A 53,774-nucleotide genomic window follows, 5' to 3' on the forward strand; every position below is an offset into this window, starting at 1 on the left:
TCGGGTCCTCAGCCGCGGTCGTCGTCGCCGGGATCGACGCGGCGACCCGGGAACTCGGCGAACCGCTCGACCGAACGGAACTGGCCGACCGCGCCTATCGCGCCGAGTACGACGTCCAGGAGGGCCAGGCCTCCCGGGCGGACACGTTCTGTTCGACGATGGGCGGCGCGGTCAGAGTCGAGGGCGACGACTGCCGCCGGATCGACGCGCCGAATCTCCCCTTTGTCGTCGGCTTCGACGGCGGCGCGGGCGACACGGGCGAACTCGTCGCCGGCGTCCGACAACTGCGAGACGAGTACGACTTTGCGGCCGACACCGTCGAGAACATCGGCGACATCGTCCGGGCCGGGGAGTCGCGTCTGGCGGCTGCCGATCCGAGCGCCGACCCCGACGAGGAACTGCTCGCGGAACTCGGCCGCCTGATGGACTTCGACCACGGCCTGCTGGAAGCGCTCGGCGTCTCCTCGCGGACGCTCGACAATATGGTCTGGGCGGCCCGGGAAGCGGGTGCCCACGGCGCGAAACTCACGGGCGCGGGCGGCGGCGGCTGTATCGTCGCCCTCGACGAGACGCCCGAGACGAGTACGGCGCTCCGGTACACGGCGGAGTGTCACGACGTCTTCCGCGCCGAACTGGACCGCGAGGGCGTCCGCGCCGAAGGTGCGACCGACGGAGCGGCGAGCGACAAGAGGGGCACGGGAGGTGAAGTGACGTGACGGTCGTCCTCAAACTCGGCGGGAGCGTCATCACCGACAAGGAGACGCCCGAGACCGTCGACGAGGACGCGCTCGATCGGGCCGTCGAAACCATCGCCCAGTCGGACGAGTCGTCGCTCGCGCTCGTTCACGGCGCGGGGAGTTTCGGACACCACTACGCCGAGAAGCACGGCGTCACGCCCACCGAGGGAAGCCACGACGCCGACGGGGTCTGGGCGATCCACGATTCGATGCGACGGCTGAACGACGAACTCCTCGGTCGGCTTCAGGCCGCCGGCGTCCCGGCGCTGCCCGTCCACCCGCTCTCGGTGGGTGCGCGGGACGCCGAATCGACGCTTTCGCTCGCGCTCGATTCCACGGAGACGATGCTCGCGGAGGGCTTCGTTCCCGTCCTCCACGGCGACGTGATCGCGCAGGCGGGCGCGGGCGCGACAATAATTAGCGGCGACGAACTGGTCGCACGGCTCGCTGACGGCCTCGACGCCGACCGCGTGGGTCTCTGTTCGACCGTCCCGGGCGTCTACGACGACGACGGGGACGTGATCCCCGAAATCACCGACTTTTCCGAGGTGGAGGCGGCGCTCGGCGCTGCCGAGACGACGGACGTGACCGGCGGGATGGCTGCAAAGGTCCGTGCGCTCCTGGAACTCGGTGCGCCGGCGCACATCTTCGGCCCCGACGCGCTCGCCGCGTTTCTCGCTGGCGACGCCGCGGGAACGGTGGTCCGGGGAACGTAGGGACGCCACGCGAGTACACGAGAGCGGCACGGATCCGGCCTCGCGGTCCTCGGAACGACTGCCGAGGCCCCTGGTGGACGACGGTCGAGGAGAGTTGCTTCGGCGGGGCGGGGTTCAGTTTCGAGACCGAACCGGAGAGCGACGGTCGGTTTTCCGACGGCCTCGACACGCGGTTGGAGGTGGCGGGAACGGATGCTCGCGGTTCCGTCGAAAACGGCTTCGTTGATCGTCTAAACGCCGATCGAAAGCTGAGGAGTTATCACGCTGGAGTACTCCCCACGAGATACCTACTCAACCCAGAATATGTCAGGACAGTATGACCTCGTCATCGTCGGCGGCGGTATCAGCGGCGCATCGCTCCTCTATACGACGGCGAAGTTCACCGACATCGAGTCGATCGCGTTGATCGAGAAGGAGTCGGAGATCGCGGCGATCAACTCCCACCACACGAACAACTCGCAGACGCTACACTTCGGCGACATCGAGACGAATTACACCTTAGAGAAGGCCGAAGGCGTCAAGACCGGCGCGGAACTCCTGGCCGGCTATTTGGAGAACCACGACCCCGACCGGGAGATGCACGCAAAGCGCAGCAAGATGGTGCTCGGCGTCGGCGAGGAGGAGGTCGAGGCCCTCGAGCGGCGGTACCACGACGAGGGCTTCGGCGATCTGTTCCCGAAACTGCGGCCGATCGGTCGCGAGGAGATCGAAGAGATCGAACCGAAGGTCGTGGAGGGTCGCGACCCCGATACCGAACTGCTCGCGCTGCAAACTCCGGACGGGTACGTCGTCGATTACGGCGCAACCACGAAGTCGTTCGTCGAGGAGGCGCGCGAGGAGTCGACGGTCGACGTCTACACGGGGACCGAAGTCGAGGAGATCACCGAGAACACCGAGGGGTACACGCTTACGACGCCGGCGGGACCGTTCGACTGCGAGGTGGCGGTCGTCGCCGCCGGCTCACACAGCCTCCAGATCGCGAAAGAACTGGGCTACGGCGACGAGATGTCCCTGCTTCCGGTAGCGGGCAGCTTCTTCCTCGGTGAGGATCTCCTGAACGGCAAGGTCTACACGCTGCAGATGAAGAAACTGCCGTTCGCCGCGATCCACGGCGACGCGGACGTCCACGACCCGAGCGTCACGCGCTTTGGGCCGACCGCGAAACTCGTCCCGGCGCTGGAACGTGGTCGCATCTCGACAGTGAGCGACTTCCTCGACGTCTTCGGCTTCAACGCTGCCTCCTTTCTCAGCTACGCCAACATCCTCGCGGACCGCATCCTGTTGCCGTACGTGCTCCGAAACCTCCTGTACGACGTACCTGGGGTGGGCAAGCGGGCGTTCCTCCCGCACGTACAGAAGGTCGTCCCGAGCGTCGAAGCCGACGATATCGAGCGCGCGACGGGCTATGGCGGCGTCCGGCCCCAGATCGTCGACACGAGCGCGAAGTCGCTGGATATGGGTGAAGCAAAGATCGTCGGCGACGACATCATCTTCAACATCACGCCCTCTCCGGGGGCCTCGACCAGCCTGAAGAACGCGATGCGCGATACGGAGACGCTCTTGGACTTCTTCGACGCCGACTATGAGTTCGACGAAGACGCCTTCCGCGCGGACACCATCGAGAACTTCCCGCGGGACGAAGAGCAGTCGGGCCAGTTGGTCGATCCGCCCGCCAGCCACTGACGCGTGCTCGATAGCGGGCGAGATCGAACGGTTTCATACTGATCACTCTCGTCCCCAAGAACGGAACCGCAGCGTCGGAAAACCGATCGTTTGGGCTGTCTGCCAACTAGTAGAACGATATTCGAATCTTCTTTATTTTCCTGCTCTATTTTCGAATTGATTGCGGAAGGCTTATACGTCAATCCGGCATCAGACCGTTTGCAATGGCAAACGGTACGGTTGATTTCTTCAACGACACAGGCGGTTACGGTTTCATCGAGACAGAGGACGCTGACGAGGACGTGTTCTTCCACATGGAGGATGTCGGCGGCGAGGACCTCACCGAGGGGACCGAACTGGAATTCGAGATCGAACAGGCCCCCAAGGGCCCCCGCGCGACGAACGTCGTCCGCGTCTAATCAGGTCGAACGCGTCCGAACGGAGACCGTCGCCGCCCGGCGTCCGCGGGAGTTTCTCCCCGCGTGTCGGCATCACGCGACGCATTTCGGTGACGACGCACGATCCGCGATTTTTCCTTCCAGATTCAGTTGTAAGCGACGGCGCTGTGTGTCATAAGCGAGATCCGGAGCGAACCGGCAATCTCTCGTGAGGACCAGTAGACCCTTTATCGCCCGACCGCTCGGTTGTCAGTGTGAGTGTATCAGTCGTTGACACGATCAGGGGAATGGCGAACCGGGCGAACCCGGCGTTCGGGGCGGGGGCGGTGCTCGTTCCGCTGGCGCTTTTCGTCGGTGCGGTCCTGTTCGGAACCGTCGAACAGCTCACGTACGTCCACGTGATGGCGGGGGTGCTGTGGACAGGTATCGACCTCTTTATGGCGATGGTGTTGGGGCCGGTGCTCGGCGGGCTGGCCGTCGAACAGCGCGCTGCGGTGTTTCAGCGGTTCACGCCGAAGATGACTTTCCTGATGCCGACGCTCGCGTTCACCACCATCTTCGGCGGGATGGTGCTGGCGGCGGAGATGGGACTGCTCCCCGGGCTCGCGGCGTGGGGCGGGCTGTTCTCGGTCGTGGCGATGGGGCTCGCGCTGGCGGCCGTCGGCTACCAGTTCGACTCGTTCACCGACCCGCGGTGGCTCGCGCTCTTCGTCGTCATCGTCGGCGGCGGCGCCGTCTCACTCGTGGCGAACCTCGGCAGCTTCGCGATGCCGGGGGTCCCGATTCTGGTGGCGCTCGGCATCGTGAGCGTGCTCACGATCCTCGGGTTCGGCGTACTGCTCCCCGGCGAGGCGCGGATGTATCTGGAGATGACGTCAGAAAGTCCCGACACCGACCTCATCGCCTCGATCGGGATGCGAAACGCGAAGCTGAGCGGGGTACAGGGCGTCCTTCAACTCAGCATCGTCGCCGTGATGGTCTACATCCGCTGGGGCGGTCTCGGGTTCTGAGCCGGTAGATTTCGGCCGTTCTTGCGGTTTTGACCCGCGCCAAAAGACACATAAAACCGGAGAGAGACCTTCCGGCGAGTCCAATGTCCCCGACCGTAGCTGTCGCGCACTACCCCGAGGGTGCGGGACACGCGACGCGGATGTTAGCCATCGCCGAAGCCATCGAGTCCGCCGGCGGATCGGTGCGGATGGCGGGCGGCGGCGCCGGCCGCGAGTTCGTCGCGCTCAACGGCTACGACGAGTTCGAGCCGACGAACGTCGACTACATCGACGCCTACCAGAACGGGTCGGTGTGGCAGGCCACGAAGCGGAGCCTCCCGGCGAGCCTGGGCCGGATCGCGGACTACCAGGCCTGGCTGTCGACGACCGAGCCGGACGCTTTGGTCACCGACGATATGTTCGCCGCGATGGCGGCGACCCGGTGTGACGTCCCGCTGTACGTGCTGAAACACGATATGCCGGGCCTGTACGACGACTTCGCCGAGCGGACCGGCGCCCGGTTCCACACGCTCTTTCAGCTCTCCGCGGCGCGGGAGTTCTTCTACCCGGTTGTCTGGCCGGAGTCGGGCGCAGATCCGGCGGCGGCGACGCGGATCCCGCCGGTGGCTCTGGACGGTCAGCCGCCGGTTCGGAACGACGCCGACGTGGTGGTGGTGCCGAGCCACTACTCCTCGCTGTCCCGCGTCGCGGGCCACCTCCGCCGCCAGGGCTACGACGTCCTGAACGTCGCCGACGAGGGCTGGGAGCCGGTAGAGTCGCTCCTGCCGTACATCCGCGGCGCCGACGTCGTCGTCTGTTCGGGCTACTCGACGATTATGGACGCCGCGGTGGCCGGCACCCCGTGTGTCGTCCACCCGGCGACCGACGAGCAGGACGCCGTCGCCGACTGGCTCGAACGGTTCGACGTCGGCGGCTTTGCGGTCGCCCCCGACCCGATCGACGTCCTCGACGCCGTCGCCGACCCGCCGGCGGCCCCGGAGTTCCCGAACGGCGCGACCTTCATCGCGCGGAAGGTCCTCCTCGACCTGCAGGATCCGGACCCGTACGCGACGCCGGATGTCGACGAGGCCAACGCCGACGGGAACGCGACCGAGATCGCCGCCGACTCCCGCATCCGGTCCGTCGCGGCCGTCCCGACGCTCGCGGCGGTCTGTCTCGCGACGACCACGAGTCTCGCGGCACCCTCTCGTCTCGGCCGAAAGCTCCGGCGGACGGCGTCCGGCGTCGCGGGGGCGGGTCGAGGGGCTGCTGGGTGGACTGCCAGGGCGGGCCGCCGCCTCGCGAACGGGATCACGGCGGGGCTGGCCGCGACGGCCGACGGCTGTGTCGACGCGTTCGACCGCTGTCGACGGGCGATTCCGGGCCGGGTCGGACTGTCGTAGTCATTTTCTCGCTGTCGGCCTCGCAAGTGGGTCGGCGGCGTCGGCTGTCGTACTTAGTTCGTCGGCGTCAGCCTACCGCAATTAGTTCGTCGGCGTCAGACTGCCGCAATCAGTTCGTCGGCGTCGCGTTCTCCGCTCCCGATTCGTTCGCCCGGGTGCGCACGTACCGCTGGCCGACCATCCCGTCGAGGAGGCTGTCGACCGGCGCCCTGTCGTCCCGGAGGACCGGCACGTCGTCGGTGGGTTCGTCCCGGCGGTAAGACCGCAGGTCCGCCGAGAGGTCGATGCCGATGTCGCGCTTCTCGTTCCGCGCCTGCAGTTGTTCGCGGGTGAGGAGGGTCTCGTCTTTCGTCGCGACGACCTCGATGTTCTGGACGACCGGGCCGCCCGCGGTCGGGAAGCTGTAGACCCGCGGGAAGACCCGTTCCATCGTCTTGTACTCCGCGCGGTAGAACTCAGAGGCCGGCCCGCTCGGCGCGGAGATGATGTTCGCGAGCAACACGCCGTCGTCGTCGAGGCGCTCCGCGGCCAGCCGCATAAACTCGACCGTCGTCAACTGGAACGGCACGGTGTCCTTCCGGTAGGCGTCGAGGACGATGACGTCGTACGTGCGGTTCGTCTCCGCGAGATACTGCCGGCCGCCCCCGACGTGGACGTTCATCCGGGGGGAGTCGGGCACCCCGAAGTACTCGTCGGCCGCGTCGACGACGGCGGGATCGAGTTCGACGACGTCGACGGTGACGTTCGGATACCGCTCGTGGAAGATCCGCGGGCCGGTGAAGCCGCCGCCGCCGACGAACAGGACGCGGTCGACGTCGTCGGTGAAAAGCAGGGGCGCGTGGAAGTACCGGGTGTACTCGAAGACGTGTCGCGTGGGATCCTCTCGATCCATCGCGCTGTGCGGCTGGCCGTCGAGGTAGAGCGTCCGCGTGTCGTCCCGGTCGACGACGCGCAGTTCCTGATACGCGGTCTGGGTTCCGTAGACGGTGTCGCCGGTCACCCCCGGGCCGACCCCGCCGACGGCCGCGGCCGCGACGAGCGCGACGGCGACCACGCCCACACGGAGGCCCGAATGGCCCCGAAGATCCGGCGCGCCGACGGCGGCCGCGGCCGAGACGGCCGACAGTCCCAGCACGAGACCGATCTGGGGGACCGAGAGCGTCGGGACCAGGACGTACGTGGTCGCGAACGCGCCGACGATGCTCCCGACGGTGCCCACCGCGTAGACGTGACCGGCGGTGGCGCCGACGTCGCCGCCGGCGAGTTCCGCCGCGTAGGGGCTCACGTACCCCAGCAGGTACGTCGGCGGGCCGAAGAGGATCGTGATCGCCGGCAGCGACGCGAACTGGCTCGGCAGCGGGAACACGTCGGTCGACTGGACGACCAGATCGCCGAAGAGGACGACGCCGGCGACGTACAGCGCCGTCACGAGAAAGACGCCCACGAGACGGCTGTGAGAGGCGTTCGACGCCGCGCGCTTCCCGCCGCGGTGGTAGCCCAGGCTGAGCGCCGCCAGGAAGACGCCGATGATGCCGCCCCAGGTGTAGATGCTGTTACCGAACTCCGGGGCGAGGATCCGCCCGGCGAGGATCTCGAGGCCCATACTCGTGACGCCGGAGACGAAGACGGCGGTCTCGGGGCGTGTCGGGAGCCGATCCGGAACCAGCCGCGAGTGCATTGTGCGAACGGACGGGGTCGACCGCCTTCAACGCCGCGGCCGCGGTCGCAGTCGCGACGAGTCACACCGGCGTCCGGATCGAGACGAGAAAGGAGGATATAGGGTGCCGCGGCTGAAAGGGCCGATAGAACCATATGTTCGAGCGAATCTTGTTGCCCACTGACGGGACCAACTCGATGGAGACGGTTATCGAGGCCGCCGCCGACATCGCCGGGCGACGCGACGCCGAGGTGCACATCCTCTACGTCGTCGACGACCGGGCGTTCCTCACGCTACAGGACGAAATGAAGACCGAGGTCCTCTCGGAGCTGAAAGGCGAGGGCGAGGCGGCAACCGACCGTGCCGCGACACGGCTTCGGGAGGCCGGCATCGACGTCGAAACCACGATCCGACAGGGCGATCCGGCCGACCAGATCCTCGCCCACGAGAAGAAACTCGGCGCCGACCTGATCACGATGGGCACGCGCCGCGGCGACTACACCAAGAACCTGATGGGGAGCGTCTCCCAGAAAGTCGTCGCTCGAGCGTCGGCGCCCGTGCTGACGGTGAACCTCGCGAGCGACGAGTAACCGCCGAGAGCGCTCTCAGTCGGCCGGTGTCGGACCCTCACTCCTCGGGGTCGAAGTCTAGGGCCGCGGAGTTGATGCAGTACCGCTGCCCGGTCGGTTCGGGGCCGTCGTCGAAGACGTGTCCCAGGTGCCCGCCGCAGTTGCTGCACAGCACCTCGGTGCGGCGCATCCCGTGGCTGGTATCAATCTCAGTCTCGACCGCGTCCTCGTTGGCGTCGAAGAAGGAGGGCCACCCCGTACCGGAGCCGAACTTCGTCTCGCTGTCGAAAAGCGCTGCGCCGCAGCCGGCACACCGGAACGTGCCGTCCTCGTCGACGTCGAGGTACTCGCCGCTGAACTTCGGTTCCGTCCCGCGTTCGCGCAGGATCCGGTACTCCTCGTCGGTGAGTCGCTCTCGCCACTCCGAGTCCGAGTCCGGAAGGTCCTCGATCGTTTCGTCTGACATGGGTGTCCTTTGAACCGGAGAGATAAGAACTCCCGGCCCGGCCGGGGCGGCAGTTAGCCCGCGACCGGATCCCTCACTCCTCGTCGCGCGTGAGCAGGGACGGCAGCCGGAGCTTTTCGAGGTCGTCGACGTCGAAGCCGTCGAGCAGCGACGGGCGGTCGACCGCGTCGGGGATCTCCGAGGGGTGTCCCTGCTCCGTCGAGAGCGACTCCGGCGGCGGCGACGGCGAATCGGCGGTCTCGATGAGCGTCTCCCAGGTCGCCTCGTCTGACTCGTGGTGGGGACGGACGTCCTGCACCTTCCGTTTGCCCTCCTGAAAGGCTAAATCGAGGACGCTCCGCTCGTAGGCGCTGGAGGCCAGCTCCCGGATCCGCGACCGTTCCTCCGGGTAGCGGTGGCCCAGTTCCGCGGAGATGCCGAGGGCGTACATCCGCCGGATCGCCTCGTCGCCCGAGAGCGACTCCCAGTCGGTGTCGAAGGCGCGTTCGTACATCTCAGAAGTCTACGCGTTTGGTCGGATCGACGACCAGTCCCTCGTCGGTGAACCGTAGCGACCGGATGTCACAGTCGATATCGGTGCCGCGCATCTTCACCACCTGTATCCCCCGCGTCATTCCCGTCGCTTCCAGGTAGTTGTGGAAGAAGACCACGCCGTGCGCGAGGTAGTGTTCGTCGGAGTAGGCGCTCGGATCGGTCATCTCGGAGATGAGAAGCGTCGTCGCGCTGCAGCTTTTCAGCGCCGTGAGAAAGCGCGTCATCTCCTCGTCGCCGTCCGCGAAGAGCAGCTCTAAGAGCATCGTCGAATCGATCACCAGCCGATCGATCTCCCGGGTGTTGACGAACGCGACGATCTTGTCCGCGAGACTCTGTGCACCCGAGTTTCCACTCTGTGAAAACTGATTCAGGAGGCGTTCGCCCTTGTTGCTCGCCAGGTTGACGTAGCGGAACTGCTCGGAGTTCGCGAGGGTCTCGAAGCCGAACTCGAAGTTCGACATATCGTCGACGAGTTCCTCGCGCGATTCGTGCATCGTGACGTACAGACAGTCCTCGCCGTTCCGGAGCCCCTCGGCGACGAACTGCGCTGTGAAGGTCGTCTTGCCGCTTCCCGGCGGCCCCGACAACACGTACAGCCGTCCCGGCAGGAACCCCCCCTGGATCAGATGATCGAAGCCGCTGACCCCACTCGGAATCCGCATACTCGCAACTCACCCGTCTCCGGTTTAACCGTTCCGTCCCGGTTTTCACCGAGCGTAACGCCAGCCGTCGGCCTCGATCCACGACCGGCCGATCGAAAGCGACTGTCGGAACCCAGCCAGAACGGTGAAGCACGTCGCGTCCGTCGCTCCGTTCGTGACTCAACGAGCCGATCCCTCGGGCCCGTCGGCGACCGACGAGCCGATGCGTGTCGGAATCGTCGGTGCGGGTGCAGCCGGTTCCGGTGCGGCGTACGCCCTCCGAGACGCAGACGCCACGGTGACGATCGTCGAGAAGAGCGGCGGCGTGTGTGGCCGTGCAGCGACTCGCCGGAAGCACGGCTGTCACTACGACTACGGCGCGAACTACCTGAAGGAGGCCGACGACCGGACGGCGTCGTTGCTCTCGTCGCTCGGGACCGACGGCCTGGTCGATATCGAATCGCCGGTCTGGACGTTCGACGGCGCAGGCGACATCGCGGCCGGTGACGACCGGAGCAGTCACAAGTGGACGTGGACCGAAGGGATGACGCAACTGGCCAAACGCCTCCTCGCCCGGACCGACGCGACCGTCCACCGTCGGACCCGGGTCACGGAACTCACCCGCGACGGTGGTTCGGACACCAGCCGGCGCCGCTGGACCCTTGTCGACGAGGACGGGGAGCGATACGGCCCGTTCGACGTGGTGCTGCTGACGCCGCCGGCACCGCAGACGGCCGAGTTGCTCCGTGCGACCGACTGGCCGGACGACCGCCTGGACCGGCTCCGCGACGCCGTCGAGGCTGTTCCGTATCGGACGATCAGAACGGTCGTCCTCCACTACCCGTTCCGGGAGTCGTATCCCTGGTACGGCCTCGTGAACACGGACAAAGCGCACGCAATCGGCTGGCTCTCTCGCGAGGAGTGCAAGGACGGCCACGTGCCGGACGGCGAGAGCCTCCTGATCGTCCAGATGGGCCCGGAGTGGTCGACCGCCCGCTACGACGAGGGGCTCGACGATATTCTCCCCGACGTGACGGAACGCGTGGCGGCGTTGCTCGACGACGATCGATACCGCGACCCCGACTGGATCGACGACCAGGGCTGGCGCTACGCGCTCCCGGACTCCGGGCTCGAGACCGCCGCTGGGGCCGCGACCGACGCCGGACTGTACGTGGCTGGTGATTGGGTCGCCGGCGAGGGCCGGGTCGAGCGCGCACTCTGGAACGGCCACGAGACCGGCGAGCGGATCAAAGAGGCGAACTGGTAACCCGCGGGAGTACACCACCGAATGCCGTGGAGACAGCCTTTACTACCGTCGACACCAACAGTAGGTAGTGTCGCTCACCGTCAGAATCGATCCGCACGTCCATTCGGACGCCTCATACGACGGCACGGATCCCGTCGAGCTCCTGCTGGAGCAGGCCGCCGAGATCGGCCTCGACGCCGTCGTGGTCACCGATCACGACGTCATCCACGAATCCGTCCGCGCCGCGGAGTTGGCGCCGCAGTACGGCCTCGTAGGCATTCCGGGCGTCGAGGTCTCGACCGCCGACGGGCACCTGCTGGCGCTCGGGATCGAGGAGATGCCCCCGCGGCGGGCGCCGATGGCCGAGACGGCCGCCTGGGTGCGCGAACGGGGCGGCACCTCGATCGTGCCCCATCCGTTCCAGCGGAGCCGTCACGGCGTCCGGAAGCGGCGACTGCAGGGCGTCGAGCCCGACGCCATCGAGGTGTACAACTCCTGGGCGTTCACTGGCTGGAAGAACCGCCGGGCGCGCCGGTACGCGGAGGCGTACGGCTATCCCGGCGTCGCCGGGAGCGACGCGCACAAGGTCGGGTACGTCGGCCGCGCGTACACCGAAATCGGGATCGACGGCGTCTCCCGGGCGGAGCTGACGGCCGACGTGATTCTGTCGGCGCTGGGCGACGGCGCGACCCGCGTCGAGGGACGACGGACACCGATCCCGACGTCGGCGCGGCACTACGCCGGGGCGGGGGCGAGAAAGAGCAGCTTCTACGCGAAATACGGGGCCTACCGGAGCGGCGCGCTCGCGAAGATGGGTGCGCTCTCCGCTGCACGAACCCTCTATCGGGTTTCGCCGCTCTCCCAGTGAGTGGGGTTCGCGGGACGGCGTCCGTCGATATCGATCTAGCCGCTGAAGCCGAGGCTGGACTCTCCGACGGAAGGATAAAACAGAGTATGTGACGGATCAGATAGCTACACGTAGTCGATGCCGTCCCAGGTTGGACCGCCGCCGTGCCACTGGTGGTTCGTCGGGCCGCCGAGGGACCCCTCTTTCCACTCGATCGGCTCCCAGTCGGGCTCGAAGTTGAGGTACCCCGGACCGGCGAAAAGCTCCAGGCGGAGTTCGCTGGCGGGGTCTTTCACGTACATACAGTCCGCGCGCGTGATCGCGTGCATCGCCGGCCCGTTGCTGCGGTTGTTGATCTCGATGCCGTACTCGCTGCAGATGTCGGCCGCCGTCCAGAGGTCCTGGAGGCTGTCGAGGTGGAAGGCGACGTGGTGGAACTGCGTGGGGTCGTCCTCGCCCTCGCGGTGGATAGCAATGTCGTGCGGGAGCGGCGTGACCGCGTACCACCAGCCCCAGTACTCGCCGTTCTCGGCCTGATATCGTTCGTTCAGCTGGAAATTCAGCGTCTCGCGCAGCCACTCGTCGTGTTTGAACGCGTTCTCGCCGGGATCGTTCACGTGGATGTGGTCGATCCGGCGCGGGGCGATGCGGTTGCCGACGGCCTCGCTGTAGACGCGATTTCCGAGTCCCGACCGCTTGCCCTGGGGGGCGTCGGGCTTCTCGACGTCCCAGTAGAACTCGTAGTTGTGGCCGAACTTGGTGACGCGGATCGCCTCGCCGATGCCGTTCTCCTCGCCGGCCTCGACGTGGGTGATCTCCTCGCCGTCGGCTTTCAGTTGCTGTTCGAGTTCGTCCAGCGCCTCGGCGCTCTCGGTCCGGAACGCGAAGTGATCGACGCCCTGGTCCCCGCTTTCGGTGAGACTGAGCGTGTGGTGTTCCCAGTCACGCATTCCGCGAAGATAGGCCGTGTCACCGTCGCGTTCGGTGATCTGCATCCCCATCACCTCGTTGAAAAACCACAGCGATTCGTCGAGGTCGGGTGTGTGCGCTGCGACGTGTCCGAGTTTCGCGACAGGGGAGTTTCGTCGTTTCATTGGTGGCTTGCGTTTGCTCTCGTTGGGAGCAATTTTATCAGGCGTGGGTGAAGCGCAAGAAAACATTTTCCGGGAAGCCGATTATAGATCGAACCACGATATACGGGGATTTTTTACCTTGAACGGGGGGTCGCCGCCGGATCGAAGCCGAACGGTTCTTTGGATTCCCCTTCTTCTCGCCGGATATATGAGCGGCATCCGTGCAGAAATACACATCGGCTCTCCTGCCGACTGCCCGGCCGCACGGGCGTCGTCGGCAGCGGGCGGGGAGGCCTCGGCGGTGTCGAAATCCGTGCCACGGGACGCCGAGGAACCCATTACCGAGGAGTTCACCCTCAGTGCGGACGCACCGGCGGAGTCGGTCGAGGCGTCCGTCGACACGGATCTCCGCGAAGTGTTCGCCTCCGGCGAGAAACGCGTCTACCGGTTCGAACGGTCACAAACGCGCACGTGTCTCTGTGAGTGCATCGAGCAGTTCGACTGTCCGGTCCAGGGCATCTACTCCCGGGACGGCGAACTCACGGTCTCGTTTTACGCCCCCGACATCGACACCCTGCAGTCGGTAGTCGCACAACTCGACGAGCGGTGGTCGAACGTCGCCGTCCACCGGCTCATCCGATCGAACCACGACGAGGGCGACCAGGATCTCGTGTTGGTCGATCGGGGCGAACTCACCGATCGCCAGCGGGAAGTACTCCGGACTGCCCACGAGATGGGGTACTTCGAGCATCCGAAGCGCGCGAACGCCGGCGAGGTCGCTGCGGAACTCGGAATCGACCCCTCGACGTTCACCGAGCATCTCGCCGCCGCGCAGGGAAAACTGCTCTCGACGATTCTCGACACCTGACGCGAAACGTTACTGCCCGGACTCCGACCCGGCGCTCACGAGTTCGTCGTAGCGTGCGCCCGTCTGTTTCAGCGTCTCCGTCGAGTAGAGCCGCTCGTGCTCGAAGGGGAGGTAGTCGGCGGCGAGTTCGTCGATCTTGTCGTCGACGGCCGCGCCCTCGCGGCCGTGGATCATCGTAAAGAGGTTGTACGGCCATTCCTGGTCGGGGCGCCGCGGCCGGTGGTAACACAGCGTCACGTAGGGCAGTTCGCCCACGGCCTCCCCCCGGGCGTCGAGTTCCTCGTCCGGGACGTCCCAGACCACCATACAGTTCGCGTCGAAGCCGGTGACGATGTGGTTGACCACACAGCCGACGCGCTTGATGCAGCCGTCCGCAAGCAGCCGTTCGACGGCGGCGACGACCGCGTCGACGTCGGCGTCGATCGCGTCGGCGACGTCGCGGTACGGCGTCGCCGTGAGCGGAAAGCCCTCCTGAATCTCGACGAGCAGCGCGGCCTCCAGTTCGGAGAGCCCGCCGACGGCGTCCTCGGAGATCCGTGTCGCCGAGGCATCAGTGCCGTCGAAACCATCGCCCCCTGCGGTCGCGCTCGCCGCGTCGTCGGTGGCTGCAGGCGCCGATGTTCCGTCGGCTCCCGCGTGCGTCTCGCGCGCGAACGAGTCGTCGTTGACGACGGGGAACTCCAGATCGATGTAGTAGTCCGTTCGCATCGGGAGGTTCAGCACCGAACAGCCGGTCTTCGATTCGATCTCCGCGAGGATCGAATCGCGCTTCTCGCGGGAGGCGGCGGTGACGACGAACCACATATTCCACTCGTGGTCGCGGCGGTAGTTGTGGTTCACCTGCCGGTAGCCGTTGATGATCTCGGCGATCTCCGAAAAGCGATCCTCGGGCGCCGCGACGGCCGCGAGCGTGGAACTCCCGATGACCGGCGGATTCAACACCGCGCCGAAGCGGCGGAAGATACCCCGCTCGCGGAGCCGACGGACCCGATCGAGTGCCTCGCCCTCGTCGATCCCGAGGTCGTCGGCGACGACGCGGAACGGCCGCTCGACGACGGGAAAGCCGCTCTGGTACTCGTCGACGAGCGCGGCGTCGACGTCGTCGAGGTCGGCGCGCCAGTCGTCTTCCAGCGTACTCATTACCCGTCTTTTGGACCGGACGAACCTACCTATTTCGGCCTCGTGCCGCGGGGAGACCCAGCACCTACTGAGAGCCAACAGTTTGATACTAGTTACTCTCACTGTTTACCGCCGAGCGCCATCCCCGCCTTCGGCGCTCGGCGGGAAGAGACGAGAGTAATCAGTATGAGAATCAGGCGGGCCACTTTTGGCGATCCACCACCAACGGGTCGTTATATGGCGCAATCGCCGGAGACTGCCGAATTCGGGGAGTGGCCGCTGAAACGACTGATGACCGAGGTCGTCGGATCGGGCGTCAAGTCCGCCGAGGATATGACGCGCGAACAGGCGACGGACGCGATGCGGCGAATCCTCGCCGGCGAACCGGATCCCACGACGCTCGGCGCGTTCTGGATCGCCAACCGCTGGAAGCACAACGTCGCCGAGGAACTCGCCGCCTACGCCGACGTGATCGCCGAGGACGTCGTCTCGGCCGAACCCGACGCCGACCCGGTCGACTGCGGCGCGAACTACGACGGCAAGGGCGACACCGCGATTCTCGGCGCCGCAGCGGGCATCGTCGCCGCCGGTGCGGGCACGCCTGTCGTCGTCCACTCCGGGGACCGCGTCCCGACGCAGAAACAGGACGCGTACAAGCACGTGCTCGACGAACTCGGGATCCGTACCGAGATCGAACCGACCGAGAGCGCCGCGATGGTCGACGAGACCGGGTTCGGCTTCTACTACCAGCCGGAGTTCGCGCCGCACGTCGACGACCTGTGGGACCGCCGCGACCAGGTCGGCGTCCGCACGTTCGTCAACACCGTCGAAACGATCGCGAACCCGGCGAACGCCGACGTCCACCTGGGCTCCTTTTACCATCTTGCCTTCGCGAAGAAGGTCGTCGAGACCTTCGAGGGGATGGAGTCGGACGACCCCCGCCGGGTCGTGATGTTCCAGGGGATGGAGGGCTACGACGACATCCGGCCGGGCTACACGAAGGTCGGTGAGTGGACCGACGGCGAGTTCACCGACTACGAGATCGAGACGCCCGAGTACGGGATGGACTTCGAGTACGAGGACCTGGAAGTCGACCCCGAGGACGTCGCCGGCGACTCGGCGCGACTCACCGAGGAGATCCTCGCGGGCGAGCGCGAGGACCACTTCGCCGACGCGGTCGCGCTCAACGCCGCGTTCCGGATTTACGCCCGCGAGGACGCCGAGACGCTCGACGAGGGGCTCGAACTGGCCCGCGAGAGCATCGACTCCGGGGCTGCGGCCGCCGTCCTCGAAGACCTCCGCGCGTTCTGAAGGGCGTATTCTGGGGGCACATTCTCTCACCATCTGTCGACCGTCGGGGGAACCGGCGTCGTTCGCCAGCCACCGACAGCCAACAGTATATATACGATCCCGACCCAGGAGTGGGTATGTCCGAACTCGATCTGTACGACGAGGCGCGCGCGAACCTCGACCCCGCAGCGGGCGAGGTCACGACCGCGGAACTGGTGGTCACCGACGACGTGCTCGTGAAGGCGTTCGCGCTCGGCCCGGGTGCCGAACTCGACCCCCACGAACACGGAGAGAGCACGAACGTCTTCCACATCCTCGAAGGCGAGGTCGTCGTCGTCCGCGAGGACGAGGAAGAACTCGTTGCGGCGCCGGGTGTCGTCCGCCACGACCGCGGTGTCGAACACGGCGCGCGCAACGAGTCCGACGACGTCGCCCTCTTCACCGCGAGCCTCTGCCCGCTCCCCTAATCACGAGACAGCACCCGGGGTGTCGGATCGCGCCGGCGAAGCGCCGCTTCCGACACCGGGTCCGCTTGCCACCGTCGAAATCCCCAACCGCCCGCTCCCGGTAGCGGATAGTGATGAGACGCGCCCGCGTCGCGACCGGCGGCCGACTCCACTTCGGCTTCCAGAACCTGAGTCTGGCACACGAGCGCCTCTACGGCAGCCTCGGCGTCGCCCTCGACGAGCCCCGAACCGTCGTCGTCGCCGAGCCTGCGGATAGTGTCGAGTGTCGCGATACGACCGGGGGAGAAACCACAGCCGCGATCCGCCAGTACACCGAACGTGCGGTCGAGATCCTCGACGTTCCGGGCGCCGCGGTTCGCGTCGAATCGGCGCTCCCGCGGCACGTCGGTCTCGGCAGCGGGACGAAACTCGCGCTGTCGCTCCTCGAAGCGATCGGCCGCGCGTACGGCCGCGATCCGGACAGCCGGCGGCTGGCGCCGGAACTCGGTCGGGGCGGTCGGTCGGGGGTCGGCGTCGGAACCTTCCGCCGCGGCGGGTTCGTCGTCGACGCCGGTCACCCATCGGCACGGTTTACGCCCGATCGGCCGGCCGACGGCGCGTGGGAGGTGCCAGCGGTCAGCGTCCGGCGTGCGATCCCGGACGAGTGGCGGTTTCTGCTCGTCGTGCCCGACGTCGAACCGGGACGGAACGGCGACGACGAGGACGGAAGCATCCGCGCGGTAATTCAGCAGGCAGACCCGGGGGTCGCCGACCGGATCGCTGGCGAGGTGACCCGCCGACTGCTGCCGGCGGTCGCGGAAGAGGACGCAGTGCGCTTCGGTGCGGCGGTCGAGACCATCGGCCGCCTGAACGGGCAGTGGTACACGGACGAGCAGGGCGGCGTCTACCGGTCGCCGGTCGATCGCGTCGTGGACGCACTCGGCGATCACCCCGCGTGCTACGGTGTCGGCCAGTCCTCTTGGGGTCCCTGCGTTTACGCCGTCACCGACCGCGACCGTGCGGCGGCGGCCCGCGACGCCGGAGAGTCCGCGCTCGACGCCGCGGGCCTGGACGGCGAGGTACGTGTCGTCGCCTGCCGCAACGACGGCGCTACGGTTGACCTCACCGGGATTTCGGCGGGAGATCCGGCTCGGGGCGCCCGAAACGATTAACGGCGCCGGCGACGACGCTTCGGTATGGATCGCATCCCGTTCGGCGTCTCCCGCTTCGACGGCGTCGTCGACGGCGGCGCCCCACCCGGGACAGTGGTGCTCCTCGTCGGCGAACCCGGCGCCGGCGCGCGGGAGTTTATGTACACGAGCGTGACGATGAACGCGGTCGCTCACACCGACCGGGAGCTGTTCGACCTCCACTACGGCGACCTCCACGAGGACGCCACGCTCCCGCCGGAGGTCCATTATCTCTCGTTCACCGACGACGAGTCGAACATCCGCCGGGAGATCTCCTACGTGCTGGAGGACGACCTCGTCTCCGCGGCGGTCGACCGCGTCACGGTCCGCGACTTCTCCCCCGAGTATTTCCAGCTGAGCCCGGTCCCGCGGCAGTGGTATATGGGAGAGACGACCGCCCTCCGCGATCTGAGCGGCACGGAGGGCCGCACGGACGTCCTGACAGCACTCGGACAGTATCTCAACCGCCACGCGGCGGGGAACCTCGTCGTCATCGACTCGATCACGGATCTCGTGGCGGGCATCTCCGACGAGATGACGTGGAACGACATCGCGATGCTGGTTCGGGGACTCGCGAAGGCCGCACACGGCTGGGGTGGGCTCATCCTCGCGTACGTCAGCCGGGCGACGCTCGAACCCACCCAGCTGGGCCATCTGATGGACGCCGCCGACGGGACCCTCACCTTCGAGTGGGAGTCCGGGGGCTCGAAGCGCGCCCGGACGATGGTCGTCCAGGAGTTCCAGGGCGTGCTCTCGCAGATCGAACGCGAGAACATCGTCCGCTTCGAGACGGAGATCCACGAGGGCGGATTCGACGTGAGCGACGTGCGGAAGATCCGCTGAAGCGGGGAGAGGCGTCCCTGACCGCGCGTGCCTCACTCCTCGACGACGTCGACGCCGCGGATCTCGAACCGCGCGCCCCCGTCGGTCCCGTCGGTCGCGCGGATATCCCATCCGTGGGCCTCGGCGCACTGCTTGGCGATCGACAGCCCGAACCCCGTGCCATCGTCCGTCGTCGAGTAGCCGTACTCGAAGACGCGGTCGCGATCCTCGGGCGGGATTCCGGGTCCGTCGTCCTCGACGTAGAACCCGGGCTCGTCCGGAAGGAGGCCGACCGTCACCGTGGTGTCGTCGCCTCCGTGTTCGCCGGCGTCCCCGTGAGTGTCCGAACGGGGGCTCGTGGAGCCGTGCTCCACGGCGTCCTCCTGAGCGTCCGAAGGAGAGCTCGTCGAACCGTGTTCGACGGCGTCCCCGTGAGTGTCCGAACGGGAGCTCGTGGAGCCGTGCTCCACGGAGTTACTGAGGAGGTTCTCCAGCAACTGCCTGAGTTGCGTCTCGTCGGCACGGATCGTGACGTCTCCCGTGACATCCAGCGTCGCCCCGGTCGTATCGACGTTGTTCCAGGTCTGCTCGACGAACGGCGTCAGATCGATCGAGACCAACTCGACGGCCGTTTCGCGGTCGCGAGCGAGCGTCAGGAGGTCCTCGATCAGCGTCTCCATCCGCTCGTGAGCGCGGGCGACCCGATCGAGGTCGTCGCTGTCGCAGGACTCCCGGAAGAGTTCCAGCCCGCCTTTTGCCACGCTCAGCGGATTGCGGAGGTCGTGAGACACGACGCTCGCGAACTCCTGTAACCGGGCGTTCTGTCGTGTCAGTTCCCGCTCACGCTCGCGGAGCCGGTCGGTCCGCTGGACCTGTTCGAGCGCGGCTGCGAGCGTCACCGAGAGGAGTTCGCCGAGCACCACGTCGGCTTCGTCGAAGGCGTCAGGCGTCGACGACCCGGCGATCAGGATTCCGTGCTCGCCGAGCGGGAGGTGCAGTTCGCTCCGAATCGGCGTCTCCGGATTGTACTGGTCTTCGTCCGTTCGGATGTCGTCGATGGCGGTCGGCTCGCCCTGCTCGAACACGCGCCACGCGATACTCTCGTCGCCGGTGAACGTCGGCACTTCACCGATCAGATCGAAGACCTCGTCGGTGGCGGCAGCCGGAACCAACGCCCCGTCCTCGTGGAGGTGGATCGCGTTCGCATCGAGGCCCAGCACTGATGCCGCCGCCTCGACGCCGATCTCGGCGACCTTCTCGCGGGTTTCCGCCGCCATCAGCTCACGTGCCGTTCCGTTGAGCGCTTCGAGCCGCTCGGCGCGTTCCGTGCGGTCCGTGACGTCGTAGTACACCCACAGGTGGCCCTTGCCTTCCGGCAGTTCGATCGGGCGATAGTTCCGTTCGAGCGTGCGCCCGTCGTCGAATACCACCTCGTCGTTCCAGACGGGTTCTCCACCCCTGATGCGGCGATTGATCTCCGAAACGAACCCCTCCGGATCTTCGAGGCGGTCGCTCACCTCCCACGCGAACGCCTCGCAGTCGGCGCCGGCCATCTCCTCGGGCGATCCGGACAACTCGAACAGCTCGAACAGCCGCTCGTTGATCCGCAGTACGGAGCGGGTTTCGTCTTCTACGAGGATGCCGACCGGGAGCGTCTCGAAGAGCGAGGTCCGGACGGCGCTCGATCGACGGAGCTCCGCCTGCCGACGCCGTTCCTCGGTCACGTCCTCGAACTGCGAGAAGATGGTGATGACCTCGCCGTCCTCGTCGGTGACGACGTGGTTGTGCCACACACAGAGCCGCCGTTCGCCGTCCTTCCGGACGATTTCGTTGACGCTGTGGTAGCCCCCCTGATCCGCCAGCAGTTGCCGCTCTACCTCGGCGACGTGGCGCTTTTCTTCCTCGGGGACGATCGGCAGCCACGTCCCGCCCACGAGTTCGTCGGCGTCGTAGCCGGTGATCTCCGTTGCGGCCTCGTTTACCCGCACGATCTCGAAAGATTCGTCGTACTCGATGGTGCCCAGCGGCGACTGCTCGATGAACCGGGAGAGCCGCTTTTGGCTCTCGGCCAGCGCCCGCCGGGAGCGATGCTGTTCGACGGCGTTTTTGATCCGGTTCGCCAGGACGGTGTACTGGTCTGTCCCGGTCTCCTTCTGGAGGTAGTCGGTTACGCCGGCGGAAATGGCGTCGCTTGCGACTTCCTCGGAGCCCTTGCCGGTGAAGAGCACGAACGGGATCTCCGGATCGAGGTTTCGGATCCGTTCGAGTAGTTCGACCCCGTTCATCTCGGGCATCTCGTAGTCGCTGACGACGCAGTCGAAGGCGGTCGATTCGAACCGGTCGAGTGCCTCACTCGGACTCGTGGCGGTCTCCACAGAGAACGATTCGTCGATCCGCGTCAGGAACGACGCGGTCAGATCGACGAACGCGGGGTCGTCGTCGACGTGCAGGACCCGGATCTCGTCGGCGAACTCCGCAGAGAGATCCCCGATCCCCGTCTCGGCCATACTCCGTGTAGAGAAACGTGATAAAAATACCTTCGCACCGGTGCAAGCGAGGACCGTAGCTCTTTGGCCCTCGCGTTCGATTGTCGGGTATGCTCACGGCGCTCCGTCGGCTGGGACTCGAAGTCGCGGATCTCGATTCGGCCCGCGCGTTTTACGAGGAACGCTTGGGACTTGCTCCACAGACAGGCGACGGCGACGCGGCGTCGACAGATACCGGGGCGGAGGCCGTATCAGCCGTCGACTATGCGGTCGGAGCGACGACGCTCCGCCTCCGACGGCCGACCGATCGACCGCGCGGCGGGGTTCACACCCATTACGCGTTCGCGACGACCCCGGCGGCCTACGGCCGATGGGTGCAGCGACTCGCCGATCTCGATCCCGTCGAGTTCTCTTTCGGCACAACCGACTCCCTGTACGTCGACGATCCCGCGGGCCACTGCGTGGAGATCGGGAGCATCGATCGCAGCGGTGCGGGAGCGCACGAACACGGCGGGAGCGACGGAATCGGAGAGGACGACGACCCGGCCACCGGAGCGGCACCCCCACTCACGGGAATCTTCGAGGTGGTGCTGGAGGTGATCGATCTCGCGGCCGCCGAGGAGCGCTACCGACGGCTCGGATTCGAGGTCGTCGACCGCGGCGACGAACGGCGGCGGGTCCGGCTCTCGGGACCTGTCGACCTCGAACTGTGGGAGCCGCAACTGGGGATCGCCGACGGCCGCGGCGGGCTCCACGTGGACCTGGCGTTCGAGACCTCCAACCCCGACGCGGCGGTCGAGGCGGGCGCGCCCTGGCGGACGGGGCCGTACCCCGTCGACGGCGGTCTTCGGGTGGTTGACGACGACGGTCACGTGCTGACGTTTCTCCGGCCGGGGGAGTAGTAGACAGAGAACTCCCGCTCCGTGATGGACGGTCCGCCTCGCGGACGACCACGCCGGAACAGCCGCTCCGACAGCGGTAAAAGCCGTGACGCGGTAGGGGAGTCAAATGAGTCAGGAAGCGGCCGGGGAAGGTCGCGTCCGCGTCGTCGGGACGGCACACGTCTCCGAGGAGAGCGTCCGCGAGGTCGAGGAGACGATCGACGCCGAGCGTCCCGACGTCGTCGCCGTCGAACTCGACGAGGGGCGGTACCGCCAATTAAAAGGCGGCGAACCGGACGACATCGAACCCGGTGACCTCCTCAGCGGCAACACGGTGTTTCAGTTCATCGCCTACTGGATGCTGTCGTACGTGCAGGCGCGCCTGGGCGACCGGTTCGACGTGACGCCCGGTGCGGATATGCTCGCCGCCGTCGAGACCGCCGAGGACCTCGGCATCGACGTCGCGCTCGTGGACCGCGACATCAACGAGACGATGCGGCGGTTCTGGTCGCGGATGAGCTTCGTGGAGAAGCTGCAGATGATCGGCGGCCTGGCGTTCGGCATCGGCGACAGTCGGGGTGTCGGCCTCGCCGGCGGCGTCATCCTCGGCGTGTTACTCGGCCCGCTCGTGGCGATTTTCGGCGGGAGCGTCGGGCTCGGGCACCCAGTGCTCTCGCGGATTACGGGCGGTGTCGTCGTCGCCGTCGGCGTCGCCGCCGCGATCTGGGTCTTCGGCTCCTCGGTCCTTTCGACGGAGGATCGACTGCTCGCAGCGCTGGCGGCCGGCATCGGGATCGGCGGTGTTGCCGGCGTCGGCTTCGGGCTGGCGGCGCCGGTCGTCGACGCGCTGGGCGATTTCACCGTCCGCGTCGTGGGGAGTATGGCGGTCGGGATCGTCGGCGGCCTGCTCGTCGGTGGCGTCATCGGCCAGCTTGCGGCGGTCTTCGGAGCCGCGGAGGTCGACGACGTCGAAGAGATCGATATGTCGCGGATGACCGACACCGACGTCGTGACCGCGATGATGGAGGAGTTCCGGCAGTTCTCGCCCGGTGGCGCAGCGGCGCTCATCGACGAACGGGACGCGTTCATCGCGTACAAACTGGTCGCGCTCCGGCAGTCCGGCGCAGACGTCCTCGCGGTCGTCGGCGCGGGCCACCGCGAGGGGATCGAACGCTATCTGGAACACCCCGAGGAACTCCCGCCGATGGCCTCGCTGACGGGAACGGACGGGGGCGGGATCCCGTGGGGGAAGGTCGTCGGCACTGCCATCTCGGTGGTCGTGATCGGCTTCTTCGTGCTCCTGGCGCTGTCGTCGGCCGGCGACGACACGCTGCTGCGGTTGTTCGGCGCGTGGTTCCTCGTCAACGGCATCTTCGCCGCGGGGCTGGCGAAGGCCGCGGGCGCGCGGTGGTCCTCCTCGCTCGTCGGCGGCGCGGTGGCGTGGATGACGTCGATCAATCCGTTCCTGGCACCAGGCTGGTTCGCGGGCTATATGGAACTCCGGCACGACCCGGTGAACATCTCCGACATCAGCACGCTCAACGACCTCCTGGCCGACGAGGAGAAGCCGATCGGCGACCTCGTCGAGGAGATGTTTTCGGTGCCGCTGTTCCGCCTCATCATCGTCGTCGCCGCGACGAACATCGGGAGCATCGTCGCCTCGGCGCTGTTCGTCGCGTACCTGCTGCCGCTTTTCGCCCTTGATCTCGGCGGGGCGGCCGGCGTGACGCGACTGCTCTTCGAGGGCGCACGGAACGGCTGGGAGATCCTCTGGGGGTCGGTGGCGTAATGGACGTCGCCAATCTCTCGTTTAGCTCCCGGGAACTCCGGGATCTCGCCGCCGCGTGGATCGCTCTCGGCGTCGCGTTCGCGCTCTTCTTCGCCGGCGGGGGCCAGCGCGCGGTGCTCGGTATCCTCGAAGGGGGAATCGTCGGCCCCGTGCTCGTCAGCCTGCTGACGGCAGGCGTCGGCTTTCTGCTCCACGAAATCGCCCACAAGGTCGTCGCCGTTCGGTTCGGGCAGGTCGCGGAGTTCCGCGCCGACTACGGAATGCTGTTTCTCGCGGTGGTGAGCGCCCTCGCCGGTTTCATCTTCGCGGCTCCCGGCGCTGTCCACCACCGGGGACGGCTGACCGCGCGCGAACACGGCCTCATCGCGCTGGCCGGTCCGGCGACGAACGCCGTGCTTGCGGCGATCTTCCTGCCGGTGTTTCTGATCGGCGCCACGGTCGGCGCCGAATTCCTGGCGCTCGTCGGGTCACGCGGGCTCATAATCAACCTCTTTCTGGCGGCGTTCAATATGCTCCCGTTCGGCCCGCTCGACGGGAAAACCGTGCTCGGCTGGAGCAAGTCCGTCTTCGTGGCCGTTTTCGTGCCCGCGATACTCCTCACTGCGGGCGCGTTCCTCGTCGGGTTCGGCTTCTAGAACGATATCTCGGTGCTCCGTCTCCCTCGGCGACTGAACGCTGTCCTGAGGCCGCCGCCAGCTACGGGGAGGGGTCGTAGTCGTGGCCGAGGACGAACGCGAGGGCGTTGATCGCGACGAGGGCGACAAAGAGGAACAGCTCTCCGCCGGTCAGCCCGCCCAAAAGCAGCGGGAAGTACGTGAAGGGGAGGACGATCGCGGCCCAGAAGCTCACGACTGTGAGGCCCTGGAGGCTCGTTCTGACGGCTGTGTTTGCGACGCTGAAGCCGCGACGGAGGGAGTCACGTTCGAGGGAGGACTCGAGGGAGCGGGGGACACTTGACATCTGTTTCGCCTCACTACCCTATAGGAGAGACAACCACATATAATGCCCAGAGCGTTCAGTCGTTTCGTGACGGTTTATCGGGGGTTATAGACTTTTTACCGATGTTTCAATACTCTCTCTAAATGGTCGATAAAGTTTAAAACGCCTTCTAAAACTGTAACTCGGATTCGGAGAGCTATCGTCCTCTACTGGCCACCGGTTTCGAATCCGTGGTCGTCGGTCCCCGAGATGCGGGCGGCAAGACGTCGTCGACGCCCCGAGGCGCGGACGCTCGGCCCCGATCCTCGATCGACCGCCTCGCGTCCGAGACCGGACGTATTTTCTCCCCCGGCCGCGGGAATTCGGATATGACCGAGGAGGCGGCTGACGGCGGCACAGGATCCGAAGGAGAAGAACTGACCTACGCCGAGGCGGGTGTCGACATCGAGGCGAGCGAGGCGGCGACAGCGGCGCTGATCGGCGCGGTCGGCGAGAGCGAGGGCGACTACGCCGGCCTGCTCGATATCGGAGACCGATATCTCGCGCTCGCGACCGACGGCGTCGGGACGAAACTGCTCGTCGCGGAGGCGCTCTCCGACTACTCGACGGTCGGGATCGACTGCATCGCGATGAACGCCAACGACCTCGTCGCCGCCGGCGTCCGCCCGGTCGCGTTCGTCGACTACCTCGCTGTGGACGAACCCGACGAGACTTTTTCCGAGCAGATCGGCGAGGGGCTCCGCGCCGGCGCCGACGAAGCCGACATCGAACTCGTCGGCGGCGAGACGGCTGTGATGCCGGAGGTGATCAAGGGGCTCGATCTGGCGGGGACCTGCGCCGGCCTGGCCGCGAAGGACGCGATCTTCGCTGGCGAGGCCGAACCGGGCGACGCGCTGGTCGGCTTTCCCTCCTCGGGGATCCACTCGAACGGCCTGACGCTCGCGCGGACCGCGGTCACGCGCGACTACGAGTACACCGATCCCTGTCCGTTCGGCGAGTACGACACGCTCGGCGCGGCGCTGCTCGAACCGACGCGGCTCTATACCTACCTACTCGATCCGATGCGAGAACACGACGTCAGGGCCGCCGCCCACGTCACCGGGGGCGGCTGGACGAACCTCGAACGGCTGGGCGATCACCGCTACGTCGTCGACGACGCGTTCGACCCCCAGCCGGTTTTCGAGTTCGTCCAGTCGGAGGGGAACGTCTCCGACGAGGAGATGCACCGGACGTTCAATATGGGGACGGGCTTCGTCTGCGCGCTCGCACCTGCCGACGCCGAGGCGCTGGCAGAGGCGACTGACGGCCGCGTGATCGGTCGCGTCGAAGCGGGAGAAGAGGTCTCGATTCGTGGGCTGGAACTCTGAGTGCGGCGGTGAAGTCCCTCGGGGCAAGCCCGGAGGCACTCGCCTTGTCGATCTGTAGACGGCGCCGCTACAGGTGGGCGGCGACGTCCGCCTCGGTGATGATCCCGATCGTCTCGCCGCCTTCGACCACGAGCACGGCCGAGTGGTGATCCAGCGCCGCGTCGATCTCTTCGAGCGTTGCCGACCGCTCGACGGTCGTGACGGACTCGCGCATCACGTCGGCGACCGGCAGTGTGCCGACGTCTTCGCCCTCCTGGGCGTGCCGAATGTCGCTGTTGGAGATGAGGCCGACCGGCCGGCCGTCGCGGATGACGGGCAACTGCGAGAACCCCTCGTCGAGCATCACGTCCCGCGCGAAACGGACCGAGTCGTCGGGCGCGACGCTCACGACGTTCTCGTTCATCAGGTCGTCGGCGCGAACGATGCCGCCCTCGGCTTCCTCGAGGGCGTTGACGATTCGCCGAAGCGTGGACAGCCGTGGGTCGACGTCGCCGCCCTCGATCCGCGCGATGAGCGGCTGGGAGACGCCGGCTGTCTCTGCGAGGGTGCTCTGGGTCAGGTCTAACTCCGTGCGACGCTGCCGCAGATCCTCGGGGGTCGGGAGCTCCATACTGCTAATTACCCGAAGTTATACGAAAGTGTTTCGGGCGCGTCCCGCCCGCGGGGTCACTCGTCGGAGTAGACCCGGGTGTCGTCGTCTTCCTCCTCGTCGGCTTCGGTCTCGATCACTTCGATCACGGAGAGCGGGACGTCCCGAAGCGCGCCGCCGACTTCGCTTTTCGCAATGCGGGAGGCGTGTTCCTCGCTGTCGGCGTTGAACACGTCGATCTCCAGGACGAGTCCGACCAGGGCCGTGTTGGCGGCGATGAACGCCGAGTCGAACGGCTCCCCACAGGCGGGACACGGCGTCGCCCCCACCTCGACCTCGACGTACTCCTTGTTCTTGTCGTTCAGTCGCTTGCCGGCCTCGCTGACAGCGACGCCGATCGCGTCGTCGATGTCCTCGACGTCGCGGACCAGCCACGCGGCCTCCATCGCGACGAGATAGTTGCTCATACGCTTCCGACGTGCCGTGGGGTTTCGTGTCTTGTGGTTTGCGCGTGTCGGAGATGGATACAGTCGGTTTGCGTCAGCTCGGTGTGACGAAGTGCTCGCCAGAGGTGCGGCCGGGGGAATCGCCAGACATCCGTTCGGGAGGATCGCCGGGCGCGTACGCGACGTCGATACTGCTCATAACTTATGCGAACGAGCGGTGCAGATGACTGCGCTCTTACGACACCAATCGGCCCAGTCGACTTCGGTGGTCGTCGGATCGGGTCAGAAAGTAGAATCGCACCACAGCGTCGACCCTATCCCGACCGACGGCTGGAAAGACTTATATACTCCCGTCGCTCCAGACCGAGCAAGCCGATGATGAAAGACCTGCACCGGGGCGCGGCCTTCTTGCTGTACCAGACGACGCTGCTCTTCGGTATCCTGGCGATGCCGATCGCGCTGTTCGCGCGACGACTGGGGCTGACGCTCCCGGTCCGCACGCTGATCGAGACCGCCGAACGGACCTACGAACGCACGGACGGCCGCCGCGGTCACCGCTGACTGGACGCCGACGCTTTTTCCGCGGGGTTGACGGACGCGTAGTCCCCTGTCCAGGGATGGAAGACACCGATACGGGCAACCCCGGAGGGAAGGGTGGCATTTATCTGCGGCGGGCAACTACCCCAGGTAATGCGTACCCCCACGAGCGACGACGCCTCGGGACGTCTCGATCCGCTGAACGGCGAGCACGCTGACGTGTTCTCGCCGGAACTCGGCGAGTTCACCAACGCGGAACACCGTGCAGAGCAGATGAGCGACAAGGAGACGAAGACGGGAACGACCACCGTCGGGCTGAAAACGTCCGAGGGGGTCGTCCTCGCGACGGACATGCGCGCCAGCCTCGGACGGATGGTGTCCTCGAAGAACGTCCAGAAGGTCGAGGAGATCCACCCCAGGGGCGCGCTGACCATCGCGGGGTCGGTCTCGGCCGCCCAGTCGCTCATCAGTTCCATCCGCGCTGAGGTCCGTCTCTACGAGGCCCGACGCGGCGAGGATATGAGTATGCAGGCGCTGTCGACGCTCCTCGGGAACTTCCTGCGCTCGGGCGCGTTCTTCATCGTCCAGCCGATCCTCGGCGGCGTCGACGAGGAAGGCCCCCACATCTACAGCATCGATCCCGCCGGCTCGATCCTCGAAGAGGAGTACACCGTCACCGGGTCGGGTAGCCAGTACGCCCTCGGTGTCCTCGAACAGGAGTACGACGAGGAACTGTCGATCGAGGAGGCAAAGACCGTCGCCGCCCACGCGATCGACAGCGCCGTCGAGCGCGACCTCGCGTCCGGCAACGGGATGAACGTCTGTGTCGTCACCGAGGAAGGCGTCGACATAACCCAGCACAAGGACTTCGAGGACCTCCTGTAGAACGGCGACGCTTCGGTCGAGTTTCTCGGGGCCGCTTTCGATCAGTCGGAATCGAGATCCGAACCCGCCCGGCACGTCGCCGGACGGGTGGTTTTAGAGCCAGTCAGCGAACGATCCGTCCAGCAGCGTCTCCCGCTGATTCCGCACGTAGTCGCGCTGCATCGCCCAGACGGCGTCCTCGAAGGACGCCCCGTCGGCGAGGTACTCTCTGACGCGGGCGATCTTCCAGTCGGCCGGTGTCGTCCCTCGTTGGACCCGCGCTCGGAGCGGTTCGACGTGCCGCTCGGCCTCCGATTCCGAGCACCCGGCGGCCGTGAGGCCGTCGATCGCGTGTGCGAAGATGTCGTCGTAGACACGTTCCGTCTCGACGGTCTCGGCGCCGTCGTTGCAGATCCACCGCTGGCCGCTGTCGAGGCCGCCCCGCATCGCGGCGTAGAAGTTCTCGCGGGCGGTCGACCACTGCTGGTCGGTCGCGGGGTGCTGACGGCGCGGGAGGCTCTCCATCAACCCGGCGAAGGTGGCTTGAAACGCGAGCGAGTCCCGAACGGTCGGCTGGGCGGCGATCGGCCGGAACTCGATACGGGCGTTCGCCGACGAGCGGGACGCGCCGTCGAACACCGGACGGACCCAGCGCCAGTAGGTGCCGTGCTTGCGGCGGAGGGTCGCGAACTCGTCGTCGAAGCGGTTGCCCGTCGGCACCGGCATCGGGACGACCGTCGCGTCGCCGGCGACCCGGTCGACCGCCTCCTCGACGCTGTCGAGGTCCCGGGGGAAGCGGACCTTCTCGACGTCGTCGGTGTTGAGCACCGACTCGAAGACCAGGATGCGGTTCTCGGCGTAGCCGTCTGTGAGGATCTTGCCGGCGCCGACGTCGTCGTAGAGATCCGGCGGGAAAAACGGGGAGTTCGTCGCCAGCGCCAAGAGCGGCCCGGCAACCCGGAGCGCGTAGTTGAAATACGTCGGGAGGTCGGCGGCGTGGGCCACCTGAAAGTGCGGCTGGATGGAGGTGATGAGCGATTCGGGCATCACCGTATCGGCCGAGAGCGTGACGTTGGGCGCGTCGATGGTCATCTCCTCCGGCGCGGCAGGGCCGTTGGCCATCGCGTGATACCGCTCCGAGCCGCTCATATTCGTCGCGATCCGGATGCCCTCGGCCTCGACGCTGTTGGTCAGATACCCGCGAGCGGTCTCACCCGCCGGCGGAATCGTCCACATTCCGTCGCTCACCAGTTGGATCCCCTCGGCGCTCGTACATTCCTGCGCCGCGGCGAGGCGGGCGCGGACCTCCGACTCCTGTGCCCGCAGGCCGTCGGGGTTCAGCGGCTGTGGGTTGGTCGTCATCTCCGCGTTGTGGAGGCCCAGTTCCTTCTCGAAGCCGATGAGATCCAAGAGTCGACGCGGCACCCGCATCAGCGCGTAGATGCCCGCGTCGTCGGACGCCTCCCACCGGCCGTCGGCGACGGCGTAGAACTCGTACTCGAGCCCCACGATCGACTGGTGGTTGTCGAACGTCCCCTCGTGGAGTTCGGACTTCACCAGATCGGCCTCCGTCCGCGCTTTCGCCTCGAACTCCTCGACGTCGACAGCGAGTGCGTCCCGGACCGACGCCGCCAGGTCCTCGGTCATAGCCAATCGTGGGCAATCGGAAGTCTTCAATCCCGCGCTTCGTGCAGTAGGAGTCACTTCCCCGGACGGAGCCACCGCGACGAGTCGGGGGACTCTTGTCCGACGCGCCGAAACGAGCGCCCGATGCAGTTCGCCGAGTTCGCCGCACGCGCCGCCGACTTAGAGGAGGAACCGGGCGACCTCGCGACAATCGCGGCGGTCGCAAACCTCCTCGCCCGCGCCGACGAAGATCTGCCAACTGTCGTGCGGTTCCTTCTGGGACGCGTCTATCCTGCCTGGGACCCGACGACACTCGATATTGGCCCCGCCCTCCTGCAGGCAGCCATCGCCAAGGCCGCGGGGCCGAACGTCGACGCCGCGGACGTGGAGGCCGAACTCGCGGCTGTCGGAGAGATCGGCGCCGTCGCCGAGGGCTACGACTTCGGCGGCCAACGCGGCCTCGGCGCCTTCACCGACGGACAGAGCGGAGGGAGAAGCGCCGGAAGCGACCTCTCCGTCGCCGAGGTCGACGAACGGCTCCGTTCGATCGCGACAGCGGCGGGAGAAGGAAGCGAGAGTCGACAGCTCGACATCCTCTTCGGGCTGTTCAACAGCGCCTCCGCGACGGAAGCGAAGTTTCTCGCCCGAATGGTGCTCGGCGAGATGCGGATCGGTGTCGGCGAGGGTACGGTCCGGGACGCCGTCGCCGCCGCCTTTCTCGATTCAGACGAGGAGACCACCAGAAGCGACGGGGATATCGACGAAGACGACGACAATGCCGCCGAGCACGACGGTGGCGCCGAGGCGGAGCACACCCGCCCGACCGACGATGCGGTCGCCACGGTCGAGCGCGCGCTGCAGGTCTCGAACGACTACGGGATGGTCGCTCGCGTCGCCCGCGAAGAGGGCCGCGAGGGGCTCGACGCGATCGGCCTCGAGGTCGGCCGCCCGGTCCAGGCGATGCTCGCACAGGCCGGCGAGGCGACCGAGGCGATCGAAGCCTGGGGCGAGGCAGTCGTCGAGACGAAGTTCGACGGGGCGCGGGTCCAGGTGCACTACGACGGCGAGACGACGGCGCTCTTCTCCCGGAATATGGACGACGTCACCGATCCCCTGCCGGAGGTCGTGGAGTTCGTCGAGTCGGCCGTCGGCGTCCCGGTCGTTCTCGACGGAGAGGTCGTCGCGGTCGACGGCGAGGGGACGCCGCTGCCGTTCCAGGAGGTGCTCCGCCGGTTCCGCCGGAAGTACGACGTCGAGCGGATGCGCGAGGAGGTCCGCGTGGAACTCCGCGCGTTCGACTGCCTCCACGTCGACGGCGAGGATCTGCTGGACGCGCCGCTCACCGACCGGCTGGACCGACTCGACGATCTGCTCGGCGACACCGACGCCGTCGCCGATCCGACGATCACGGACGATTCCGCGGAGATCGAAGCGATCGAAGAGGACGCACTCGCGGCGGGCCACGAGGGAGTGATGCTGAAAGACCCCGCTTCGACGTACGCGCCGGGCAAGCGCGGGAAGAACTGGCTGAAGCGCAAGCCGGACGTCGAGACGCTGGATCTGGTCGTGACCGGCGCGGAGTGGGGCGAGGGACGCCGCGCGAATCTCCTCGGGACGTTTCTCCTGTCGGCGCGCGTCGACGGCGGAGAGTATCAGACCATCGGGAAGGTCGCGACCGGGATCACCGACGAGGAACTCGAAGCGCTGACCGACCGGCTGGAACCGCATATCGTGACCGAAGACGGCCAGACGGTGTCGATCGAACCCGCGGTCGTCTTCGAGGTCGGCTACGAGGAGATTCAGCGCTCGCCGACGTACTCCTCGGGCTACGCGCTCCGTTTCCCGCGGTTCGTGACCGTCCGTAAGGACAAATCGCCGGCCGACGCCGACAGCCTCGAACGAGTCGAACGGCTCGCTGACGGGGGATAGCGCTCAGTGTGATATCGCGGGTCCGGTCGTCGAACCATCTCGGTAGCTGTCAGGAATTACCTAACTGGCACAGCCGCTCGATACGGACGGTGGCGTGGTCAATAGAGTCGGAACTCTACAGATATTGGATGGACCGATCATCATGTGGCCGGTACTGCAGGTGCTCGTCGACAGTCTTCACGACGTCGCCGATTTGCCCTCCAGCCTGCTGCACGTAGATGACGCCTGTATGTTCCAACTCCTCACCTTCGACGAGCGAAAGGAAGTCGTCATCGAACGTCAGGAGAAGCCAGTCATTTTCGACTGCATACCGCAACTGCTCGTGGTCCGGTTCGCCGAGAGTTCCTTCGTCCCGGGCTGTGCGAACGGTCCATCCTCGTCGACGGAGACCGTCGGCGACTGGAATCCAGATGCTCTCGTCACAGTACAGCGGCCTCGTCATACAGAGGCGGGCTCAGACGAGGAGGGAGAAGATCTGAAATCCTCGATGTGCTCGTAGTAGTACGCTAACGCTCGATGGACGTCTCCGAGACTGAGATCGGGATACAGTTGCGTGATCTCGTCGGGATCGTAGCCGCTGTGTTCGTACGCCGAGGCGATATCCTTCACACGAATTCCCGTCCCTTCGATCGTCGGCGCACCGTCGCTGTGTTCAGGATCCCGGACGATTCCCATACGTGTAATTGAACCTGTAGTGACTTGAACTGCGGGGTCGTGTTCTGACCTTTCAGCTCGTATGCTTACCAGGTGATTGATTCAACAATCACTATCACTACCGCACCGTGGAGTTCGACGCCGACCGGACTACACCACGCCCATCGCCGACAGCCGCTCGGGGAGGTACGTCTCCGTCACGAAGTCCAGCCCGCGGGACGCCAGCGACTGCTGTTCGGCCTTTTTCTCGATGTCGAGTTGGAGTTCGATCTGCTCGCTCCAGTAGTCGGTCTGGAACCGCGGATCCTCCAGTTCCGACTCCAGGGCGTTGATGTCCGAATCCGCCAGGGGATCGGTCGGGAGGTCGTATTCGACGATGTCCTCCGGCTGGATCCCGACGAAGCGCGCCTCCGGCGTCGCGAGGTACTCCGAGAGGTGCGCAGATTTGATCGAGCCGTACGCGACCGAGCCGTAGATCCGGTAGGACCACGGGTCGCCGTCTGTGAAGACCACGACCGGGAGGTCGAGTTCGTCGTGGAGCCGCTTCGTGATCCGTCGGGTCGCCCGTGCGGGCTGGCCTTTCAGGTGGACGACCAGGCAGTTGTACTCCTCGTCGAAGCCGTTCTCGACGAGGCGGTCGCGCATCCCGCCGGTCTCGACACAGAGGACGAAGTCGATGTCGTGATCGAGGAAGTCGATCGTATCCGGATTGTTCGGAATCTGGTAGCCGCCCTCGCCGACGTCTTTCTGACAGTGGATCTCCCGCTCGCCGCGGCGGGTCTGCTCGCGGAGTTCCAGCGGCCCCATCAGGGTCGCGCCCGACTCCTCGGGCCGCATGTGGAAGTCCTCGCGGGTGACCTCCGCGACGATCTCCAAGTCCTCGATGAGCTGGTTCGACTCGTCCTGGCTGGAGAACTGCGCCTCCTCGTTGTCCCACGACTCCGAGAGGTAGTACAGTTCACGCAGCGTCGAGGAGCGACCCTGCTCCAGTTGGTTCACGAGGAACTCGATTGCGTACGCCGCCTTCAGGAGCTTCCGTGCGCCACGGACGCTGTTTGCCGACCGCGTCGAGGTTCGGTCGCCGTACACCCACACCTTCGAGTCCTCGTCGAAGACGATGTTCGATTTCGTCCGCGTGGGGATCTCCATCCGTGGGACTTCCCCCGACGCGAACTGGTCGTAAAACTCCGCGGCGAGGTCGATGAGGCGTTCCTGTGCCAGATCGTCGTCTGATTTCGTACTCATTGTGGTAGCTCGGGTAGTTTTGCGCTCATTGTGGTAGCTCGGACAGTTTCGTGCTCATTGTGGTAGCTCCGTCCGACTCAGGCGTTGATCGTCAGTTTCTCGGCCTCGACGCCGTCGACGTCGACGTCGAAGGACGGGTCGCCCGCGGCGGTGTAGGTGAGTTCAGCCGACTCGCCCGACGGCACCGACGGTTCCCAGGAGATGAACCACTCGCCGTCGAGGGAGACGGCGCTCGCGTCTTCCGGAAGATCCGACGGTTCGGCCGAGACGATATCCGTGATTTCCGGGTTCTCGCTCCGGTCGGAGTGGTTCTCGACGACGAGTGTGACCTCGTCACCGTCGACGTTGCGTTCGATACTCACGTTGTTCATAATCTGTGCGAGCGCGCCGTCGATGTTCGGCCGGGGGCGGTTCGTGACTTCCGAGAGTTTGTCGGCCATCTCGGGCAGGATCCGACCGAGGACGTCCTGTTTCTCCCGCCGCTTCTGCATCGACCGTCGCTTGTTCAGATACGATTTGAGTTCGCGGGCGGCCTCGCGGACGGCCAGTTCGATCTCGTCTTCGATCTCGGGGATGTTCGCGACCGCGTCCTTCGACTCGCTCGTGAAGGGCACGTTCGTCGAGGCGACGTGGATCATAATCACCGCCGGGCCGCTCGGCATCCCCGAGCCGCCGGGCTGGTCGAGCCCGTAGTTGCGCCAGCCGATTCCCTTGATCACGTCGGTCGTGGCACACGCTCCGCGCTTGTAGACGAGGGGAACGCGGTTCGCGAACCGGAGCAGCCCGACCGTCCCGTCTTCCAGTTCGCCGCCGTAGGCGATGCCGGCCTCGACGACGAAGGGATCGCCGCCGTGGACCTCCGCGTCCCGCGTCGCCGCGGCGTAGAAGTCGGCGTCGAACTCCTTCCGTAAGCCGGCCTCGACGAGTTCGGCCGTGATCGGCGACAGGCAGTTCGTCGGCGGCGCGAGGATGTCGGTCGCGCGCATCGCTTCGAGCAGTTCCGAGGCGATATCGCGGGTGTCGGCGATCGTCCCGACCTTCGGCACGTCGTCGGGAACCGTCCGCATCGCGCTCCAGACCGCCTCGACGACGTTCTCGCGGGCCGTCTCGCCGAACGAGGTGTCCTCGTCGACGAGCCGATCCGCCGAGCGGTCGACGTAGTCGACGAGCGTCTCGCGGGTGGCCCGGTGTCTTGGGTCGCCCTTCCGGAACTTCTCGGCCAGTCGCTCGGCGAGTCCCGCGATCGTCGCGTCGTCCTTCCGGGTGCTCGTGGCCTCGTCGACCAGGGAGTACAGATCCGGGTCGAGATCCGAGGTCAGAACGGCCCAGGCCGCCTCGACCGCGTTCTCCCGGACCGTCGCTCCGAAGTTCGCGTCGAACTCCGCTTCGACGTCGTCGGCGACGGTGTCGACGATCTCCGAAAGCTCCGAGTGTGCCGTCCGCTCCCGCGATGAGAGCGTCTCGGCGACCCGTTCGGCGAACGCCGCCGTCGCCTCAGCGCCTTTGTTGGCGACGGCGTCCTCGATTGCTGTCTCCAGCGGGGTCTCGGGATCCCGCGGGACCGCCCAGCCCATCTCGCGGCCGAAGTGTCGGTCCCGGAATCGATCCAGGACTTTCTTGGCCGTCTTCGAGCCGACGCGGGTGAACTCCTCCTGCAGGAACCCCGACACCGAGTACGACTCGGTCGCGTCGAGCATCCTGATGAGCATCCCCAGTTCGACGCCGTGTGGGTGCGGGCGGATCTCCTCTGTCTCGGCCGGCAGGGAGGCGCCCTCGACCCGCTCGTAGCGTCTCGGCTCGTCGAGCCCGGGTTCGTCGAGGACCAGCCGTGCGTGCGGATTGACGACCGCGGTGTGTTTGATGTAGTCGTGGAGTTGCGTTCGGGCCCGCATATTCGCCTCCATCTCCATCTCGATGCGTGTCCCGTGCGTCGGCGAGAGGTCCGACTCGCCGGGGGCGCGCTCTTCTTCGACGGAAATCTCCGGCTCGTTGGTGTCGGTGTCGATGATGAGCTCGAAGTACTGCGCGCGCTCTGCGCGCTGCGTCCGGGAGGTGATCTTCACGGGTTTGCCTGATGTCTCCTGAGCGTACAGTACAGCCGCTGAGATGCCGATTCCTTGCTGGCCGCGGCTGTTTTTCACACACAGCGCGCCGTCGTTCGCGACGACGAAGTTCTCGTCTCTGCCGGTCGCACCCGGGACCGAGATATCGTAGACGTAGTCCGGTGGATCGATCTCCTCGACGGATTTCACGGGCAGGAGGCAGACGTCAGTGTCGGTGAGGCCGTGGAGGTTCCGTACGACATCCCAGAGCTGTTCCAGCCGTTCAGTCGCGTAGCCATCCGCGTCGAGAAGTCCCTTCTCCTTGAGGTTGTGCGCGTATCGCGGCGCGTCGATCTGCGTGCCGTTCACCGCGTCATCGATGAGGGCCCGGTACTCCCGGGCGTACTCGATACTGGAGCCGACCCCCGCGCCCATCAGGAGACCCGCTATCGAGTCCGGAACTGTCTTTTTATCGACGTCTTCGACGGCGACGTTTTCGAGGAGCGCGGTTGGGATTCGCTTGTACTGCTGTTCGGTCGGGTCTTCGGTCTCGAAGACGTCCAGTAGTCCGGCATCCGCTCCGTACACCTTAGTCCGATATCGCGTGCCTCCAGTATCACTGTACCCGCTCGTATCGGTCGCTACTTCTGTGCTCGCGACGACGCCCTGCATATTCCACAGCGTCGAAAGCTGCCGGGCGAGGGTCTCGCTCGTGGTCGTGTGGGAGAGTTCGTTGCTCGGATGTGAATCGGATCCGTCGCCCTGATACAGGGCAGCGATGAACCGCTGTTGCAGTTCGCTGTCGAACTCGAAGACGAACGGGGGAATCCGCTTGTTTTTCGAGGCGTCGCCACAGACGGATTTCAGGAACATCGCCAGCGGCGATCCGAACGCTTTCACACGCGTCGAATTCCGCTCGCGTTCGACCGTCGTCGTCGATCCGGTGAGTCCGACGATAGCTTGCTCGGTCGCTTCGATCAACTCGGACTCGTGAGAACCGAACGTGAAGCCGACCTGCCGCGGCCCGACGTGTCCCTCCGAGATGTAGTATGCGAGCAGTTCGACGAACTCATCGTCGACCGGGACCGTGACCGGAACTGTCGTCTCCTCGCCGCCGACGCGGTAGGTCTTCAGTTCACAGTCGTCGGCGCGGTCTTCCCAGCCGAGTTCGAGGACTTTTTCGGCCGGTAGATAGCCCTTTTCTACGTAGTTGTTTTCGAGACTATCCCGAAGAATGTCGACACCCTCGTAGCGGTAGTAGTAGCGCCGTCGGTTGCTGTCGGCCGACGGCTTCTTCCGGACGGTCTCGTCGGTCCTGAGTTCCGCTATCGTCTCCTCGTCGAACCCGTAGACGTAGAGGCGTCGATCCTCGAGTTGATCGGGCGCGATGTGTTCGAGAAGGTTGATCTCCGTTACCGGTTCCTCTGGACCCGGAAGCCGACGGGGAGCCAAGACCGTGTCTCCGGCCTCGAGTTCGCCAGCTTTCACTTCCTCCGTTCCTCGATCGGGGGCGATCGAAAACAGGCTGTGGTTCCCGGTGACCTCGACGGAGCGCCCCCGGGCGGTCTCGATCCGGTACACCCGCTCGTCGGTCTCGTGGCGGATCGCGTGCGTCACCGGTTGCCAGGTCATCTCGTGGCTCTCGCGGTCGAACGACGGTACCTCAACATCGTCCGGGACGGGAGCCGTGTCGGCGCCTTCCCGGGAGAGATACGCGTCGCAGAGGACGCCGATCGCCACGAACTCGACGTCACCGTTTCGGCGGACGAGGAGCTTCTGATCCGGCGTCAGCGACTGCTTCCTGGCGTGAAACCGGGAGCCATAGAGGAGTTTCCCGAAGACTTTCGGGATCTGCTCGCGGGTGATCCCGGGGCCGTTGTCCTCGACGATCAGCGTGTAGTAATCGCCCGACTCCCTGATCTCGACGGAGATATCCGGCTTGATCCCGGCCTCTTCGGTGGCGTCGAGGGCGTTGTCGACCGCCTCCTTGACGGCGGTGACGAGCCCTCTGGCCCCCGACCCGAAGCCGAGCATCTGCTTGTTCTTCTCGAAGAACTCGGCGATGGAGATCGCCCGCTGGCCCCCCGCCAGCTCCTCGGCGATCCCGACGTCCTCCTCCTCGGCTTCCTCCCCGCCGAGTTCCGACTGAAACGAGGTCATTCTGTGCGCCACCCTACCCGACGTACGGTTAAGAAGGGTTCGACAGCGGAGCGGAAGTGAAATCGGCGGAACGGGAGACAGCGAGTGGCGGGTGAACCCGGCCGAGCATCCGGCGACGCCCGGGACTATGGCTCCGTCCCAGCATTAGGTGAAGCCTGGAGCGGTCGATCCTATCTCAGCATTAGGCGAAGCCTGGAGCGGTCAACCCTATCTCAGCATTAGGCGAAGCCTGGAGCGGTCAACCCTATCTCAGCATTAGGCGAAGCCTGGAGCCCTTCACACGTTGAAACGCGCCCGCGCGTGCGAGGGTTTATGAGTGGAGATGAACTAACCCCTGTACGTTCAATGTCACGCGAAACTGAGTACGGGGCCGGGCAGATCCAGGTCCTCGAAGGGCTCGAGGCCGTCCGGAAGCGCCCGGCGATGTACATCGGGTCGACTGACTCCCGCGGTTTACACCATCTCGTCTACGAGGTCGTCGACAACGCGATCGACGAAGCGCTCGCGGGGTACTGCGACCACATCACGGTCACGCTCCACGACGACGGGTCGGTGTCGGTCTCGGACAACGGCCGGGGCGTCCCGGTCGACACGCACGAGCAGTACGACCGCCCCGCCGTCGAGGTCATTATGACGGTCCTCCACGCCGGCGGGAAGTTCGACAACAAGTCCTACCAGGTCTCCGGCGGGCTCCACGGCGTCGGCGTCTCGGTCGTCAACGCGCTCTCGCGACGCCTCGACGTCGAGATCAAACGCGACGGGGCGCTGTGGCACGACAGCTTCGACCACGGGGAGCCGAAAGAGGGCGCCTTCGAGCGCGTCCGCGACCTCGACCCCGACGAGGAGACCGGGACGACGGTCCGCTTTTGGCCCAACGGGGAGATCTTCGAGACGGTCGAGTTCGAGTTCTCCACGCTCGAAAACCGGCTCCGGGAACTCGCATTCCTCAACTCCGGGGTCGAGATCCAGTTGATCGACGAGCGGGGATCGGATGACGACGCGGCCGGAACGGCGGACGACTCCGACGCCGAGCGCCGAGAGCGCACTTTCTGCTACGAGGGCGGCATCCGCGAGTTCGTCCGCTATCTCGACGAGACGAAGACGGTCATCCACGACGACGTCATCTACTACGCCGACAGCGAGGACGGGATCGAGATCGAGGTGGCGTTGCAGGCCACCGAGGAACTCCAGGGGTCGATCCACGCCTTCGCGAACAACATCAACACCCGCGAGGGCGGGACCCACCTCACCGGCTTCAAGACCGCGCTCACCCGCGTCGTCAACGACTACGCACGCGAACACGACCTCCTCGGAGACCTCGACTCCCTGAAGGGCGAGGACGTCCGCGAGGGGCTCACCGCGGTCATCTCGATCAAACACCCCGACCCGCAGTTCGAGGGCCAGACGAAGACGAAACTCGGCAACAGCGACGTCCGCGGCATCGTCGAGTCGATCACCCACGAGAAACTGGGTACCTATCTCGAAGAACACCCCGACACCGCCGGGGCAATCGTCGGGAAGGCCGTCGAGGCCGCGAAGGCGCGAAAGGCCGCAAAGCAGGCCGAGGAGCTCACCCGCCGGAAGTCGGCGCTGGAGTCGACGTCGCTGCCGGGAAAGCTCGCGGACTGTCAGAGCCGCGATCCCGCCGAATCCGAACTGTTCGTCGTCGAGGGCGACTCCGCGGGCGGGTCGGCGAAGCAGGGCCGCGACCGGCGGTTCCAGGCGATCCTCCCGATCAAGGGGAAGATCCTCAACGTCGAGAAACACCGGCTCGATCGGGTGCTGGAGAACGACGAGGTCCGCGCGCTCATCACCGCGATCGGCGCGGGCGTCGGCGAAGAATTCGACATCGACGACGTTCGGTACGAACGTATCATATTGATGACAGATGCGGATGTTGACGGAGCCCATATCAGAACGCTGCTTCTGACGCTTCTGTACCGGCATATGCGGCCGCTCGTCGAAGCCGGCTTCGTGTACGCCGCGAAGCCGCCGCTGTACCGCGTCCGGAAGGGCGGCAAGACCTACGACGCGATGACGGAGGCCGAGCGCGATCGGATCGTCGAGGAGGAGTGCGACGGCAACCCAACGCAGGTCCAGCGGTTCAAGGGGCTCGGCGAGATGAATCCCGATCAGCTCTGGGACACGACGATGAACCCGGAGAACCGCATCCTCAAACAGATCACCGTCGAGGACGCCGCCGCGGCGGACAAGATGTTCTCCGTGCTGATGGGCGACGCCGTCGAACCGCGCAAGCAGTTCATCAAGGACCGAGCGACCGACGCCAAATGGGTGGACATATAGATGCAATTCCGACGCGCACGACGTGGCCGAATGACGCAAGTCGATGGACACGAGGTGGCCGATAGATGAGTTCTGACGCACCGAGAGAGTTCGACCCCGGGGCGGGAATCGCCGCGGAGGTCGAGACCGCGCGCATCGAACAGGAGATGGAGCAGTCCTACATCGACTACGCGATGTCGGTCATCGCGGGGCGGGCGCTCCCGGACGTCCGCGACGGCCTCAAGCCCGTCCACCGGCGAATCCTCTATGCGATGCACGAGTCGGGCGTGACCGCCCGCTCCTCACACCGGAAGTCCTCCTCGATCGTCGGGGAGACGATGGGTGACTACCACCCGCACGGCGACTCCGCGATCTACGACACGCTCGCACGGATGGCGCAGGACTTCTCGATGCGCTACCCGCTGGTCGACGGCCAGGGGAACTTCGGCTCCGTCGACGGCGACCCGCCGGCCGCGATGCGGTACACCGAGGCGCGGATGTCGCCCATCGCCGAGGAGTTGCTCGACGACATCGAGATGGACACCGTCGACTTCACGTCGAACTACGACGACCGGCTGACGGAGCCGGAGGTCCTCCCCGCGGCGTTCCCGAACCTGCTCGTCAACGGCTCCTCGGGCATCGCCGTCGGGATGTCGACGAACATCCCGCCGCACAACCTCGGAGAGGTCATCGACGCGACCGTCCACCTCATCGAACACCCCGACTGTACGATCGAGGACCTGATGGAGTACGTCAAGGGGCCGGACTTCCCGACCGGCGCGAACATCGTCGGCCGCAACGCGATCCACAAGGCGTACAAGACGGGTCGCGGCCGCCTCCGCGTCCGCGCGGAGTTCGAGGTCACCGACGACCGGATCGTGATCACGGAACTCCCCTTCCAGGCGAACAAGGCGCGGCTGGTCGAGCGGATCGCCGACGACGTCAACGAGGGGAAGATCGAGGGGATCCGTGACCTGCGCGACGAGTCCGACCGCGACGGCATCCGCGTCGTCATCGAACTCAAGCGCGGCGCCAACCCCGAGGTCGTGAAAAACCAGCTGCTGGAGCACCACCTCGAATCGACGTTCGGCGTCATCAACCTCGCCCTAGTCGACGGCCAGCCGCAGGTCCTCACCCTCAAGGAGACCCTTGTGGAGTATCTCGACCACCGGCGCACGGTCGTCCGTCGGCGCTCCCAATACGAGTTACAGGAGAAGGAGGACCGCGCGCACATCCTCGAAGGCCGCCTGACGGCGCTCGAAAACGTCGACGACGTCGTCGAGGTCATCCGCAACTCCGAGAGCCGCGACGACGCGAAGGCGGCGCTGCGCGGCGAGCACGTCGTCGAGGCCGACGGCGAACCCCTGCCGTCCTTCGACTTCTCGGAGGACCAGGCCGACCACATCGTCGCGATGCAACTCGGATCGCTCACCGCGATGGAGGCCGACGAGATCCGCACCGAGTACGAGGAGGTCCAATCGCGGATCGACCGCCTGGAGACGATCCTCAACGACCCCGACGAACTCGACGCGGTCGTCAGGACGGAGCTCTTGGCGATCAAAGACGAGTACGACGACGACCGCCGGACGTCGATCATCGAGGACACCGGCACCGTCACCCACGAGGACCTCATCGCCGAGGAGGACGTCGTCGTCGTCGTCACCGAGGACGACTACATCAAGCGGATGCCGCTGGACCGGTTCAAGGCCCAGCACCGCGGCGGCAAGGGCATCATCGGCACGGGGCTGAAAGAGGGCGACCGGGTGTCGTCGGTGTACGTCGCCAGCACCCACGATTACCTGCTGTACTTCACCACCCACGGGAAGGTCTACCAGCTGAAGACCTACCAGGTCCCGGAGATGTCCCGGACCGCCCGCGGGAAGTCGGCGGTGAACCTGCTCGATCTCGACGACGGCGAGGAGATCACCGCGGTCGTCAACACCGCCGAGATGGATACCGACGCCGACGAGTACCTCACGATGGTCACCCGCGAGGGGTACATCAAGCGCACGAGCGTCGATCAGTTCCAGAACATCCGCTCGACGGGGATCATCGCCACGAAACTCGACGACGATGACGCCCTGGTCGACGTCGAGGTGACCGACGGGGACAGCGACCTGCTCCTCGCGAGTCGCGAGGGGATGTCGATCCGGTTCGAGGAGGCCGACGTTCGAGCGATGGGCCGCTCGGCCCGCGGCGTCCGCGGAATCCAACTGGAGGGCGACGACGAGGTGGCCGCGCTCGCGGCCGTCGAACCCGACCGCACAAGCTGGGTGCTCACTGTCACCCAGAACGGCTACGGCAAGCGGACCGACATCGACCAGTACCGCCGGCAGTCCCGGAACGGGAAGGGACTCATCGACATCAAGACGAACGAGCGCAACGGCCTCGTCTGCGAACTGGAGACCGTCGGCCCCGGCGATCACCTGTTCGTGATGAGCGGCGACGGGCAGATCCTCCGCACGCCGGTCGAGGACATCTCGACTGTCGGTCGGAACACGATGGGGGTCACGATTATGGATCTGGAACCGGGTGACGCCGTCGCCAGCGTCGACGTCCACTTCGCCGGCGAGGACGCCGAGGATCCGCCCGCGGAGACCGAAGCGGACGTTGAGGACCCGTCTGAGGAGCCCGGAGTGGACGCTGAAGACCCGTCTGAGGAGTCCGACGCGTCCGAGTAGCGGCGAGTACATCCGGGCCCGGAACGATCCGGCGTATTTCACCGGAAACGTGGTGTGTTCGGCTGTCTCACAGGACCGCCACGAGGGCCGCAGTTCAGAGGATCCGCTTGCCGAGCGCACTCGCCGCCAGTTCCGTCGCGAGCGACGCGGTCTCGTTGTGTTCGTCGAGGATCGGGTTCACCTCGACGAGTTCCAAAGAGCGGAGACAATTGGACTCGGCGACGGCTTCCAGCGCCGCGTGGGCCTCGCGGTAGGTGACGCCGCCGCGGACGGGCGTCCCGACGCCGGGCGCCTCACGCGGATCCAGCCAGTCGAGATCGAGGCTCACGTGGATGCCGTCAGTCCCGCCCGTGGCGACGTCGAGCGCGTCGGCGACGACGGCGGAGATCCCGCGGGCGTCGATGTCGGACATCGTGAAGGCCGTCACGTCGCTATCGGCGATGGCCGCTCGTTCGGCTTCGTCGACGTCCCGGAGTCCGACGAGCGCGACGTTCGACGCATCGAGACCGGCGGCGTTCGCCCATTCGACGTCCTCGAAGGCGCCGATGCCGAGCAGCGCCGCGAGCGGCATCCCGTGGACGTTTCCGGACGGCGAGGTCTCGGGCGTGTTGAAGTCGCCGTGTGCGTCGAACCAGACCGCGCCGACATCCGCCTCCCGAGCCGAACCGACGACCGACCCGATCGCGACCGAGTGGTCGCCGCCGAGAACGAGCGGGAGGGCGCCGTCGGCGAGTATTCGGTCGACCCGGTCGGCCAGGCGGGTCGCGACCTCGCGCGTCTCCCGGAGGAACAGCGTCGAGCCAGCGGCCAGGGTTTCGACCTCCGGATCCCGTTCTTCGGGGCGTGGCGCGCGGACATCACCGTCGTCGACGACATCACGTCCAATGTTCGTCAGTTCATCCGCGAGACCGGCGTAGCGAATCGCTGACGGGCCCATATCGACGCCGCGGCGGTTCGCGCCGTAGTCGACCGGCGCGCCGACGATCCGGACGGGCTCTTTCATCGCCTCAGTCCTCCAGATACGGTTCACAGACGCGGGCGACGCCCTCCGCGAAGTCGATTTCGGGCTCCCAGCCGGTCGCCTCCTGGATCTTCGTGCTGTCGGCCATCGTGTCGTGGACGTAGACGTCCAGCGGGTTCTCGACGTATTTCGGCTCGACGTCGGTCCCGAGTTCGTCGTTGATCAACTCGATCATCGTGTTGAACGTGTAGCTCTCGCCGGTGCCGAGGTTGTAGATCCCCTGCAGGCGGTGGTCGGCCGCGAGTTCGATTCCCCGGACGATGTCGTCGACGTGCGTGAAATCGCGGGTCTGGGTGCCGTCGCCGAACACCTCCGGTCGCTCGCCGTTGGCGATCTTGTGGGTGAACTGCGCGACGGTGTTTGCGTACTCGCCTTTGTGCTCCTCTGCGCCGCCGTACCCCTGGTAGACGGAGAAGAAACGCAGCCCGGCGAGCGTCATATCGTAGTGGTGATGGAAGTACTCGCCGTACTTCTCGCGGGCGAGTTTCGACGCCTCGTAGCAGGTCCGTGCCTCCACCGGAAGCTCCTCGGGGGAGGGCTCTGTTCGAGAGCCGTAGATCGACGAGGTCGAGGCGTAGACAACCGTCTCACAGCCGTCCTCGCGGGCCTGTTCGACCGCGTTGACGAATCCCTCGACGTTCACGCGAGTCGCGTCGCGTTTGTGCTCCTCGGCCATCGTGTACGAGGAGTACGCCGCGAGGTGAAACAGCACGTCGACGTCCGCGGTCGGGAGGTCGTCGTCCAAGACGCTGGCGTCGACGAACTCGACGTCGTCGTCGATGTTCTCGGGCGTGCCGAGGTGAAGGTCGTCGACGGCGATTACCTCGTTGTCCGTCGCGAGGTGATTCGCGAGGTTCGAGCCGATGAATCCGGCCCCGCCGGTCACCAGAACGCGTTGATTTTGCATACCTACTACACACACGAGGGCTCACAAAGTGGTGTCGAATAGCGGTCGACGAATCAGACAGCCGGTCGTGTCGATCGCTGCCGATTTCCCCAAGAGGCGAGTCGAAAATCCAACGAACGCGTCCCAATCGAACGAAAATCGGGAGACTGTTTCACACTCCGTTCATCCATCCACCGGATTTAAGACCGTATACGGCTTAGCAGACTGTATGTCATCCATCGAGCTGACGTCCAGTCAGAAAACTATTCTGACGGCATTGATTAACCTACACCGGGAAACCGAGGACGCGGTAAAGGGCGAGGATATCGCAGAAGAGGTCGACCGGAACCCGGGGACGATCAGAAACCAGATGCAGAGTCTGAAGGCCCTCCAGTTGGTCGAGGGTGTTCCGGGCCCGAAGGGCGGGTACAAGCCGACAGCGAACGCCTACGAGGCACTCGACGTCGACCAGATGGACGAGCCGGCGTTCGTCCCGCTGTATCACGACGGCGAGGAGGTCGACAACGCCAACGTCGACGAGATCGACCTCTCCTCGGTTCATCACCCGGAGCTGTGCCGCGCGGAGATTCACATCCAGGGCTCGGTCCGCGAGTTCCACGAGGGCGACAGCGTCACTGTGGGGCCGACGCCGCTCTCGAAGCTCGTGATCGAAGGCACCGTCGACGGCAAAGACGACACGAGCAACATTCTCATCCTCCGGATCGAGGATATGCGCGCGCCCGTCGAAGAGCCGTCGCACTGACGCGCCGGTAGCTCGGAAAAACTGCCGTCTGGCTTCGCTCTTTTTCGTCCCTCGTGACCGCTCAGAGGCTGTCCCACGCCTCGACCGCGTCGCGCGGCGAGGCGATATCGGCGATCCAGCGGGCGGCGATGGTCTTCTTCAGCGTCCGCGCGGCGGGGCCGCCGAAGACGTTCATCGGGACGTCGCCGACCATCGGCAGTTTGACGCCGTGGGCAACGGCGTCGTCGCCGACGGAGACAACGGTCCCCTTGTCGTCGTGGCGCCACGTCTTCAGCGGCCTGCCTTCGATGGCGCGTGCAACGTTCTCGCCCGCCACGTCGGCGGCCTGCCAGGCGGCCTGGGCCGTCGGCGGGGCGATCGCGTCCGGCCCCTGTTCGACCAGCGCCGTGTCGCCGACCGCGAAGACCCGGTCGTCCGACGTCTGGAAGTCCGCGTCGGCGTTGATCCGCTTCGAGCGGTCGTCCTTCTCGACATCGATGCCGTGAACCTCCTCGTGGGCGGTGATGCCCCCGGTCCAGACGAGGACGTCGTACGGCAGTTCTTCCGGCTCGACCTCGTCGCCGCCGCCGATGTAGACCGCATCCTCCCCGGCCCGCGAGATGAAATCGCCCGTGAGGATTTCGACGTCGAGCGCCTCGAGGCGCTTGCGGAGCGCACCCTGCAGTTCCGAGTCGTTGCCGGGGAAGATCTCGTCGAGCCCCTCGACTAGCGTGATCTCGATCGGCGCCCGGTGCTCGTCGCGGTACTCGGCGATCTCGCCGGCGGTCTGGATTCCCGAGAGGCCGGCGCCGCCGACGACGACCTGTGCAGGATCGTCGCGGGAGGCCGCTTCGGCTGCGTCCCGGATGTCCGCGTGGATCGCACGCGCGTCGTCGAGTCCTTTCAGCTGGTGAGCGTGTTCTTGTAGCCCATCGATTCCGAAGAAGGCGGTGCTGGAGCCGAAAGCCAGCAGTAGATAATCGTACTCGACCTCGTCGTCTTCGAGTTCGACCACTCGCTCGTCGACATCGACGTCAGTGACGTGTCCTTTGCGGAACTCCGTCGACGGGGATTTGATCTCGTCGACCGGGATGGCGATCTTCGATTCGACGCTGGGATCGCGGATGCACCGATGAACCTCGTGCAGGACGAGGTGGTAGTCGTTCTCCGAGATCCACGTGAGATCCGTCTCCGCATCGAGTTGCTCTTCGAGACGCGCCACGGCGCCGGCGCCCGCATACCCGGCTCCGACAACGACGACCTGTGTACTCATAGGTGGATGCGTCTCAGGAGGCCTCGGATAAAGGGACTGCGGAAACGGTCTTCGAGGAGCAGCCCACGCTACCGGTGGATTTTCCGGGGTCGGCCAGGCACCTCCCCGCCGGTATCAGTCGATTGAAAGGCCGGGATGCCAGTGGTCGACTCCCGCCGCCTGCTTTTTTTCCGCCATCTTCGCGAGCAGGTGAACCGCGAGGCTCGCCGTCTCGGCCGCCCGGGATTCGCCCTCGGTCCGGAATTCGCCGGTGATCCGATTCGCGTACACGGAACAGACCGCCCCCGCCCGGAGTCCGTAGATGTTCGCGAGGGTGAGAAGCGCTGCGGCCTCCATCTCGATGTTCTTCACGTTCGCTGCCCTCAGGTCTTCGACCAGCGATTCCGATCCGGCGGCGCGGAACTCCTCGAAGCCCGGGCGTCCCTGCCCGGCGTAGAACGAGTCGGCGCTCATCGTGAGGCCGACGTGGTAGTCGTATTCGAGTCGCTCTGCGGCGGCGACGAGCGCGGAGACGACCTCCCGGTCGGCGACCGCCGGGTAGTCCTCGCGGACGTACTCCGCGGAGGTGCCCTCCTGTCTGACCGCGCCGGTGGTGATGACCAGATCGCCGACGTCCATCTCCGGTTGGATCGCGCCGCAGGAGCCGACGCGGATGAACGTCTCGGCACCGACGCGAGCCAACTCCTCGACTGCGATGGCGGCGGAGGGACTTCCGATCCCCGTCGACGTCGTCGAGATCGGCGTCCCCTCGTACGTGCCGGTCGCCGTCCGGTACTCCCGGTGAGAGGCGCGCTCTTCGGCGTCGTCCCACAGCGCGGTGATCTTGTCAACGCGCTCGGGGTTGCCGGGGAGGAGGACGCTGTCGGCGACGTCGTCGGGACCGACGTCGATGTGGTACTGGACCTCGTCCCCGGGATCTTCGCTGTCGCTCATACGGGCTTTCCAGCGCCCAGCGAAAATAGGCTGTCGCCTGTGGGGACCGGTGGCAACTCCATCGGCGCCGCTGAATTACAGCTATGCGTCGGTGCGTCCCAGTTACGCGTCGGAGTCGTCGTCTACGTCGGCAGCGCCCTCCGCGGACGCCGCACGGTCTGCAGCGGCCGCATCCAGCGTCGCCGGCGAGATCGTGTCCGGGAGTAACTCCCCCAAGGTGTAGGTTGTCGTCTCCTCGCCGCCCTGGTCGCAGACGACCTCGAAGTCCTCGCCGGCGAACTCCGCGAGCGTCTGGCGACACATCCCACAGGGTGTCACGCCGTCGCGAGCGCCCGACGAGACCGCGATGCGCACGAACTCGCGGTGGCCTTCCCTGACGGCGGCCGCCACGGCGACCTCCTCGGCGTGGAGACTGTTCGAGTAGTTCGCGTTCTCGATGTTGCAGCCGACAAACACCGATCCGTCGGCGGTTTCGAGTGCCGCTCCCACGCGGTACTCCGAGTACGGGACGTAGGCCTCCGACAGTACCGTCCGGGCGCGTTCGACGAGGTCGTCAGTCATCAAGTCCGCTTTTTCGCGGCGGGCGCTTTACGCTGTCGTCGGATCGGCGTGTCGGGCGCACCGAGCGGCCGTACTGATCTCCATCGCCTCGAAGAACAAGACCAAAGCCGCCCGCGCACGTATGGTTCCTGTGAACTCCGAGTCGGACACGAACGAACCGGTGAAGCCGACTGGTACCCCGGGCCTCGGCCGCAAGATCCTCCTGGCTGTCGGCGCGAGTGTGATCGTGATCTCGGGGCTCGTCGGGGCGATCATCGGGGGAAACGGCGCCGCAGTCGTGTCGGAATCCGCGATCCTGGGGACCGCCCTGACGATCCCGACGAGTCCCGTCGCGATGGCGCTCTACGGGATGGCCGTCGCGACGCTCGTGCTCGGCACGCTCTTCGGACTCGTCGAACTCGCTTCGCGCCTCGAAGACGCGGAGGGGCCCGAGGAGCGGACCTGAAAAGCGAGGTCGTGGCCGCAAGCGACACGCCGACAGCGCACCGTTTTTATCCGTCCAGTGCCGACTTCGGGGTATGACAACGCCCACGTCCGCGGAGGATCGCGCCGAGGGCGCAGGGCCGCCCGACGAGGAGTTCGATCCGAACGCCCCGCTCGGGGAGTCCGGATCGCGGAACCGAAAACGGGCGGCGCTCGCGGTCGCGCCGTTTCTCGTGATCGGCCTGGGGAACGTGGTATTACTTCTCGGCTGGGGGATCGAACCGCTGTGGGCCTTCGCGATCCTGCCGCCGATTCTCTTCTGTACCGTCCTCGCGTACATCGTCTTCAGCACGGACTTCCTCGAGGATCGGACCTGATACTGATTACTCTCACTTGTTACCGCCGAGCGCCATCCCCGCTGGCGGCGCTCGGCGGGAAGAGACGAGAGTAATCAGTATGACTCCCGCGGCGGGATCCGCGCCCACCGGCCGCCCTCTTTACTACCGCTGAGCCCGATCCCGGAGTATGCTCGTCCACATCCTGATTTTCGATGGGTTCGACGAACTGGATGCGCTCGGCCCCTACGAGGTGTTCCAAACGTCTGCACGCGTCGGCGCGGACTGTCGAGTGTCACTGATCACCCACGACGAACGGGCCACTATTACCGGGCTGAATGGGGTCGAGATCGTTCCGGACGGTGTTCTCACCGCCCCGGAGGACGAACGAGCGCCGGATCTCCTACTCGTGGCGGGCGGTGGATGGGATACCGAGGACCGGGGCGTTCGCCGTGAGATCGAACGCGGCCACGTGCCGGAACATATCTACGAACACTGGAGTAGCGGCAACCGGATTGCGGCGGTCTGTACGGGCACGATGCTCCTGGAAGCGGCCGGCGTCCTGGATGGCCGCCCAGCGGTGACCCACCAGCACGCACTGGAGGACCTTCGGGACAGGGGCGTCGAGGTTATCGAAAAACGGGTAGTCGACGCCGGGGACGTCGTGACCGCGGGCGGGATCACCAGCGGTATCGACCTCGCACTCTACCTCGTCGGCCGTGAGTTCGGGACCGAGGTTGCCGACGAGGTGGCCGAGATTTTGGAGTACGATCGCGGGACGGACGTCGCAACGGCCGAGTAAGTCCGTCCCATCGGGCAGAGAGCAGCGCGAATCGTGTTGATGGGGAACCGCTGTGCGGGGCCGTCCGTCTCAGCCGCCGGTGTCGTACTTGTAGGTCGCCTCCGAGGGATCGATCCCGAAGTCCTCGGCGGTCTCCTCGACGTTGTCCCCCTCCTCGGGTTCGTCGGCCGGCGACGCGTTCTTGAACCGCTCGCGGAACGTCTCCGGAACGTCGAAGTCGGCCGCATTGATCGCCATCGCGATTACGTCGTCGCCGCGGGTCTCGCGGACGGCCTCCAGCCGCTCCTCGACGGGCGCCGGAAGGTCGGCGACCTCCCGCGGTTCGAAGCCGAAGGGCGTGAAGTACGACGGCTGGCGCGTGAACGTGTAGACCGTCTCGTAGCCCTCGTCGCTCGCCTCGTCGACGAGCCGCTCCATCACGTGGGCGCCGACGCCCTGCTGTCGCCACTCCGCGAGGGTGTAGACAAAGGCGAGTTCGCAGAACTCTCCCTGGTCGGTCTTGTGGACGCGAATGCGGCCGAAGCCGGCCTTCCGCGACGTCTCCTCGTCGAGGGCAATCACGTAGTCCCGGGACCGAAACGCGGGATCGTCGATGTCCGCCTCCTCGATCCTGTCGAGTAACCAGACCTCATCGCGGTTTTTGGCGTCCCGGACGTACATAACGAAGTCTACGACACCGGGATGGAAGTGTATTGCGGAGCGGTCAGTTGGAGACGGATAGTGGGACGGGATCTGAATTGGGGAGCCGCTTCTTCGTGATAGTGGTTCAGATTTCACCGAACAACCACCTCATAATAGGATTACCACACTTCGAACGAGCATCGTTCAGTGCAGCGCGTTGCTGAAGTGGTAGTTTCAGCTATCTCGCAGATTAAGTAGTTCGTGGCGTAGGACCACATATGGTCCTCGCATCCTCCCTGACTGGCAATGAGGTAATGACGACCGAAGGCACGGAACTCGGCGTCGTCGAAAGCATCACAATGGATGCCAAGACAGGAGATCTACAGAACCTACGGCTGAGGGCACACGGTGGCGGCGGTGGTGGCTATCACCAGATCGATGATGGCCAACTCCTGGTCCCGGCCGATCGTATTGAGGCAAGACAGGACTACCTACTCGTCCGGCCGCCGCGGGAGAGCCGAGCCGGGACGCTTGATGAACCGTAGTGTCGTGAGTAGTCAGTTTGCGTGAAATAATGCTGCACAGATGGTTCTGATTGACATCCTCCTCCGCCTGAAGGCGGAGGAATCCCGAGTTTGGGATATTAGGGTTTGGAGTCTACCACTTGTGCCTGCGGTTGGAATCCGCTGGACAAGTCATATAGGTAGACTTCGGGCTGTGCCAACCAGCCGGTACTCCTATCCTCGCCCAAACAGGCCGAAGACTCGGAGTTACTTTGATTGATGTCGAGACGGATGTTCTCTGCCCCATTCACGTCAGCGTTGAACGCATCCTCGTGCTCCTCACACACGTACAATCCACGCTCAACACGTTGACTCTCGTCTTTCCTACCACAAATACAACACGTTTTGCTCGTGTCGCGCTCTGAAACTTCTACGACTTCAATACCCTCCACCTTCGCTTTGTACGTGAGAATCTTCACGAAGCGGTCGAACGCCCACCCGTGCAAATCAAGGTTGCCGTGCTTCCCCCAGTTCTTCGACTCGCCGTTTTCGTCCTCTCGGATGCCTTCGAGCTTGCCGACGTTGATTCGACAAACACGGTTCTCGATACATCGTTCAACGATGTGTTTGGCGAGGCTGTGGAAAAAGTGATTACGGCGTTCCGACCACTTCGCGTGTAACTGAGTGGCCCGTTCTCCGCCAGAGTCATCGCACTTGGCGATTTCCTTCGGGAAGTAGTAACCGTCCTGCTTCAAGCGGTTGCCGGGGTACAGGTCGGCTTCCTCGGTGCTGTACGACACGGCGGCGAAGTTGCTAATCCCAAGGTCGATTCCCGCTGTCTCGTTGCCGGGGGCAGTGGGCGTCTCGATTTCGTCTTTGCAAACGAGGTGGAGTTCCCACCGCTCTTTCGCCTTGTCGTAGACTGCGCGGACTTGTTGCAGGTTTTCGACCGTGACGCCGGGGCGTGTCTCGTACTCGACAAGGATGTACTCCCACGCTTTCGGGTGTTCTTTGTGGTTCGCACCTTTCGAGAGGCGGACTCGATTGTTCTTCGTGTCGTGTTTGATGCCGTTTTGCTTCCACGTGATGGTGGAGCGAGGGTGTTCCTCGTGGACGCGGTTGCCGTGGTCGTCGTAGTAGTTTTTCTTGCGGTAGCCGGGCGGATTCGCGCGACTGTCAGACTTCCTCTTTTTGTACCACGAGTTGAAGGCTTCAGCGAGTTCCTCCAGAACGCGCTGACTGGACTGCGAGTGCAATCCCTTGTACTTGTTGTGACCTTTTAACTCGTCTTTGAGGTCGCCGTGGCCGGGAATCTCGCCCGTCTCCTTCCAGACTTCTCGGGAGTAGTGGTTAGCGACGTTCCAGAGCTTGCTTCCACTCCACCCGTGCCGGTCGAGCGGTTCCTCTACCTGCGAGTGGTTGAGGATTTTCGCTTGGTGGGTACGGTGGACTTCCAGCATTTGGAACGTCTGTATAACCTCTTATACTCGCTATTATTGTAAAGATTCGGATTGAGAACGTGGAATATCCAGCCACTACCATCAACGGTGGATTGTTGAACGGGTGGTCGGATTCATCCCGCGCCTAAAGGCGCGGGTATTCTCCTTGCTCTCTATAATTGTTGGGCCCCGGTGAAAATGACCAAAGACAGTATCAGACCAGTTCCGAACAAGGCCCCACACCAGACGAGAATAGCTCAGTATAGTTCGCTCACATCTCGAACGGGGAGATACTGATTACTTCCCCTGCGGGGTTCTGATAGGAGCATAAAGGCTGTATGCGGACATAAAGAGTGGTCAGTATGCCCTCTCGCCGAAGATTCGTCACTGCTTGCAGCGCCGGTATTTGGCTGATAACCGGCTGTCTTGGGACTATCTCACAACCGGACATTCCCCGTGAGACGCAGATACTCGACGAACAAGCGACAATCGAGCCGGGTGCCTATCAAGAGTGGCCCCTCTCCGACCGCATCGACAACTCTACGTTTACTCCGAAGGATGAAAATCCCATCTTTAGTTACGAGTTTGTCGTTAGAGACGGGCCAGCGATGGTAGTCGCTGCGACCACCAGCGAGGAGCTCAAACGCCGCGCAGAGACAGGCGGCCAATATAGAATATGGGGTGGGACTCGGAGCGAGGGTCAACGAGGAGCAACGAGTGAACCGATGCCCACAGAGCTACTCGAAGTGCTCGTGGCCGATAACCAATAGATGGGTTCGAAGACGCTGACACCAGACCGTGATCCTGCAACAGTTCACGTCCAAGCCTATCTCAGCACCCCGAAACAGGCCTGAATCAGTTATCTACCTGAACCAACTCGGAGAGGGTATCATAGAAAGGTCATCACACCCAAAGTAGAGACCGTTCAGTTCAGCCCACCTTTTTGCTGCGTCGGGTCGCGCTGCGCGCGACCACTCCTTGCAAAAATCTGGACCAAAAAGTGACCGACTCCGCCGCCTTCGGCGGCTTCGTCGGTGAACCGCT

Annotated in this window: 50 protein-coding genes (1 of these 50 only partly in view); 28 read left to right on the forward strand and 22 right to left on the reverse strand. The window is 65.5% G+C overall.

Annotated elements, in window-relative coordinates:
• The 6 genes from mvk to RJT48_RS08950 form a co-directional block, all read left to right on the forward strand.
• Positions 1-716 carry the 3' portion of a mevalonate kinase gene (gene mvk / locus RJT48_RS08925; protein ID WP_311171914.1) on the forward strand. The gene continues 349 nt to the left of window position 1, outside the view, so only the last 716 of its 1,065 coding nucleotides appear in the window; its start codon lies beyond the left edge, outside the window; its stop codon occupies positions 714-716.
• Entirely contained in the window at positions 713-1,453 is a 741-nt protein-coding gene (locus RJT48_RS08930; protein ID WP_311171915.1) for an isopentenyl phosphate kinase, read from the forward strand. The genes mvk and RJT48_RS08930 overlap by 4 nt, the downstream gene beginning before the upstream one ends.
• A gap of 303 nt (positions 1,454-1,756) precedes the next feature.
• Complete coding sequence (locus RJT48_RS08935; protein ID WP_311171916.1) at positions 1,757-3,136, forward strand: FAD-dependent oxidoreductase; 1,380 nt, start codon at positions 1,757-1,759, stop codon at positions 3,134-3,136.
• 203 nt (positions 3,137-3,339) lie between these two features.
• Positions 3,340-3,534, forward strand: a complete 195-nt coding sequence (locus tag RJT48_RS08940) for a cold-shock protein (RefSeq protein ID WP_089766429.1) — start codon at positions 3,340-3,342, stop codon at positions 3,532-3,534.
• A 233-nt stretch (positions 3,535-3,767) separates the two neighbouring features.
• Positions 3,768-4,523: a hypothetical protein gene (locus RJT48_RS08945; RefSeq protein ID WP_311171917.1), complete on the forward strand. Its 756-nt coding sequence runs from the start codon at positions 3,768-3,770 to the stop codon at positions 4,521-4,523.
• 83 nt (positions 4,524-4,606) lie between these two features.
• The gene (locus RJT48_RS08950) at positions 4,607-5,905 is read left to right on the forward strand and encodes a glycosyltransferase (RefSeq protein ID WP_311171918.1); all 1,299 of its coding nucleotides are present in this window, start codon (positions 4,607-4,609) and stop codon (positions 5,903-5,905) included.
• 109 nt (positions 5,906-6,014) lie between these two features.
• Here the strand turns inward: RJT48_RS08950 and RJT48_RS08955 are convergent, their stop codons facing one another.
• Entirely contained in the window at positions 6,015-7,583 is a 1,569-nt protein-coding gene (locus RJT48_RS08955) for a spermidine synthase (protein ID WP_311171919.1), read from the reverse strand.
• 134 nt (positions 7,584-7,717) lie between these two features.
• On the opposite strand from RJT48_RS08955, the gene RJT48_RS08960 reads away from it, so the two are divergent.
• Complete coding sequence (locus RJT48_RS08960; RefSeq protein WP_311171920.1) at positions 7,718-8,152, forward strand: universal stress protein; 435 nt, start codon at positions 7,718-7,720, stop codon at positions 8,150-8,152.
• A gap of 37 nt (positions 8,153-8,189) precedes the next feature.
• Here the strand turns inward: RJT48_RS08960 and msrB are convergent, their stop codons facing one another.
• The 3 genes from msrB to RJT48_RS08975 all read right to left on the reverse strand — a co-directional run bounded on the left by msrB (position 8,190) and on the right by RJT48_RS08975 (position 9,793).
• Positions 8,190-8,597, reverse strand: coding sequence for a peptide-methionine (R)-S-oxide reductase MsrB (gene msrB, locus RJT48_RS08965; protein ID WP_311171921.1), 408 nt, complete (start codon positions 8,595-8,597; stop codon positions 8,190-8,192).
• A 73-nt stretch (positions 8,598-8,670) separates the two neighbouring features.
• Positions 8,671-9,090, reverse strand: coding sequence for a DUF8057 family protein (locus tag RJT48_RS08970; RefSeq protein WP_311171922.1), 420 nt, complete (start codon positions 9,088-9,090; stop codon positions 8,671-8,673).
• 1 nt (position 9,091) lies between these two features.
• The gene (locus RJT48_RS08975) at positions 9,092-9,793 is read right to left on the reverse strand and encodes an RAD55 family ATPase (RefSeq protein ID WP_311171923.1); all 702 of its coding nucleotides are present in this window, start codon (positions 9,791-9,793) and stop codon (positions 9,092-9,094) included.
• Between the two features lie 202 nt (positions 9,794-9,995).
• Here RJT48_RS08975 and RJT48_RS08980 point away from each other — a divergent pair, with 202 nt between their 5' ends.
• Positions 9,996-11,039: an NAD(P)/FAD-dependent oxidoreductase gene (locus RJT48_RS08980; RefSeq protein ID WP_311171980.1), complete on the forward strand. Its 1,044-nt coding sequence runs from the start codon at positions 9,996-9,998 to the stop codon at positions 11,037-11,039.
• A 67-nt stretch (positions 11,040-11,106) separates the two neighbouring features.
• On the forward strand, positions 11,107-11,886 hold the full coding sequence (locus RJT48_RS08985; protein ID WP_311171924.1) for a CehA/McbA family metallohydrolase: 780 nt from the start codon (positions 11,107-11,109) through the stop codon (positions 11,884-11,886).
• 104 nt (positions 11,887-11,990) lie between these two features.
• Here RJT48_RS08985 and RJT48_RS08990 read toward each other — a convergent pair whose 3' ends face one another.
• On the reverse strand, positions 11,991-12,959 hold the full coding sequence (locus tag RJT48_RS08990) for a VOC family protein (protein WP_311171925.1): 969 nt from the start codon (positions 12,957-12,959) through the stop codon (positions 11,991-11,993).
• A 187-nt stretch (positions 12,960-13,146) separates the two neighbouring features.
• Between RJT48_RS08990 and RJT48_RS08995 the strand changes: the two genes are divergently transcribed.
• Positions 13,147-13,806 (forward strand): helix-turn-helix domain-containing protein, encoded by a 660-nt coding sequence (locus tag RJT48_RS08995; protein ID WP_311171926.1) that lies wholly within the window; start codon positions 13,147-13,149, stop codon positions 13,804-13,806.
• 9 nt (positions 13,807-13,815) lie between these two features.
• Here the strand turns inward: RJT48_RS08995 and ahbB are convergent, their stop codons facing one another.
• The gene (gene ahbB, locus RJT48_RS09000) at positions 13,816-14,946 is read right to left on the reverse strand and encodes a siroheme decarboxylase subunit beta (protein WP_311171927.1); all 1,131 of its coding nucleotides are present in this window, start codon (positions 14,944-14,946) and stop codon (positions 13,816-13,818) included.
• Positions 14,947-15,162: 216 nt separating this feature from the next.
• Here ahbB and RJT48_RS09005 point away from each other — a divergent pair, with 216 nt between their 5' ends.
• From RJT48_RS09005 to RJT48_RS09020, 4 genes are all read left to right on the forward strand, one after another.
• Positions 15,163-16,236, forward strand: a complete 1,074-nt coding sequence (locus RJT48_RS09005) for an anthranilate phosphoribosyltransferase (protein WP_311171928.1) — start codon at positions 15,163-15,165, stop codon at positions 16,234-16,236.
• A 116-nt stretch (positions 16,237-16,352) separates the two neighbouring features.
• Entirely contained in the window at positions 16,353-16,682 is a 330-nt protein-coding gene (locus tag RJT48_RS09010) for a cupin domain-containing protein (protein ID WP_311171929.1), read from the forward strand.
• A gap of 113 nt (positions 16,683-16,795) precedes the next feature.
• Positions 16,796-17,833, forward strand: coding sequence for a beta-ribofuranosylaminobenzene 5'-phosphate synthase family protein (locus RJT48_RS09015; protein ID WP_311171930.1), 1,038 nt, complete (start codon positions 16,796-16,798; stop codon positions 17,831-17,833).
• Between the two features lie 24 nt (positions 17,834-17,857).
• Positions 17,858-18,694: an RAD55 family ATPase gene (locus RJT48_RS09020; protein WP_311171931.1), complete on the forward strand. Its 837-nt coding sequence runs from the start codon at positions 17,858-17,860 to the stop codon at positions 18,692-18,694.
• 32 nt (positions 18,695-18,726) lie between these two features.
• On the opposite strand, the gene RJT48_RS09025 is transcribed toward RJT48_RS09020, so the two are convergent.
• Complete coding sequence (locus RJT48_RS09025) at positions 18,727-21,180, reverse strand: hybrid sensor histidine kinase/response regulator (protein ID WP_311171932.1); 2,454 nt, start codon at positions 21,178-21,180, stop codon at positions 18,727-18,729.
• An 89-nt stretch (positions 21,181-21,269) separates the two neighbouring features.
• Between RJT48_RS09025 and RJT48_RS09030 the strand changes: the two genes are divergently transcribed.
• The 3 genes from RJT48_RS09030 (at position 21,270) to RJT48_RS09040 (ending at position 24,464) form a co-directional block, all read left to right on the forward strand.
• Positions 21,270-22,061 (forward strand): VOC family protein, encoded by a 792-nt coding sequence (locus RJT48_RS09030; RefSeq protein WP_311171933.1) that lies wholly within the window; start codon positions 21,270-21,272, stop codon positions 22,059-22,061.
• Positions 22,062-22,167: 106 nt separating this feature from the next.
• The gene (locus tag RJT48_RS09035) at positions 22,168-23,829 is read left to right on the forward strand and encodes a TraB/GumN family protein (RefSeq protein WP_311171934.1); all 1,662 of its coding nucleotides are present in this window, start codon (positions 22,168-22,170) and stop codon (positions 23,827-23,829) included.
• Complete coding sequence (locus RJT48_RS09040; RefSeq protein WP_311171935.1) at positions 23,829-24,464, forward strand: zinc metalloprotease; 636 nt, start codon at positions 23,829-23,831, stop codon at positions 24,462-24,464. The genes RJT48_RS09035 and RJT48_RS09040 overlap by 1 nt, the downstream gene beginning before the upstream one ends.
• A 61-nt stretch (positions 24,465-24,525) precedes the next feature.
• On the opposite strand, the gene RJT48_RS09045 is transcribed toward RJT48_RS09040, so the two are convergent.
• Positions 24,526-24,789, reverse strand: a complete 264-nt coding sequence (locus RJT48_RS09045; RefSeq protein WP_311171936.1) for a DUF8028 family protein — start codon at positions 24,787-24,789, stop codon at positions 24,526-24,528.
• A 347-nt stretch (positions 24,790-25,136) separates the two neighbouring features.
• Between RJT48_RS09045 and purM the strand changes: the two genes are divergently transcribed.
• Positions 25,137-26,135, forward strand: a complete 999-nt coding sequence (gene purM, locus RJT48_RS09050; RefSeq protein ID WP_311171937.1) for a phosphoribosylformylglycinamidine cyclo-ligase — start codon at positions 25,137-25,139, stop codon at positions 26,133-26,135.
• Between the two features lie 67 nt (positions 26,136-26,202).
• Here purM and RJT48_RS09055 read toward each other — a convergent pair whose 3' ends face one another.
• Both RJT48_RS09055 and RJT48_RS09060 read right to left on the reverse strand, forming a co-directional pair.
• On the reverse strand, positions 26,203-26,745 hold the full coding sequence (locus RJT48_RS09055) for a CBS domain-containing protein (RefSeq protein ID WP_311171938.1): 543 nt from the start codon (positions 26,743-26,745) through the stop codon (positions 26,203-26,205).
• A 56-nt stretch (positions 26,746-26,801) separates the two neighbouring features.
• On the reverse strand, positions 26,802-27,191 hold the full coding sequence (locus RJT48_RS09060) for a DUF555 domain-containing protein (RefSeq protein WP_311171939.1): 390 nt from the start codon (positions 27,189-27,191) through the stop codon (positions 26,802-26,804).
• Between the two features lie 357 nt (positions 27,192-27,548).
• On the opposite strand from RJT48_RS09060, the gene RJT48_RS09065 reads away from it, so the two are divergent.
• Both RJT48_RS09065 and psmB read left to right on the forward strand, forming a co-directional pair.
• Positions 27,549-27,731: a hypothetical protein gene (locus tag RJT48_RS09065; protein WP_311171940.1), complete on the forward strand. Its 183-nt coding sequence runs from the start codon at positions 27,549-27,551 to the stop codon at positions 27,729-27,731.
• 129 nt (positions 27,732-27,860) lie between these two features.
• Positions 27,861-28,592 carry an archaeal proteasome endopeptidase complex subunit beta gene (psmB, locus tag RJT48_RS09070; RefSeq protein ID WP_311171941.1) on the forward strand — a complete coding sequence of 244 codons (732 nt, stop codon included), beginning with the start codon at positions 27,861-27,863 and terminating at the stop codon, positions 28,590-28,592.
• A 93-nt stretch (positions 28,593-28,685) separates the two neighbouring features.
• Here psmB and RJT48_RS09075 read toward each other — a convergent pair whose 3' ends face one another.
• Positions 28,686-30,218 carry a glutamate-cysteine ligase family protein gene (locus RJT48_RS09075; protein ID WP_311171942.1) on the reverse strand — a complete coding sequence of 511 codons (1,533 nt, stop codon included), beginning with the start codon at positions 30,216-30,218 and terminating at the stop codon, positions 28,686-28,688.
• Between the two features lie 123 nt (positions 30,219-30,341).
• Between RJT48_RS09075 and ligA the strand changes: the two genes are divergently transcribed.
• Positions 30,342-32,126 carry an ATP-dependent DNA ligase LigA gene (gene ligA / locus RJT48_RS09080; protein ID WP_311171943.1) on the forward strand — a complete coding sequence of 595 codons (1,785 nt, stop codon included), beginning with the start codon at positions 30,342-30,344 and terminating at the stop codon, positions 32,124-32,126.
• A gap of 115 nt (positions 32,127-32,241) precedes the next feature.
• On the opposite strand, the gene RJT48_RS09085 is transcribed toward ligA, so the two are convergent.
• The 4 genes from RJT48_RS09085 to RJT48_RS09105 all read right to left on the reverse strand — a co-directional run bounded on the left by RJT48_RS09085 (position 32,242) and on the right by RJT48_RS09105 (position 38,227).
• Entirely contained in the window at positions 32,242-32,568 is a 327-nt protein-coding gene (locus RJT48_RS09085; RefSeq protein WP_311171944.1) for a DUF5615 family PIN-like protein, read from the reverse strand.
• Positions 32,565-32,801 carry a DUF433 domain-containing protein gene (locus tag RJT48_RS09090; protein ID WP_311171945.1) on the reverse strand — a complete coding sequence of 79 codons (237 nt, stop codon included), beginning with the start codon at positions 32,799-32,801 and terminating at the stop codon, positions 32,565-32,567. The genes RJT48_RS09085 and RJT48_RS09090 overlap by 4 nt, the downstream gene beginning before the upstream one ends.
• Positions 32,802-32,930: 129 nt before the next feature.
• Positions 32,931-34,025: a DNA topoisomerase IV subunit A gene (locus tag RJT48_RS09095; RefSeq protein WP_311171946.1), complete on the reverse strand. Its 1,095-nt coding sequence runs from the start codon at positions 34,023-34,025 to the stop codon at positions 32,931-32,933.
• A 77-nt stretch (positions 34,026-34,102) separates the two neighbouring features.
• Positions 34,103-38,227, reverse strand: a complete 4,125-nt coding sequence (locus RJT48_RS09105) for an ATP-binding protein (RefSeq protein ID WP_425604710.1) — start codon at positions 38,225-38,227, stop codon at positions 34,103-34,105.
• Positions 38,228-38,572: 345 nt separating this feature from the next.
• Here RJT48_RS09105 and gyrB point away from each other — a divergent pair, with 345 nt between their 5' ends.
• Both gyrB and gyrA read left to right on the forward strand, forming a co-directional pair.
• Positions 38,573-40,531, forward strand: a complete 1,959-nt coding sequence (gene gyrB, locus RJT48_RS09110) for a DNA topoisomerase (ATP-hydrolyzing) subunit B (RefSeq protein ID WP_311171947.1) — start codon at positions 38,573-38,575, stop codon at positions 40,529-40,531.
• Positions 40,532-40,596: 65 nt separating this feature from the next.
• The gene (gyrA, locus tag RJT48_RS09115) at positions 40,597-43,191 is read left to right on the forward strand and encodes a DNA gyrase subunit A (protein WP_311171948.1); all 2,595 of its coding nucleotides are present in this window, start codon (positions 40,597-40,599) and stop codon (positions 43,189-43,191) included.
• Positions 43,192-43,285: 94 nt separating this feature from the next.
• On the opposite strand, the gene rocF is transcribed toward gyrA, so the two are convergent.
• Positions 43,286-44,194, reverse strand: a complete 909-nt coding sequence (rocF, locus tag RJT48_RS09120; RefSeq protein ID WP_311171949.1) for an arginase — start codon at positions 44,192-44,194, stop codon at positions 43,286-43,288.
• Between the two features lie 4 nt (positions 44,195-44,198).
• Positions 44,199-45,119 carry an NAD-dependent epimerase/dehydratase family protein gene (locus RJT48_RS09125; RefSeq protein WP_311171950.1) on the reverse strand — a complete coding sequence of 307 codons (921 nt, stop codon included), beginning with the start codon at positions 45,117-45,119 and terminating at the stop codon, positions 44,199-44,201.
• A 208-nt stretch (positions 45,120-45,327) separates the two neighbouring features.
• On the opposite strand from RJT48_RS09125, the gene RJT48_RS09130 reads away from it, so the two are divergent.
• Positions 45,328-45,861, forward strand: a complete 534-nt coding sequence (locus RJT48_RS09130; RefSeq protein WP_311171951.1) for an Rrf2 family transcriptional regulator — start codon at positions 45,328-45,330, stop codon at positions 45,859-45,861.
• 61 nt (positions 45,862-45,922) lie between these two features.
• Here RJT48_RS09130 and RJT48_RS09135 read toward each other — a convergent pair whose 3' ends face one another.
• From RJT48_RS09135 to cdd, 3 genes are all read right to left on the reverse strand, one after another.
• Positions 45,923-47,113 carry an NAD(P)/FAD-dependent oxidoreductase gene (locus RJT48_RS09135; RefSeq protein ID WP_311171952.1) on the reverse strand — a complete coding sequence of 397 codons (1,191 nt, stop codon included), beginning with the start codon at positions 47,111-47,113 and terminating at the stop codon, positions 45,923-45,925.
• Between the two features lie 114 nt (positions 47,114-47,227).
• The gene (locus tag RJT48_RS09140) at positions 47,228-48,046 is read right to left on the reverse strand and encodes a nucleoside phosphorylase (RefSeq protein ID WP_311171953.1); all 819 of its coding nucleotides are present in this window, start codon (positions 48,044-48,046) and stop codon (positions 47,228-47,230) included.
• Between the two features lie 102 nt (positions 48,047-48,148).
• Positions 48,149-48,607 carry a cytidine deaminase gene (cdd, locus tag RJT48_RS09145; RefSeq protein WP_311171954.1) on the reverse strand — a complete coding sequence of 153 codons (459 nt, stop codon included), beginning with the start codon at positions 48,605-48,607 and terminating at the stop codon, positions 48,149-48,151.
• Between the two features lie 130 nt (positions 48,608-48,737).
• Here cdd and RJT48_RS09150 point away from each other — a divergent pair, with 130 nt between their 5' ends.
• From RJT48_RS09150 to RJT48_RS09160, 3 genes are all read left to right on the forward strand, one after another.
• Positions 48,738-49,052, forward strand: a complete 315-nt coding sequence (locus RJT48_RS09150) for a DUF7520 family protein (protein WP_311171955.1) — start codon at positions 48,738-48,740, stop codon at positions 49,050-49,052.
• Positions 49,053-49,125: 73 nt separating this feature from the next.
• Positions 49,126-49,407, forward strand: a complete 282-nt coding sequence (locus RJT48_RS09155; RefSeq protein WP_311171956.1) for a DUF8142 family protein — start codon at positions 49,126-49,128, stop codon at positions 49,405-49,407.
• 148 nt (positions 49,408-49,555) lie between these two features.
• Positions 49,556-50,167 carry a DJ-1/PfpI family protein gene (locus tag RJT48_RS09160; protein WP_311171957.1) on the forward strand — a complete coding sequence of 204 codons (612 nt, stop codon included), beginning with the start codon at positions 49,556-49,558 and terminating at the stop codon, positions 50,165-50,167.
• A gap of 69 nt (positions 50,168-50,236) precedes the next feature.
• Here RJT48_RS09160 and RJT48_RS09165 read toward each other — a convergent pair whose 3' ends face one another.
• Complete coding sequence (locus RJT48_RS09165; protein WP_311171958.1) at positions 50,237-50,827, reverse strand: GNAT family N-acetyltransferase; 591 nt, start codon at positions 50,825-50,827, stop codon at positions 50,237-50,239.
• Between the two features lie 239 nt (positions 50,828-51,066).
• Between RJT48_RS09165 and RJT48_RS09170 the strand changes: the two genes are divergently transcribed.
• Positions 51,067-51,333 carry a PRC-barrel domain-containing protein gene (locus RJT48_RS09170; protein ID WP_311171959.1) on the forward strand — a complete coding sequence of 89 codons (267 nt, stop codon included), beginning with the start codon at positions 51,067-51,069 and terminating at the stop codon, positions 51,331-51,333.
• A 98-nt stretch (positions 51,334-51,431) separates the two neighbouring features.
• On the opposite strand, the gene RJT48_RS09175 is transcribed toward RJT48_RS09170, so the two are convergent.
• Positions 51,432-52,751 carry an RNA-guided endonuclease InsQ/TnpB family protein gene (locus RJT48_RS09175; protein ID WP_311171960.1) on the reverse strand — a complete coding sequence of 440 codons (1,320 nt, stop codon included), beginning with the start codon at positions 52,749-52,751 and terminating at the stop codon, positions 51,432-51,434.
• Positions 52,752-53,774 lie beyond the last annotated feature (1,023 nt).

It is taken from the genome of Halobellus ordinarius (assembly GCF_031823395.1).
Lineage (GTDB): Archaea > Halobacteriota > Halobacteria > Halobacteriales > Haloferacaceae > Haloquadratum > Haloquadratum ordinarius.

Coding starts and splice junctions, on each gene's coding strand:
- RJT48_RS08935 (WP_311171916.1), top strand. CDS start 1,757: ATGTCAGGACAGTATGACCTCGTCATCGTCGGCGGCGGTATCAGCGGC.
- RJT48_RS08940 (WP_089766429.1), top strand. CDS start 3,340: ATGGCAAACGGTACGGTTGATTTCTTCAACGACACAGGCGGTTACGGT.
- RJT48_RS08950 (WP_311171918.1), top strand. CDS start 4,607: ATGTCCCCGACCGTAGCTGTCGCGCACTACCCCGAGGGTGCGGGACAC.
- RJT48_RS08955 (WP_311171919.1), bottom strand. CDS start 7,583: ATGCACTCGCGGCTGGTTCCGGATCGGCTCCCGACACGCCCCGAGACC.
- RJT48_RS08960 (WP_311171920.1), top strand. CDS start 7,718: ATGTTCGAGCGAATCTTGTTGCCCACTGACGGGACCAACTCGATGGAG.
- msrB (WP_311171921.1), bottom strand. CDS start 8,597: ATGTCAGACGAAACGATCGAGGACCTTCCGGACTCGGACTCGGAGTGG.
- RJT48_RS08970 (WP_311171922.1), bottom strand. CDS start 9,090: ATGTACGAACGCGCCTTCGACACCGACTGGGAGTCGCTCTCGGGCGAC.
- RJT48_RS08975 (WP_311171923.1), bottom strand. CDS start 9,793: ATGCGGATTCCGAGTGGGGTCAGCGGCTTCGATCATCTGATCCAGGGG.
- RJT48_RS08980 (WP_311171980.1), top strand. CDS start 9,996: ATGCGTGTCGGAATCGTCGGTGCGGGTGCAGCCGGTTCCGGTGCGGCG.
- RJT48_RS08990 (WP_311171925.1), bottom strand. CDS start 12,959: ATGAAACGACGAAACTCCCCTGTCGCGAAACTCGGACACGTCGCAGCG.
- RJT48_RS08995 (WP_311171926.1), top strand. CDS start 13,147: ATGAGCGGCATCCGTGCAGAAATACACATCGGCTCTCCTGCCGACTGC.
- ahbB (WP_311171927.1), bottom strand. CDS start 14,946: ATGAGTACGCTGGAAGACGACTGGCGCGCCGACCTCGACGACGTCGAC.
- RJT48_RS09005 (WP_311171928.1), top strand. CDS start 15,163: ATGGCGCAATCGCCGGAGACTGCCGAATTCGGGGAGTGGCCGCTGAAA.
- RJT48_RS09010 (WP_311171929.1), top strand. CDS start 16,353: ATGTCCGAACTCGATCTGTACGACGAGGCGCGCGCGAACCTCGACCCC.
- RJT48_RS09015 (WP_311171930.1), top strand. CDS start 16,796: ATGAGACGCGCCCGCGTCGCGACCGGCGGCCGACTCCACTTCGGCTTC.
- RJT48_RS09020 (WP_311171931.1), top strand. CDS start 17,858: ATGGATCGCATCCCGTTCGGCGTCTCCCGCTTCGACGGCGTCGTCGAC.
- RJT48_RS09025 (WP_311171932.1), bottom strand. CDS start 21,180: ATGGCCGAGACGGGGATCGGGGATCTCTCTGCGGAGTTCGCCGACGAG.
- RJT48_RS09030 (WP_311171933.1), top strand. CDS start 21,270: ATGCTCACGGCGCTCCGTCGGCTGGGACTCGAAGTCGCGGATCTCGAT.
- RJT48_RS09035 (WP_311171934.1), top strand. CDS start 22,168: ATGAGTCAGGAAGCGGCCGGGGAAGGTCGCGTCCGCGTCGTCGGGACG.
- RJT48_RS09040 (WP_311171935.1), top strand. CDS start 23,829: ATGGACGTCGCCAATCTCTCGTTTAGCTCCCGGGAACTCCGGGATCTC.
- RJT48_RS09045 (WP_311171936.1), bottom strand. CDS start 24,789: ATGTCAAGTGTCCCCCGCTCCCTCGAGTCCTCCCTCGAACGTGACTCC.
- purM (WP_311171937.1), top strand. CDS start 25,137: ATGACCGAGGAGGCGGCTGACGGCGGCACAGGATCCGAAGGAGAAGAA.
- RJT48_RS09055 (WP_311171938.1), bottom strand. CDS start 26,745: ATGGAGCTCCCGACCCCCGAGGATCTGCGGCAGCGTCGCACGGAGTTA.
- RJT48_RS09060 (WP_311171939.1), bottom strand. CDS start 27,191: ATGAGCAACTATCTCGTCGCGATGGAGGCCGCGTGGCTGGTCCGCGAC.
- RJT48_RS09065 (WP_311171940.1), top strand. CDS start 27,549: ATGAAAGACCTGCACCGGGGCGCGGCCTTCTTGCTGTACCAGACGACG.
- psmB (WP_311171941.1), top strand. CDS start 27,861: ATGCGTACCCCCACGAGCGACGACGCCTCGGGACGTCTCGATCCGCTG.
- RJT48_RS09075 (WP_311171942.1), bottom strand. CDS start 30,218: ATGACCGAGGACCTGGCGGCGTCGGTCCGGGACGCACTCGCTGTCGAC.
- ligA (WP_311171943.1), top strand. CDS start 30,342: ATGCAGTTCGCCGAGTTCGCCGCACGCGCCGCCGACTTAGAGGAGGAA.
- RJT48_RS09085 (WP_311171944.1), bottom strand. CDS start 32,568: ATGACGAGGCCGCTGTACTGTGACGAGAGCATCTGGATTCCAGTCGCC.
- RJT48_RS09090 (WP_311171945.1), bottom strand. CDS start 32,801: ATGGGAATCGTCCGGGATCCTGAACACAGCGACGGTGCGCCGACGATC.
- RJT48_RS09095 (WP_311171946.1), bottom strand. CDS start 34,025: ATGAGTACGAAATCAGACGACGATCTGGCACAGGAACGCCTCATCGAC.
- RJT48_RS09105 (WP_425604710.1), bottom strand. CDS start 38,227: ATGACCTCGTTTCAGTCGGAACTCGGCGGGGAGGAAGCCGAGGAGGAG.
- gyrB (WP_311171947.1), top strand. CDS start 38,573: ATGTCACGCGAAACTGAGTACGGGGCCGGGCAGATCCAGGTCCTCGAA.
- gyrA (WP_311171948.1), top strand. CDS start 40,597: ATGAGTTCTGACGCACCGAGAGAGTTCGACCCCGGGGCGGGAATCGCC.
- rocF (WP_311171949.1), bottom strand. CDS start 44,194: ATGAAAGAGCCCGTCCGGATCGTCGGCGCGCCGGTCGACTACGGCGCG.
- RJT48_RS09125 (WP_311171950.1), bottom strand. CDS start 45,119: ATGCAAAATCAACGCGTTCTGGTGACCGGCGGGGCCGGATTCATCGGC.
- RJT48_RS09130 (WP_311171951.1), top strand. CDS start 45,328: ATGTCATCCATCGAGCTGACGTCCAGTCAGAAAACTATTCTGACGGCA.
- RJT48_RS09135 (WP_311171952.1), bottom strand. CDS start 47,113: ATGAGTACACAGGTCGTCGTTGTCGGAGCCGGGTATGCGGGCGCCGGC.
- RJT48_RS09140 (WP_311171953.1), bottom strand. CDS start 48,046: ATGAGCGACAGCGAAGATCCCGGGGACGAGGTCCAGTACCACATCGAC.
- cdd (WP_311171954.1), bottom strand. CDS start 48,607: ATGACTGACGACCTCGTCGAACGCGCCCGGACGGTACTGTCGGAGGCC.
- RJT48_RS09155 (WP_311171956.1), top strand. CDS start 49,126: ATGACAACGCCCACGTCCGCGGAGGATCGCGCCGAGGGCGCAGGGCCG.
- RJT48_RS09160 (WP_311171957.1), top strand. CDS start 49,556: ATGCTCGTCCACATCCTGATTTTCGATGGGTTCGACGAACTGGATGCG.
- RJT48_RS09165 (WP_311171958.1), bottom strand. CDS start 50,827: ATGTACGTCCGGGACGCCAAAAACCGCGATGAGGTCTGGTTACTCGAC.
- RJT48_RS09170 (WP_311171959.1), top strand. CDS start 51,067: ATGGTCCTCGCATCCTCCCTGACTGGCAATGAGGTAATGACGACCGAA.
- RJT48_RS09175 (WP_311171960.1), bottom strand. CDS start 52,751: ATGCTGGAAGTCCACCGTACCCACCAAGCGAAAATCCTCAACCACTCG.